A 47500-nucleotide genomic window follows, 5' to 3' on the forward strand; every position below is an offset into this window, starting at 1 on the left:
TACGGTGTTGAGTAACAATGTGAAGCTCAATATCCCGCTGATCAGTGCCGGAATGGATACCGTTACTGAAGCAGCAATGGCCATTGCGATTGCCCGTGAAGGCGGAGTCGGCATTATCCATAAGAACATGTCCGTAGAGCAGCAGGCTGGCGAAGTAGACCGGGTAAAGCGCTCTGAAAGCGGCGTAATCACTAATCCCTTCTCCCTCACACCGGATCATCTGGTATCGGATGCAGAACGTTTAATGGGTAAATACCGGATCTCCGGAGTACCGGTTGTTGATGAAAATAACAAACTGGTCGGCATTATTACAAACCGTGATATGCGCTTTATCCATGATTACAGCGCACCGATCAGCGATTATATGACTCGTGATAACTTAGTAACAGCCCCTGTCGGCACTACACTGCAAGAGGCTGAAGGCATGCTGCAGCGCCATAAGATTGAAAAGCTGCCTTTAGTTGATGATAACAACATTCTCAAAGGCCTTATTACTATTAAGGACATTGAGAAGGCAATCCAGTTCCCGAACGGAGCCAAGGATGCACAAGGACGCCTGCTGGTAGGCGCAGCTATCGGTATCTCCAAAGATGCTGCTGAACGTGCGCAGGCTCTGGTTGAAGCCGGTGTCGATCTGCTCGTTGTGGATTCGGCTCACGGACATCACATCAACATTATTGAAGCTGTACGCAATCTGCGCGCCCAGTATCCTGATCTTACAATTGTAGCCGGCAATGTGGCAACAGGCGAAGCTACCCGTGATCTGATTGAAGCAGGAGCATCAATTGTTAAGGTGGGTATCGGTCCTGGTTCGATCTGTACAACCCGCGTTATTGCCGGTATCGGCGTACCGCAAATTACCGCAATCTATGACTGTGCAACAGTTGCACGTGAGTATGGAGTGCCGATTATCGCAGACGGTGGCATTAAATATTCAGGTGAGATTACAAAGGCAATTGCTGCCGGTGCATCAGCAGTAATGATGGGCAGCCTGTTCGCCGGAACAGAAGAAAGCCCGGGTGAATCCGAGCTGTATCAAGGACGCAAGTTCAAGGTATATCGCGGGATGGGCAGCATGAGCGCTATGAAGCAGGGCAGTAAGGACCGTTACTTCCAGGATGATGACAAGAAGCTTGTTCCCGAAGGGATTGAGGGCAGAGTAGCTTTCAAAGGACCTCTTTCCGATACGGTTCATCAGCTGATTGGCGGACTCCGTTCAGGTATGGGATATTGCGGTACCAAGACATTGGCTGAGCTGCGTAACGATACCGGCTTTATCCGGATTACCGGAGCAGGCCTTCGCGAGAGCCATCCGCATGATGTGCAGATTACCAAGGAAGCACCTAACTATTCCTTGTAATTGCGCCAATTCGCCAAAATACGGGCAGGCAGGGCATAATTCGCTCTGCCTGTCTTTTTTTGCAGATACCCCTGTGTTAGAATAGAACAAGCAAAAGATATGAGGATCAAAGGAGAGTAGTAATTTTGAAACACAAGCGGAAATTCAGCGGTAAACAATTTGTGATCAGGACAGCGACAGTAGGTCTGCTTTTAAATATGTTAGCATCTCCAGTAAGTTCAGCAGTACTAGCCAATGCAGTACAGACTCCGGCAGCTTCTACAGAAACAGGCACAACCGGTACAGGTACAGCCGCAACGAATACAGCAGCTGTTAAGATTCCATCTGTAGAGTCTCTGGGACTTAACGTGAGCTCGGCTGTATTGATTGAGCCAACTACCGGGGAGATTCTTTTATCATATAATGCCGATGAGGCGTTGCCTCCGGCCAGTATGACCAAGATGATGACAGAATACCTTGTAACCGAAGCCGTTAATAACGGACAGCTTTCATGGGATCAGACCGTTACTATCCAGGAGAATGCGGCCAAGCAGATTGGCTCGCGGATTTTTTTGGCGCAGGGAGATCAACATACGGTTAAAGAGCTTTACATAGCTATGGCAGTAGGTTCAGCTAATGATGCTACTGTTGCTCTGGCTGAGCTGGTTTCAGGCTCGGAGCAGCAGTTTGTGACCCTGATGAATGAGACTGCCCAGAAGATGGGGATGAAGACGGCTTATTTCATTAACTCCACCGGTCTTGACCGGGCGGATATGCCTTCAAAGTACCGGCCGGAAACGGACCGCGAAACGGTTATGTCTGCAATGGATGCAGCTATTCTTGCTAAATACATTGTTACAGAACATCCTGATTTCACAGAGTTTACAACGATTCAGTCCTATAAATTCCGTGAGCGCGATACCAAGCCGATGATTAACTACAACTGGATGCTGGAAGCCAATAAGGATATCGCCAACTTTAAGGCCTATGCTTATCCGGGTCTGGACGGACTGAAGACTGGCCATACCACGAATGCCGGAAACTGCTTCACCGGTACGGCAGTGCGTGACGGTATGCGCCTGATCAGCGTAGTTATGGGAGCTGATTCAGAAGCACACCGCTTTACAGAGACGAAGAAGGTGCTTGATTTTGGATTCAATAATTTCGAGATCAAGCAGGTTGTTGCTGCTAAGTCCGTTATTGCCGGAAACGAAACAGTACCCGTACAAAAAGGCAAAAACGAAAGCGTGCCTGTAGTTACTGACGCAGGTGTAACCTTTATTGTACCGAAAGGAACGGTTAATCCGGCCATCGAAACTGCTGTTTCCGTCAATGATGCCTCTACGCTGGTGGCTCCGATTGCCAATGCTGCTGCAGTCGGAAAGGTAACTTATACCTACAAGATTGATGGCATGGATACGGTCCAGGAGAAAACAGTCAATCTGATCACAGCTGAGGAAGCGGCAAAGGCAGGCTGGTTTAAGCTGATGATGCGAGCAATCGGCGATTTTTTCGGTGATCTGTTTACAGGAATCAAGGATCTGTTCTAAAATTAGCTGAATATAGTGGATAACTGGGGGGCTGGATATGGAAACAGGAACATCGCGGGTAAAACGAGGTATGGCAGAAATGCAAAAGGGCGGCGTTATCATGGACGTCATGAACGCTGAACAGGCTAAGATTGCTGAGGCCGCAGGAGCAGTAGCTGTAATGGCACTGGAGCGCGTTCCGTCCGATATCCGGGCAGCAGGCGGTGTAGCACGGATGGCTGATCCCACGATTGTAGAAGAAGTTCTCAAGGTGGTAAGCATTCCTGTAATGGCCAAAGCCCGTATCGGCCATTACGTCGAAGCGAAGGTTTTGGAATCGCTGGGGGTTGACTATCTGGATGAGAGCGAAGTTCTTACTCCTGCCGATGAAGTTTTCCATATCGACAAACGCGAGTTCACTGTACCTTTTGTATGCGGGGCCAAAGACCTCGGAGAGGCGCTGCGCCGTATTAATGAAGGAGCTTCCATGATCCGCACCAAGGGTGAGCCGGGAACAGGCAACATTGTTGAAGCTGTACGGCATATGCGTTTCATTAACAGTCAAATCCGTAAAGTTACCGGCCTGTCGAAGGACGAGCTATACCATGAAGCCAAAGCCCTCGGTGTCCCTTATGAGCTGCTGCTTGAAGTCCATGAGCTTGGCAAGCTGCCGGTTGTCAATTTTGCTGCTGGCGGTGTGGCTACACCGGCCGATGCTGCCCTGATGATGCATTTGGGGGCAGATGGTGTATTTGTAGGCTCAGGTATTTTTAAGTCAGATAACCCTGAAAAGTTTGCCCGCGCCATCGTGGAAGCAACCACTCATTTTACTGACTACAAGCTGATTGCTGAGGTATCCAAGAACCTGGGTACTCCGATGAAGGGGATTGATATTGCCACTCTGACTCCCGCTGAACGCATGTCAGAACGCGGCCGTTAATAGAGAGAGAAGGTTGTCCGGATGAGAATAGGCGTGCTGGCGCTGCAAGGCGCTGTAACAGAGCATATTATCAGTATAGAGAAGACCGGGTCTGAGGGCCTTCCTATTAAGCGTGTCGAGCAGCTTGAGGAGATAGAGGGCCTGATAATTCCCGGCGGAGAAAGCACGACCATCGGCAAGCTGATGCGTAAGTACGGCTTCATTGAAGCCATCCGCGGCTTTTCGGGTCAGGGCAAGCCTATCTTTGGCACATGTGCCGGGATGATTGTGCTGGCCAAGCGTATTGCCGGAGGTGAAGCCTCACACCTGGAGCTGATGGATATTACCGTGGCCCGGAATGCCTTTGGCCGCCAGCGGGAAAGCTTTGAATGTGACCTCAATGTCAAAGGGATTGACGAGCCGGTCCGCGCTGTTTTTATCCGTGCTCCGCTGATTAGTGAAGTGGGCCCGGAGGTTGATGTGCTCACTGTTTATAATAACGAGATTGTTACTGCGCGCCAGAACAATCTGCTTGTATCCTCCTTTCATCCGGAACTGACAGAAGATTACCGGCTGCATCAGTATTTTGCCGACATGGTAGAAGCTAAAGCTGCAGCCATACAATAGAACTGCATATAAGAACAACCTGACTCTTTCAATGCTGCAAACAGCAATTTGAAAGAGTCTAGGCTGTTTTCAGGAGGGAAACTTTGTGCTAGATGTAAAAGTATTGCGCAATGACTACGCTAAGGTAGAAGAAGCGCTTAACAACCGAGGTAAATCGCTTGATCTGATTGCCGGATTCCCGCAGCTTGATCTGCGCCGGCGTGAACTGCTGCAAGAGACTGAAGGACTCAAGAACCGCCGAAATGTTGTCTCAGGCGATGTTGCCAAGAAGAAAAAGAACGGCGAGCCGGCGGATGATCTGATCGCAGAGATGCGTACTGTTTCGGACCGGATTAAAGAGCTGGATGATGAAGTGCGTGAGCTTGAGGTACAGATTGATGAGCTGACGATGAGCATCCCTAACATTCCACATGAGTCTGTACCAGTCGGCAAGTCTGAAGAAGAAAATGTCGAAATCCGGCGCTGGTCCCAGCCGCGCGAGCTCGGATTTACACCAAAATCCCACTGGGAGCTTGCCCAGCAGCTGGATATTCTGGACTTTGAAGCTGCTGCCAAAGTTACAGGCTCCAGATTTGTATTCTATAAGGGTCTCGGAGCACGTCTTGAGCGTGCCCTGATCAACTTCATGATGGATTTGCACAGCGGAGAGCACAACTACGAGGAAATGCTGCCGCCGCAAATCGTAAATAAGGACAGCCTGTACGGTACAGGCCAGCTGCCAAAGTTCGAAGAAGACCTGTTTAAGCTGCGGGATACGGAGTATTATCTCATTCCTACCGCTGAAGTGCCGGTAACGAACTATTACCGCGAGGAGATTCTGACGGCTGCAGATCTGCCAAAATATTTTGTCGCCTACAGCTCCTGTTTCCGGTCTGAAGCCGGTTCGGCAGGCCGTGATACACGTGGGCTGATCCGCCAGCACCAGTTCAACAAGGTGGAGCTTGTAAAGCTTACAACACCTGAGAGCTCCTATGAGGAGCTTGAGAAGATGACAGCAGACGCTGAGCGTGTGCTGCAGTTGCTGGAGCTGCCGTACCGTGTGCTGGGGCTCTGCACAGGTGATATGGGCTTCACATCGGCAAAGACCTATGACCTGGAGGTGTGGCTGCCGGAGAGCGGTATGTACCGCGAGATTTCCTCCTGCTCGAACACAGAAGACTTCCAGGCCCGCCGTGCTAATATCCGCTTCCGTAAAGAGCCTAAGGCTAAGCCGGAGTTTGTTCATACCCTGAACGGCTCAGCACTCGCTGTGGGACGGACAGTAGCAGCCATCCTGGAGAACTACCAGCAGGAAGACGGCAGTGTGCTGATTCCGGATGTACTTCAGCCCTACATGCGTAACGTTAAAGTAATCAGTCCAAAAGTTTCTCAGTAGTACTTGCATATTCTTCAGCAGATGTGGTACAATTCCTAATGCATGTGAAATTTATATGCATTATGGAGAGGTACCGAAGCGGTCATAACGGGGCGGTCTTGAAAACCGTTAGGGTGCAAGCCCACATGGGTTCGAATCCCATCCTCTCCGCCATTTCTTTTAATATGATGATGTTGAAATAGCAGCCGTCTTCTCTGGAAGACGGCTTTTTTGTTGATTTATAAGGATAACTGAAGTTAGCCCACAGGCTTTACTGCAGGCAGGAATAAAAAGCTCCGCTTCTCCGCAATGTAATAGAGAAGGAGGCTGATCATAACAATGAACCGAGAAATGCAATTAGACCAGAATACGCTGATTTCAGCATGGCAGGATCGTCTGCCTGCGCTGATGAAAGACGGGGACAGCTTTAGCCTGCAGGGGGATGCGGCAGACCGGAACAGCCTGCTCATTCATTTTGATGCTGCCGGCCATCAGGCTTACTCTCTGGATTTCCGCTGCACTTATGTGGATAGCCGGGAGGTCGCCGTTAATCTGATTGATGTGGAGCAGAGCGGACTTCATACTGATGAACGCAGCGATGCTGTCCAGCAGCTGGCGCAGAAATATACCAGACAGATCCACGAATGCGCCCAGGCCCTGCAGAGTTTAACCAATCCTTAGGAGGCGATTTGAAATGAGTAAACCGAAAAGCATGCCTGTTCCGGGAACAGAAACCAAAAAGCAGTCCAGACAGGAGCATCATTCCTCCGGTCAAGAGCCGTTATCCGGCTCCAAAAAGGTGAAACAGGCCAATCATGTAGACCACAATAACCCGCAGGGATAGCGTGGAACCAGAGCGATATGTGAAACGTAATGTTTCTCGTATTTGCGAAATGGTTTATCATTAGCATGGGGAAGTAATATTTTTACATGGGAGAGGAGAACAATATGATTAAAAAGTGGGGGCTATCAGCAGCAGCATTGCTGCTATCGGCTGCAGTAATTTTACCTGGATGTGCTAGTAAAGAGGAGCCTAAAGAAGCAATATCGTCGTCTGCAAATAAGGCGTTAACGATGACTTCTTACGAAATGAAGAGCATACTTACCGTAAACAATCTGACCATTGATGCACCTGCGGGGGCCAGCGATGACACTACGGGCATGGTGCTAAATATGCTGCAGAACGCCGATATCTCCATTAGCGGTGTCCATCAGTCAGATCCGATGCAGACCGAATTAACAATGGTGCTGAATCTGAAGGGGGACATGGCAATGTCCTTCAACATTCCGATGGTAATGACCAGTGATAAGATGTATGTCAAAATCCCGTCAATTCCGTTCCTGCCGCTTCCGGAGACTATCGTAGGCAAGTTCCTCGAGCTTGATCCGCAAGAGCTGGCTGAACAGCAGGGAGTGGGTGTAACGCCGGGTACAGTGGACACCAAGAAGGTTCAGGATCTCTCCAATGAGGTGCTGAGCACGCTGCTCGGGGAATATGACGAAGAGACTTACTTCAAGGATGTGAAGCCTGCGGATGCGGGCCTGCCTGAAGATGTAGATGCCAAGCAGGTTGTCCAGTTTGAGGTAACTAACGGCAATGTTAAAGAAGCACTTACTATCCTGGTGAACAATGCTTTGCCAAAGGTCATTGATATTCTGAGCAAAGAAGAGTACAAAGATCTGCTGCAGATTGACCCGGCCAAGCTGACAGAAGCCAAGCAGGAGCTGCAATCAGGTGAAGCCCGGGCTGAGTTCGACAAGAGTGTGGCTGACCTGGACTCCTATCTGACGATCAACAACTTCAAGCTGAATACGGCCATTAACAAGGATGACTTCCCTGTGTATCAGAACCTGCTGATGGACGTTATAATTAAGAATCCGGAGCAAGGACAGAATGTCAATTTATCTCTTACCGGCAGCAACCAGTACAGCAAGATCAATGAGAAGCAGACTTTCGTAATCGGCGTCCCGCAAGGTGAGGATGTTATTACTATGGAAGAGCTGCAACAGCAGTTTGGCGGAATGAGCACTTACTAAATCTTATCCTATAAAAAAACCTGCAGAAGTGCCGAGTGCACACCTGCAGGTTTTTTGCATTATATACGGATTGTCAGAAAATCATCGGCCAAAATCCCATAGGTCCTGTGGTCCTGCCAGTCGCCGTTAATCTTGAGGTACCGGCGGGCCACGCCTTCAGCCTGAAAGCCGTTTTTCTCCAGCACACGGCGCGAGGCATCATTGTGCAGAAGGATGGAAGCTTGGACTCTATGCAGCGCCAGGGCACGGAAGGCATACTCCAGAATCAGTCTGACTGCAGCAGTCATGTGTCCTTTGCCTTGAATAGCATAGTCTATAAAATACCCCAGATCGGCATATTGGGCTACTCCGCGCACCAGATTGGAGAGTGTAATCTGCCCGATCAGCTGTCCATCCGCCTGGAAGATGCCGAACATGTAGGCCCTGTCATGCTCTGAATCGCTTAATCGCTGGCTGATCAGCAGCTGCTGGCTTTCCTGTGTATAATAATCGGCTTCACGCAGCGGTTCATAGGGCTGGTGATGCTCTTTGTTGCGCAGGCGCAGCTCCAGGAGCGCATCTGCGTCCTGCGGCTGCAGTAATGAAAGATAAATGCCTTGGGCATGGTTGTATAGTTTAAATGACATAATAGGTTGTCCTCCTTAGCCTTACATACTAATAGCGGCAGTACAGTACAGCAGGGCCTGCGGCAATAATAGCTTAGAGCTTCGGCCTGCGGCGCAGTTGGCGGAAAAAGGAAGTCAGCAGCTCCGCACATTCCTCCTGAAGTACACCTTGAATAATCTCAGTCCGGTGATTAAACCGGGGCTCTTCGAGCAGGTTCATAAGGGTTCCGGCACAGCCCGCCTTAGGATCTGTAGTGCCGTATATGGTCAGCGGCAACCGGGCCTGAACCATTGCCCCTGCACACATGGGACAGGGTTCAAGCGTAACGTACAGCCGGCAGTCAAGCAGTCTCCAGGATTGAAGTACGGTGCTGGCCTGACGGATGGCTACCATCTCGGCATGAGCTGTAGAATCCAGTGTAGTTTCCCGCAGATTGTAGCCCCGCCCGATAATTTTTTCCTGATGGACAACGACTGCCCCGATGGGTACTTCGCCAAGGCTCTCTGCTTTGTGAGCTTCGGCAATCGCCGCTTTCATCCAGAATTCATGAATCACGAGCTCCTCGGCCGGCAATTCACTCTTGTATATATTCAAGTACATCTTCCCTTTCCTGTAGTAATCCTTGTACAACGAACAAATATTCGCTCTTAACAAATTGTGCATAAGTCTGTGGATAACCGCCTACTTATACACAATTTTGTACACACGCAAGCTTAATAACCTGTTTATATGTGTGTATGCTGTGGATGGTGTTCATTATTTCCTTCATTATTGTAGAGAAACCCTCTCCAAAATTCAATGCTATATACGGGATAGTACTGATTTGAAAGCTCTTTTCAAATGAAGGGGCAGAAGGTATGATAATGATGAACGATTTGCTTGATTTTTTTACCAGCTAATAAGAGGTGAACAAACAGCTTGTCCATTAAAATAAAATTATCGGCAATCATTTTCGGTTCGGTGCTGTTAATATTGGGGCTCAATCTGACGCTGAATTTATATGCGGCCCGGAATAATCTGCTTACAGAGAGCAAGAATAATATGAAGACTACGGCCATGCAAATTGCCGTTTCCGTCGAACAGAGCAACTACAGCTCTAATTACGTTCAGCAGCAGATGGCCTATAACCTGCGGCTGGCTGCAATTCTGGCTGCAGAGGAGCTTGACAAGGATATTAGCAATGTGAGCAACTCCCAGCTGAGACGCCTGGCGGACAAGCTGAATATGTCTAATATTTCGCTACTTGTCCAGACTGAAGATGATATTATAGTAGCTAAATCCTCAGATCCTGCCGAGCTCGGGCTCTCTACCAAGGGTATGGGTTTTTGGTATGTGGCTTTTCTTGAACTGTTTGCCGGACAGAAGGTTTCGGTTAAGCAGGGTCAGACGCTGGAGAATTTCTGGTCAGGCCCCTTTGAATATTCCACCTCTAATCCTAATTACATTGAGAAGTGGGGTTATTACCGGGATCCGGCAAGAAATTATATTATAGATCCGTATATCCGCAGCACAGAAGTCAGTGACTATGTGAGAATTATGGAGCCGGAAGAGATTGTACAGCGCTCCAAGGAGATTAATTCCGGGCTGCTGGAGATTACAGGGATGAACCCCAAGACGTTTGGTTCAGATACGATGCAGCCCGATGGTACAGACAGCGTTAATCATAAGCTGCGCAATCGCCCGGTTCGTTTTGGAACCTACATTTTCGGAAATGTTGACGAGGATAAAGCGGCGATGATGACTGCACTGAGGAAGGAAGCCCCGGTTACAATCGATACATCAGCTTTGGGCAAAAGAGTGCTAAAAAGCTTCATTCCGATCACTCAGCCCGGAACCGATGATTATGTCATTACTGTCGTCATGGATTATGCGGTAATCTCCTCTGTCATCAATGAGGAGCTGGCCGGTGATATTACAACATCAATGCTGCTGCTGCTTGTTTTTTTCATAGCCAGCTATGTATTATCCGGCATTGTTACAAGGCCGATCAAGGATATCCTGCGCAAGGTCAATGATGTGGCCAAGGGTAATTTTGCGACTCCGCTAAATGTAACGAGCCGCGATGAGCTGGGCCAGCTGGCCAGCCGGATCAATGTGATGACTGACCGTATGTATCAGCATACCAATCAGCTGGGGCGGGCGCTCGAGGAGAACCGGGCTGTGAAGGAACACCTGGAGTCCGTAATTAACGGAACCTCGGATGCAATTCATACAGTAGATATGGAAGGGAAGATCACCAGCACGAACAAGGCCTTTGAGGAGCTGTACGGCTGGAATGCTGACGATGCCCAGATAAAGCTGCCTTATCTCATACCGGCAACTGTACAGAAGCAGGAGGAGATAAGACTGCAGGAGCTGCAGGAAGGGGCAACTCTGCCGCCTGTGGAGACGCTCAGGCTGAAGCGTGACGGAGCTTTGGTTGAAGTCAGTGTTAGCACATCCATGATCCGGGATGAAGAGGGCCGTCCGCAAGCCTTCGTACATGTATCCCGCGATATGACCGAGCGTAACCGGATTGAAGAGCTGCTCCGACGCTCAGAGAAATTAACGACAGTCGGCCAGCTGGCCGCAGGGGTAGCCCATGAGATCCGTAACCCGCTTACTACGCTCCGCGGATTTTTACAGCTTCAGAAGGAGAAGGGAGTTCTAATCCCCCTCCATATTGATCTGATGCTGTCTGAGCTTGACCGGATTAATCTGATTGTGAGCGAGTTTCTGATCCTGGCCAAGCCGCAGGCCGTTCACTTTCAGGAGAAGGATGTCCGTTATATTCTAAATGATGTCATCTCCCTGCTGGACAGCCAGGCACATCTTTTCGGTATTGAATTTGAGTGCCGGCTGTCTGAACTTCCGGCAAAGGTGCATTGTGAGGAGAATCAGCTCAAGCAAGTCTTTATCAATATTGTCAAAAATGCAATTGAGGCCATGCCCGGAGGCGGCACAATCTCCGTTTCGCAGCGGATTGAAGCAAAATCTGTTATCATTGTAATCTCGGATGAGGGCGAGGGTATTCCGGAGGAGATGCTGCCCAAGCTGGGAGAACCCTTCTTTACAAACAAGGAGACGGGCACCGGGCTTGGACTGATGGTCAGCCAGCGGATTATACAGGCCCATAAAGGCAGCATGGAGATCCGGAGTGAATACGGCTGCGGAGCTGAGATTACCATTGTGCTGCCTGTTATGTAGAGACAGACCTGAATCAAGGATTGAATAAGGAACGGAGTGAGGACAGCAATGAGAATTAATAAATACATCAGTGAGACAGGCTACTGTTCACGCCGTGAAGCAGACAAGCTGGTGGAGAGCGGCAGAGTAACCATCAACGGAGAGCCTGCTGTACTGGGCAGTCAAGCCGAGGCAGGCGATGTAGTGTTAATTGATGGAAAGGTGCTTGAAACGGGCAGTCAGATCGTTTATATCGCCCTGAATAAACCGGTCGGCATTACCTCTACCACAGAAGCTCATATTCAGGGTAATATCGTTGATTTTGTCGGACATCAAGAGCGTATATTTCCAATCGGCCGGCTCGATAAGGACTCCGAAGGATTAATCCTGCTGACGAATGACGGCGATATCGTTAATAAAATACTGCGGGCAGAAGGCAAGCATGAGAAGGAATATATAGTTACCGTAGACAGGCCAGTTACCTCATCCTTCCTCGCAGGCATGTCGAGCGGAGTGAAAATCCTTGGCGGCAAGACGCTTCCCTGTGAAGTAACACGGATATCAGAGCGCGAATTCCGCATTGTCCTGACTGAAGGCAAGAATAGGCAGATCCGGCGGATGTGCAGCGCCTTTGGCTACGAGGTTAGAAGTCTGCGGCGCATACGGATTATGAATATCCGCCTCGGTGCCCTGAAGACCGGGCAATGGCGCGATTTAACCGTACAGGAAAAGCAGGAGCTGGGAGCCATGCTCAGCTATGAGCTGCAATAGCAATCTATATGACAAAGAGCTGCTTTGCCGGACATCCCGGAAAGCAGCTCTTTGTCATATATGCCGTTCTTTTATTTGGTCGCCGGAGCAACGGTTGTAGTCTCGGCTGAATCTGTATATTTCCGAAGAATAGAGACTTCTACACGGCGGTTCTGTGCCCGTCCGGCAGCCGTTGAGTTGGAGGCGATCGGGTGATATTCCCCGTAGCCGATCGGACTGAACTTAACCGGATCGAGATTCGGGTTCAGCAGCAGAATCTTCATGAAATGAAGGGCCCGGTCTACGCTAAGATCCCAGTTGGACGAATAACTGCTGTTGGAAATAGGGATGTTATCCGTATGGCCCTGTACCAGAACATTATAATCCGGGAACTGCTGCAGCATATACGAGATCGATTTGGCCAGCTGGCGCGATTCATCCTTAACCTCAGCCTCACCTGAGGCGAATAAGGCGTTATCACTGATTGTAATCATCAGCTGGGACTGGTTCAGCTTGGTACTGAGCAGATCGGTAAGCCCGTTCTTCTCAATATACTGGTCAAACTGCTTCTTTAGCTTCTCAAGGTCCTCCTGCTCCTGCTTGCGCAGCTTGGCAATTTCGGATTCGCCTGTATTAGGGGCAACCACATTATCCATTTTGTCGTTTTTTCCCTGATCCAGCTGTGACTCGGTAGGACTGGCGGACCGCTGGTCGAGGATACCTGTACCGCCGTTCAATGCGGTACTGAAAGCTTGGCTCATCTGCTCAAACTTTTTGGCATCCGTAGCGCTCATTGCATACATAACAAGGAACAGGGCAACCAGCAGGGTCATCAGATCGGAATAAGGCAACAGCCAGGATTCGTCGGCATGTTCCTCGTGTTCCTCATGCCTAGTCTTTTTGCTCACTCGAACCGGCCTCCTTATTTAGCTTGGCGCGTTCTGTTGGGGTAAGGAAGACAGACAGCTTCTGGTTGATTGCAATAGTCGAAACCCCTGACTGGATAGAGAGCAGCCCTTCAACCATCATCAGCCTGAGCTGAATTTCTTTTTTAGAGATACGTTTAAGCTTGTTGGCCATCGGGTGCCACATTACATATCCGGTAAAAATACCGAGCAGCGTAGCAATAAAAGCTCCTGCAATCGCGTGGGCGAGTACATCCATGTCACTCATATCGGCAAGGGCGGCGATCAGTCCGACAACGGCTCCGAGTACCCCCAGCGTAGGGGCATACATCCCTGCCTGGGAGAAGATCAATGCGCCGGCTTTATGTCTATCTTCAGTGGCGTGAATATCTTCCATTAATACGTCCCTGACGAACTCCTGGTCGTTACCGTCGATAATCATCCGCATCCCGTTTCTCAGGAAATCGTCTTCGATTTCATCGACCTTCGATTCCAGCGCCAGCAATCCTTCTCGGCGGGTAATAGACGCCCATTCCATGAAAGTGGTAATAAGATCCGACTTCTTCACCATTTTTTGCTGAATGAAGAGAAGCTTGAACAGCTTAGGGATCGTCTTGAGCTCTGCCATCGGGAAGGCCACAAAGACTGAGGCTACCGTACCAAGGAGAATAATGACATATGCCGCCGGGTTATTTAAGCTTGTAAGCGGGGCGTGCTTCAGGATCATACCCCCGATAAACGCAACCAGACCAAAGACTAAACCAAGTATTGTTGAAAGTTCCATTTATGCACCTCGTCCATGAGAATTAAAAAGTGATTCGTCACAGCCGCTTGTATCATCCTTGAACAGCAGCAGGACACCCTGTGTGGAATCAAATCACGTATATTCTTATTTATCGACAGCATTCCCTTTTTTGTGAAGTCATTTTTTCGGCTATAATAGATAGGGTAAGTTATTATTCATCTGTGGAGAAAACGGAGTGATAGACGTGGGTGTGAAGCACGGCAGAGATTATAGTGAGATTCTGAATGAACTGAAGGAGGCCGTCAGCCGCATTACGGACGGTTATGTATTTTTTGAAATGGAGCCTGAGGAGTGGCAGGAGCTGCCGCAGGAATCAAAGCTGGAAGTATGGGAGGCCCTGGCGGAGGATCTGTTCTATGGGCTTGGCAATGAGCCGGTAATTCATGTGGGCAGCGGAGTCGTTATCTATGATAAGGAGACGCACCGGATCAACATTCTGCTGGGTGAAGAAGATCTGGCTTCGGTAGTGCTCGTCTAGCCGGACGGCAGCAGAGGGTGCACGCGTTTGCCCCTCTCCTTGCAGCCATGGTAAAATTGAGCTGATGAGTGCTATTTGCCGGGATTTCAGAATACATTAAACCGAAAAAAAGCCTTCATCCTGGCGCATCCCTTGGACTTTCAGAAGCTGAGGGATGTTTTGTTTAAGGCTTATGGAACAGGTAAAGAACAGAAATATACGGACTTTACTGCTAATTAAGTAAGGGAGGAAGCAAATTGCAATTATCAGTGGAAGAGCTGCATGAGCAGATAGGTAAGCTGGAGGGCTGGAAGCTGGATCAGGAGGCTCTGGTTCGCAAGTACATGTTTAGCGAGTATATGAAAGGCATTGCTTTTGTGGATGAGGTAGCCACTATATCCGAGGCCTTTGATCATCATCCGCATATAACCATTGACTACAAAACCGTCACCCTGCGCTTATCGGCAAAAGAAGAGAGCGGCCTCGCGGCGCTGGATATCCGCCAGGCTAATGAATTCAATGAAGCCTTTGACAAAGCGCGATAGGTACACGGTCTAACATAACCGCTGCACAAAGAAATGCCCGTATAAAGGACCGGATAGGGTCCTTATACGGGCATTTTTAATGAAAGTATAAATGCTTACTTTTTCTCTGCAAGCCATAACGCAACGTTGGCAATCTCCTCAGGGGCCAGCTTATCCTTAAAGGGCGGCATTTGCCCGCGTCCCTTAGTGACGATGCTGTAGATACCCTCGGCGTCCCGCTCGCTGCCTTCATGCTGCAGACTTGGGCCTACACCGCCCTGAAGCTGATCACCATGGCAGGAAATGCAATTGGCTTTGACAACGGCTTCTGCACTTGCGGCATCCAGAGTAACTTGAGGCATTGTAGGCTTATTCTCTTCCGCAACTTCCTCTTTGCCGGGCAGTGTGAACAAGAGTACTACCGCAAAGGCACAGGCGGCAAAAAACAAACCGCTCATGATCCATTTCTGCATCTCCATCCGTCCCCTCCATGTAAGCTGCTTTCTTCATTATACCGAAAGGTAAAGCGTTGTCATAGAGTTTGTGTCAAAAAAATGAACGTTTTTTGCTGCAGCTATCAGATTTGCTCTCACTATAGAATTATTTATTATACACCATGCAATAAAATGGCTTATCCCCGGTTGGAGTCCGGCGCTCATACGTATCGGTAATCGTAAAACCGCATTTCTGGTATGTCCGGATGGCCCTCTGATTCCAGGTCAGCACCTCCAGATCAATCTCCCGGTCCGGGTATCTGTCCAGGGCAGCCTGAACGATGGAGTCCATAAATAAATGACCCATTCCGTGACCGCATAGATCAGGGCGCATGCCGATTCCGAGCCGGACAACGCCTTCCATCGGAAAGAGCTGCGCAAACCCGCATAAGCCGCCTTGGCCGTCTACGACAGATATATACTGTTCCCTGCGCAGTACAGGATCTCCGAACTCAATGCCCAGCGCCTGCATCTGCTCCCAGGGCAGCCATCCGTATATGTTATAGGGCGGCTTGTATTCCCATCTGCAAATATCCTCAGCGTGACTGGTCTCCATTGGTACAACTTGAAAAGTAACAGGGGAACTGCTCATAAGGCCACAGGCCTCCTTTCAGGAGCGCATCATTCTATACTGTATAGTTAATTATATACAAAAGCCGGCCGGTTCAACTCAGAAATTTGGCCCGGCCGGCAGAAACTTGACAAATCACAAAAAATATTTTATGAAAACGCGAAAATTGGGGTTTTAAGGTGTTTTATGCAGGAGGGGAGGGGTAAGTAATTTTATAGACAAAAAAACAGGCCCCTTCCAAGATTTCGGCAAAAATCATGGAAAACGCCTGTCTTAGCATTACTTATTGAACATCATCGTTGTCTTCAGCATCAGTAGCAACTGCATGGTAAGCATCTGTGCTCATGATCCGTTTGGCGCCAACGTAGCGGTTGACGTAGTAGCTGTCACTCAGCGAGCTGATAGTTACGCCCTTTGAGCTTGAAGCATGTGCGAATTTGCCTTCTCCGACATAAATGCCGACATGGGATACACCGCGGCCGCTTGTATTAAAGAATACAAGATCGCCTTCCCGCAGATTATCACGGGAGATAGCAGTACCCATCTGGTATTGGGAGCCGGATTGATGCGGCAGGTTAATGCCGATCTTATCAAATACGTACATGGTGAAACCGGAGCAGTCAAAACCATTAGTCGATACTCCGCCGGATACGTACTTGGTACCGATGGCCTTATCGATGACTTTATCCATCTTGGAATCAGCGAAAGCGCTTCCTGCCCCGATGGTAAGCATAATAGAAAAGCTGAGTAGTGCGGCGGCTAACTTCTTCTTCAAAAGTAAATACCCCTTCCAAATGCCTACGAGGTTAGCTTAAGGGTTCGGTTGAAGGTCCCCTATGACCCCTCTGTGAATAGGAGGTCAATTCACCCAAAATCGGTTCCCCCGTTTCCCTTATTTCGTAAGGGAACTCGGCACGACTGTTGATTAGATTAGCTGGCAGAACATTATGACAAAACGTTTGAAAAACCCGGTTGAATAATTACAAAAATGTTACTAAAAGCTCACTGCGATAATTGTAGCAAAGACAGAGGCCGTTGGCAATCACTTAAAACATATTAGTGCATAATATTCGCGCTTTTTAAGAGAGCATTCTGCTTAATAAGGCTCAAATTTACATGCAAAGTAAGCCTTTTCTGAAATAATGTTGGAATTTTTAGTAAGAGGGGTGTTTCATAAGCCCTAAACATGTGTAAAAGAAAGAATAAGGATAAAAAAGGAAAACCCGGAGCTGATTACGGCAATAATCAAGTCCGGGCCATATAAGTTACAATTATGTGTCAGAGGTTATAGTTGTGGGGAATGTTCAATCGTAAGCGACAGCCTGGTAAGCTGTTGTGCTCATTACGCGTTTGGCGCCAACGTAGCGGTTGGCCCAGTAAGCCTGACTAAGCGAACTGATGATTACACCCTTTGAGCTGGAGGACTGTGCAAATTTTCCTTGACCGACGTAAATACCGACATGTGAGACGCCGCTGCCCAGCGTATTGAAGAATACGAGATCGCCGGCACGCAGATTGCTTTTGGAAACAGCTGTTCCTACACTGTACTGTGCTTTGGAGGTACGGGGCAGAGTAAGACCGATGCTCTTGAATACGTACTTTGTAAATCCGGAGCAGTCGAATCCGGCAGTGCTTGTTCCTCCGGTTTTATAAGATACTCCGATGGTTTTAGCGATAACGGTATCCATTTTGGAGTCAGCAGAGACACTTCCGGCCCCCATAGTGAACACCATCACAAGACCCAGCGCTGCTGCGGTGCATTTCTTTTTTAGGTGTGTACGAAAAAATGTGTGACTTTTCAAAAGATGTACTCCTTCCAAGGCCTGCGAGGTTAGCTTAAGGATTCGGTAGAAGGTTCCCCTATGACCCCTCTAAAGCGAGATCAATTCACCCAAAATATGGTTCCCCCACTTCCCGGTGCTGGGAATTTGGCGTTTTATGCACCAGAACAGTGACTGTTGATTGACAATGTTGAAGTGTATAAGGTACATACAGTTAGTCGAAATAGTTTCAAAAGATTACAAAGTTGTTACTAATGGTACAGGCATCATTGTATCAGAGGTTTTGATGTTTTGCAAATGCATTGTAATTCTAATACCAAGTACAAAAGAGTCACACCCCTGAAGCAGAGGCAGTGACTCTTTTAATATGCCGTTTTGGCGGAAAATTATTGTGGAAATGTTTTGCTGCTCCATAGATGATACTGGGCGGCGATTCCCCACATTTTGAACAGGGTGGACGGAAGCGGTGCAACCTGACGGAGAAGCAGCGCAGGCAGTCCCGGATAGAACAGACCCGTTAACGCGCACAGCAGCCATGTCAGCAGCCCACCTGCACCAAGCGCGATTGAAGCCCCTGTAGAAGGAACAAGCAGCCTCATATAAGTCAGCAGCGCGGAGAACATGCCTGTCCCGGCTGTATAACCGAATTGCATGTAGAGCAGTACAGTACGGATGATATACAGATACAGCATCCAGGCCAGCAGATAAGGCACAAGCTTCAGCAGGAGCCTATAATCGAGAAGCCCGCCTAACAGCAGGTTATACATTTTGGGCAGCAGCCAGTAAAATGGAAGCGCCGAGAGCGCCCATTCAGCTAGACTGAAGATAAACACCGGGAGCCCGTAAAGCTTCATCCCCGGGAAAAAGAACAGTCCGCGCTCCCCCCTGCGCTCCTGATGCAGCTCATGCAGCAGACCGGCGCGGATAAAGGGGGAGAGCAGCAGCCGCAGCAGAGACAGCCCGAGCAGCAGCCAGAGCCAGCGCTGGACCCCCGGATCTGCACCCAGGGCGGCCTGCCCTTCGATGTAATACAGCAGCCTGCCCAGTCCGCTGCCGCCGGCATGGGTGTCCGGATAACGCAGCAGGACCGGAATGACAGCTGACCTGACGAACCTGTACAAAAAATAGCCCCAGAGCAGCCGGTAGATAAAAAGCAGAATCAGAATATAAAATTGCTCCTTCATGCTGATCCAGCTGCGGGAAATCGCTCTTTTCACTATCCTTCACCTCACCAGACTAGAGTTCCGAGCAGAGTTTCAAGCAGTTTGGTTACACTTAGCGTCCAGCGCGAGAGCGTCTTCGGCGCAAGCTCGGCCAGCATGAAATTATTAAGATGCTTAGCCTCCAGGAGAATGGAGTGTCCGGGATCAATGTCAACAGAGGCCAGAGGGGCTTTGTAGGATAGCTGAAAAGCAGTCGTTTTCTGCTCTCCGTTCCAGAATTGCTGTACCGTGTACCCGTCGGTGAAGGTGAATTTGACCGGAACATTGGCATAGCTGCTGCCCTTATTGCTAACCTCCACCGTAGCCTCATAGCGGGCTTCTCCGCCGTCCGGACTGTTTTTGGCAGTGCTGGTGGTAATGCGGTCTACGGAAAAATCGGGTGCTCCGCCGCTGTATACATACTGGTCAAAGTAAGTCTGCCATGACTGCTTGGTTACTTTTTCGACAACTTTTTGAAAATCAGCCGTAGACGGATGTTTGAACCTGTATTTACGGGCATAGGACAGCATGATGGCATCCATGGTTTTGGTGCCGACCTGCTGCTCGATATCCTTGAGTACCAGCTTGCCGCGGATATATACATTGCGTGTGTAGCCGTCAGCAGCAGCATATTTCCAGGTCTCCAGATTTAGCGGCTGAGGGACCGTAACCAGGCTGGCCTGCAGCGTATTGTTGGAGCTGACCCCATACTCCTGCTCCATCAGGCGGTCTTCGGCGTAAGAGGTAAAGCTTTCATCCAGCCAGGCCTCTTCAAATTCGTTACTGGCCACCATGCCGTAGAAATACTGATGGCCAATCTCATGAATGACTGTACGCTCAAGTGACATGCCCGGCGAGCTTTCAGCTGCACCGAAGGCGGTAACCAGCGTCGGGTACTCCATTCCGCCTGCGCCGTTCCCTTCCTTGGGCGGAACCACAATTGACAGGGTGGAGTAAGGATAGGGGCCATACCATTTGCTGAACGCAGTCAGAGCAGCCTTGGCGGCCTGGAAATAACGCTCCTGCAGATCCTTGTGCAGCGGGTCCAGGTACAGCTTGATCCGTACACCGGGGACATTCGGGGCTGAGAAGGCTTCCTCGGCTACGACAAAATCGGGAGATGCGGTCCAGGCGAAGTCGTGCACATCATCAGCGTAGAACTTGTAGATCTTCCGGTCCTGCTTGATCTGGGCGCTTTTGACCGGAAAACCGGTAGCACCTACGATGTAGTTGGAAGGGACAGAGATGGTTACATTATAAATGCCGAAGTCACTGTAAAATTCTGAAGTACCATGGTATTGGTGAAGGTCCCAGCCTTCCTCTTTGACGGCTCTCGTCCCTTTAGGCTCGTATACGCTGAGTTTGGGAAACCACTGGCCGGCCATTACAAAATTTCCGGCAGTCCCCATACGGGCGAATATTTTGGGCAGCTTGACCTCAAACTGGATTTTAAGTGTTACACTTTCTCCGCCGTTTACCGGCTGGGGCAGATGCACCTTTACAAGCGTCTTGTCATTGACATTGCCGTCATCGGGCTGCACATACTGCATGCGCTGCATAAGGGAGATCCCTTCAGTAGTCCGGAGGTCAGTGATTGTCATGCTGCCGAAACCGTCCTCCGGCATCGAATCACCGCGCAGCTCACCGCCGGATTCCTTCATAAATGTTGTCTTTTCAGAAGCGAAGGCATTGGGGTAGAGATGAAAATAAAGCTCCTGTACCGGTTTTTGGCCGGGATGAGTCCAGGTGACCGTTTCAGCGGCCTGCAGCGTCCCGGAATCTGCATCCAGCTGCACATCGATATGGTACTCGGTTATCCGCTCGCTTAAGGCTTCTGAGACCGGAAGCGGCTTGCTCTCGGGAAGAACAGGCTGCACTGCTTTGGCCTGGGACACGGCAGCGGGGGACTTGGCCTCTTTTGGAGCAGCGGCTGTCTGGGCGGCAGGGCTGTGCCCGCTCAGGAGCCAGAGGGAGCCTCCCAGCAGGATGAGGGCGGCCAGGGCCGCAGAGATGATCATGAACCTTAATGATAGTGGCTTCATACTGTGATTCCTCCCGTGACAAGCATCTACGGGATGTATATGTTTGCAATCGCCGCATTATTAGCTAAAATTAAATTATTGTAGAACGTGAACTTGAGAATGTTGGGTTTGGCATTCTCAAGTTCATCTTGTATAGCAAAAGGGAAGGATGTGCACTTGTGGATAACGTACAACCAGAGGGCAAAAAGCAGATTGCTTTGAATATTGTAAACGCAAAAAGCAAGCATAAGGGCTTTGGAGCCGGCTCCATTGATCTTAACAATGTATCGCCGGTGATTATTGACGGCGGTGAAGCCGTTATCGACATCGGGGCCATGCATGCCAAGAGTAAGGTAGAGAAGGGCATCAAATTTTCGATGAACCGTGACGAGGTGCCGGATGGAAGACAGGTCTGGGTAGTCTGGGTCGCAGTGGACCGTACGCCCGAAGGGCAGCTTTACGGCGGGATAACGGCTTGTGAAATGTGGATTGATACCGGAGCACGGCGGGGCTGGAAGATTCTTGCCGATCATGTGAACAAGCTGGATGCAGCCTTGAAGCGCAAAATCATTCTCGACGGGCTGGGAGCAGTGGAGAAGGCGGCGCTGAAATCGCTGCTGGTATCCCATAATGCCGACTGGTGGGCGGCCAGCTCCGATGAGCTGAAGAATGCGCTTAGTGAATAACAGTTAGGCGAATAACAGGTAAACGGACAAAAGGGCTTGGACATCCATCATGATGAATGTCCAAGCCCTTTTTATATTTCATGAGGGATCAAAGATGCTGGCAGTGCTGTTATTTGCCGGAGTTACTAATTTTCCGCTTAAGCTGGCTTACTCTGGCCTGGCTGATGCCAAGCACCTCTGCAAGCTCCTTCTGGTTGGCATAGGGATGATCGGCTATAGCCTTCTCCAGGCGCTGGCTCATCTCCTCGGTCTTGGTCCGGCGGCCGCTGCGGGCAGAGTCAGGGCTATCCGCTGCAGCTTCCTGGACAGGCTCGGCTTCTTCCGGAATACGGGCAGGATTACCAAGCTCCTTGAGGCAGGTATTGCAAATAAACTGATCCTTATAGTAAGTCACGTGGTCAAGGCTCCGGCAGAAAGTACATTCAGTTGAAGTGTATTTCCGGAGTACAATAATCTCATCATTCAGAATAAAAAACTCGATGGGATCGCCAATGTCGATATTGCGTGTCATGCGGATTTCTACAGGAACCACAATTCTGCCAAGACTGTCTAAACTCCGGATCATGCCTGTATCCTTCATCTCATGTCCCTCATTTACATCTTTATATTTTTTTGCGGATATCTACGATTATAGCAGTTATTGTAAGTTTAGAGAACGGGGAAAGCGCATTCATTTATTGCAGCAGGTGAATAAAAGGGAAGCCGCCTGCACTGGATATCCAGTGCAGGCGGCTTATTAGGGTTCTCTTCTTTTTACCCAATTTTCCGGGCCCGAAACAGGCAGAAGCAGGTCTGCGGAATTCAGCTCAGGATGAAGGGCAGTTCCAGCTTGTCCTTGACCGAAACGTAAGGATTGTTCCGGATATAGAAGCGCCATGGAAGCTGTGCATATTCTTCGGCATACGGAATATTGATGCGCGGAGCCTGAACGATATCCAGGGTTTCAGGCTGTTCCCCCTGTTCGAGCCGCAGCGGGCTGTCCCCGGCATCGAGCCGGAGCCCGTTCAGGCTCTTGTCGATCTGCAGCGCCCGGCACAGCTTGCCGGGACCGCCTGAGAGTCCGGCCGGCTTGCGGCCGGCAGTACCGCGGTAGCTGCGCATCAGATTCGCATCGCCGGAAGTCAGCGGCTCTACAGCGCGGATGAGTACGGCATGCGGATCACCTTCCCCGGCAGTAACGACATTAAGGCAGTGGTACATGCCGTAAATCAAATAGATGTAGATGGTTCCGCCCTGGCGGAACATCACATCGGTGCGGGCAGTACGGCGGCCGCCGAAGGCATGGCTGCCCTTATCCTCTGCGCCTCCGTAGCTTTCTGTTTCTACAATGCGACAGCGGATCTCCCCGTCCTCCGTGCGCCGGACCAGATGCTGGCCCAGAAGAAGCGGCGCGGCCTGCAGAGCCGGAAGGCTGTACAGCTCAGGCGAAACAAGCCTTGGCTCATTCGGTTCGTTATCTTTAAGGTTCATATCGGGATGACACCTTTCCCGGCAGGCGCGGCCTGCCGCTTATGGGCTCATCGTACCCCAGGGCTGCGCCGGCTGCAACTGCCTGCTAGTTCAGCCACCAGCGTTTGATATCACTCCAAAGGGAGTGATCTTCCTTGGCCGGATCAGCCTGTGACTCATCAGCCGGTGCTGTTTCCCCGCCGGTGCTGTGCTCTTCACAATATTCAACCGGTTCTGTACCGCTGATAAACGTCTCCAGCTCCTTCTCCGGGCAGGCGGCTGTAGCCAGCTTGCCTGACTCCGGATTAATGTAGACACTCACGACTCCGTCAGGAATCGGGAAAATCTTCGGCGGCACATTGGCCAGCGCTTTTTCCGTATATTCGGCAAAAATCGGTGCAGCCCGCCTTCCATCAGCTGTAGCGATGTCACGTCCCTTGTCATATCCCACCCAGACTGCAGTGGACAGCTCAGGCGTGAAGCCGACCATCCAGCCGTCGGTATCCGTGGTCCCGGTTTTGCCTGCTACAGGCCGTTTGATAATTGAAGCTACACGGTTGCCGGTTCCACCGCTCTCAAAGACACCCTCCATCAGCCGGGTCAGGACATAGGCTGCCGCAGGCTCGACGACCTGCTCCCCTCCGGCCTGGGGGGCTTCATAGACCACATTTCCCTTGGAATCGGTAATCTTCAGAATAGCCGTCACCGGCTGCCGGACGCCGCCGCCGCCAATGACGGCAAAGGCAGAGGCCATTTCTAGCGGACTGACCGGAGAGGTGCCGAGCGCGAGGGAAGGAACGCTTTGCAGCGGACTGCCGATACCCAGCTTGGTCGCCATGTCCGCCACCTTATCGGCGCCGATTTTCATAATCGTATTAACAGCATAGATATTGTCGGAAGCGGCGATGGCCTGGCGCATATTAATTTCCCCCAGATACTTATCACCGAAATTCTTGGGCTGATACGTCTTGCGGTTGTTGTCATAATGGAACAGCGTCGGCTGGCTGTTAAAGACCGACAGGCCGGTCATTTCCTTGGATGAGAGGGCGGTCAGATACATGATCGGCTTAAAAGATGATCCGGGCTGCCGGGTAGTGGCCAGGGCGTGATTGAACTGGTTGGAACGGTAGTTCTTTCCGCCGACCATTGCCTTAATGTAACCGGTGCGCGGGTCAATGGAGACGAGTGCAGTCTCCAGCTCGCTGCCTTGGTCCATTCCTTTATCTACTGCATCTTCGGCCGCCTGCTGCATATCAGGGTCAAGCGTGGTATACACATTCAGTCCGCCAAGCTCCAGCTCATCATTACTGATTCCTAGAGTGTCAGTGACCAGCCCGCGAATATAATCACGGAAGTAGGGGGCAAGCACGACAGTGTTCTTTTGGCCCTGCGGCTTAAAGCTGAGTACCGTCCGGGCGGCTTCATCCGCCTGTTCCTGCGTAATATCTCCTACCTGGGCCATGGAGGTTAAAATAATACTCTGACGTTTTTTGGCGTTATCCGGATGGGTGTAGGGCGAATAATAGGTCGGGCCTTTGGGGATACCGGCCAGCAGTGCGCTTTCCGCCAGACTCAGCTCTGCTGCGGCCTTGCCGAAATACATGCGGGAGGCTGCTTCGATTCCATAAGCCCCGTGGCCGTAATAGATTTCATTTAAATACATATTGAGAATCTCTTTTTTGCTGTATTTCATCTCCAGCTGCATGGTGTAAAGGGCTTCCTTGGCCTTGCGGGTCCAGGTTTTTTCATGGGTAAGGTACAGATTTCGCGCCAGCTGCTGGGTTAACGTACTTGCCCCCTGGGAGCGCTCGCCCGCCTCCAGATTAGCCAGCACAGCCCGGGCCATACCCTTCAGGTCGAATCCGGAGTGCTCAAAAAATTTGCGGTCCTCTACGGCCAGGGTAGCCTGGATCAGCTCAGGGGAAATCTGGTCCAGTGTAACAGGGTTACGGCTGCGCCCGTCCGTTGTAAAGGTGGTCAGCACATTACCTCTGGCATCCAGCAGCCGGGAGCGGATATCATCGCCGATGGGCGGCAGGGGTTTATTATACAGGTAGCCAAGCAGTGCTCCGGCAGCAATGACCATCAGCACAATCATGACAGCTGCCAGCCGGATCAGCCGGCGGAGGCGGGGTCTCTTGACTTTCGGGTTAGCAGAATCGCGCGGCATGGCTTCAGGCTCCTTGTCCTCAGGAATACAAACGTCCGGCAGCATTGATCCGCTAGGGATGTGCCGGTTAGTTTTCATTATGGGAAAGGAAGCGGACAGATATTCAGGCGGCTGGCAGCGGTAACCAAATTGTCTTCTTTTTGTGACCTTCTCAGGGTAGATAGAAAAGCAGAGGGGGAGTATAACAGAGTAGTGCCGGCAGGAAAGGGTATATATATCACAGGAGGTGTCATCATGAACTGGACTAAAAAGGTACACTTAAAAGCACTAACGCTTCTCTCGGCTGGACTGCTTGCGGTTTCGGCCTGGAGTGCAGCAGCTCCGGTACAGGCAGCGGCTGCACCGGCAGGAGGCGGAGACCACGGGCTGCTTCAGCAGCTGCAGGCCAAGCATCTGGCTGCTGAAGACACACCGCTCAGCTTCAATGATCTGGCGTTTCTCAGCGCAGATACAGGACGGGCTGCAGGCAAAGGCTTTATGATCGGGACATCGGACGGCGGAGACCAGTTCCAGAAAATATATGAAGGCCAGTGGAATTTCCGGCAGATCTCCTTCCCGGACAACGTGCATGGATGGGCATTAGCATCGGTTCAGGAGCAGAGCGGGGTCTACCTTATCGGCACTGCTGACGGCGGTTCAACCTGGACAAGAATTTCAGAGTCACAGAGCGGCTTCGAACGGATCAGCTTTACAGACAGCAAGCACGGCTTCGGATATGTCCGTGCTTTTACGTATTATACGGAGGACGGGGGGCGGAGCTGGAGCCAAATTAAGACTCCGGCTAACACGCGCGGTGCAGAGTTTACCAGCCGCAATAACGGCTGGGCAGTAGTTGTGGCACCGGGTGAAGGCTACCGGGTTATGAAGACCACCGACGGCGGTTCAACCTGGAAGCTGGCGCTCAAGTCGGCTTTTGCGTACCCTGAATATGGACAGCTCTACGCGAAGGATGATCAGGTATATGCCCTCCTCTATGGAGGAACAGGCATGTCCCAGACCTCCTATTCGCTGTATGCCAGCGGTAATCAGGGAAAAAGCTGGACCCGTGTAATTGCCCAGGAAACAGCCGGGGGCGGGCCGGCACCGGGCAGCGGTTCAGCCCTGCTGAAGAAAGGGCCGGCGTCCGGCAAGCCGGGTAATATGCAGCTGGCCGGCAGCAGCACAGCTTTCCTGGTTGGATTCTCGCCTGCGGGGGAACAGGTAGCTGTCGGCCGTACAGTGAATAGCGGCAAACAGTTTACGAACCTGCCGGCAATCGCCGGATATGAAGGGATGATCTCCTTCCCTGACAGTAAAGCCGGCTGGATGGCAGTCAGAGGCGCCAATACCTCTTCCCTTTATGCCACCAGCGACGGGGGCATGACCTGGACCGAGAAGTTTACCTTTAAAGGAAACGAACAATAAAAATCAACCGGCTTATACCAATGAAAGGCGGCTCCTCCGGGAGCTGCTTTTTTTAATGCGTAAAAACCGGCTGCAGGATGCGCGTCTGCTGCCAACAAAGGGATTGTGAGTCCGGTAGAGCGCTGTCCTCTAAATGTCCGTGTTCTTGCACCGAGTGTGATTTTGGCCGCCAGTATGATAAAATTTGATTTACTTTAACAGGACTGCAGCATGGGAATGCAGAGCCTGGGGACAAATGCTAGGAGGAATGCAAAGTGGCCTTTCGCGTATCCGCGGTTCAATATCATTTGCACACGATCACTTCATTTGAGGCGTTTGCCGCCCGTTGTGAGCATTACATCAAGACGGCGGAGGAATTCAGTACGGACTTTATTCTGTTTCCGGAGTTCCTTACGACTCAGCTGATGTCCATCGGAGACGGACAGGGGAATGCCCTGGGCATTGAAGATCTGCCGCAGTTTACGGAGCAGTACCGGGAGATGTTCTCCGGTTTTGCACAAAAGTACAACGTACATATCATCGGTGGTACGCATGTGCTGCGCCGGAACGGTAAGCTGTACAATGTAGCCCATCTCTTTTACCCTGACGGAAGAATTGCCGAGCAGGCCAAGCTGCATATTACTCCCGCTGAGGTAGAAGGCTGGAATATGGGGGCGGGTGAAGGCCTTGAGGTCTTTCAGACGGATAAAGGAACCATTGCCATGCTAACCTGCTACGATATTGAATTCCCGGAGATTGTGCGGATGGCCAGAGCCAAGGGGGCAGATGTCATCTTTTGCCCGTCCTGTACGGATGACCGCCACGGCTTCCACCGGGTCCGCTACACCAGCCATGCGCGTGCGATCGAAAACCAGATCTATGTCGTGCTGACAGGAACCGTTGGTTCGCTGCCGACCGTTGATCTGATGCGTGCAAACTTCGGGCAGGCTGCTGTTATCACACCTAATGATATCCCGTTCCCGCCAAAGGGACTGCTGGCCGAAGGTGAGATTAACGATGATATGATCATTACCGCCGACCTGGACCTGGAGCTGCTGTACCGGGTGCGTGAACGCGGGTCGGTAACGACCTGGCGCGACCGGAGAACGGATCTGTACACAGACTGGACGTAAAGGAGCCGGGCAAAAATGTATAATAAGCGTTTTTTTGCTTTTGACGGTAAAATACCGGTTCCCGCTGTGATCCGGAATTACACGCCTGCCGATTTTGACGAACTGATCACTATACAGGCCGAAGCTTTCCCGCCTCCTTATCCGGTGGAGCTGCTATGGAACCGGGAACAGCTGCATAATCATGTGGAGCTGTTTCCAGAGGGGGCACTCTGTGCGGAAGTGAACGGCGAGCTGGCTGGTTCGGTAACGGGCCTGAAAATTCATTTTAATGAAGAAGCGGCTCATAACAGCCATACCTGGTCTGAGGTGACAGCGGACGGATATATCACTACACATCAGCCTGACGGCAATACACTGTACATTGCAGATCTGTGTGTGCGTCCAAAGTTCCGCAAGCTGGGACTTGGCAAGGAGCTGGTGCAGTCGCTGTATCATGTGGTAGTGGAGCAGAGACTGGAACGGCTGCTGGGTGCGGGAAGAATGCCGGGCTATCATAAGGAGGCTTCCCGGCTTTCGGCAGAGGATTATCTTGCCGGGGTGACCGGCGGACAGCTGGCTGATCCGGTTATTACATTTCTGCTGCGCTGCGGACGGACGCCGCTTGGTGTGGTGGAGGAGTACCTTGAAGATGAGGAGTCCTGCAACTACGCGGCACTGATGGAGTGGCGTAATCCTCTCTTATAGAAAAGACAGGTAAAGTCAGCATTTAAATCAGAGTACCGGAGGAGATTCTACTATGGAATATGTAAGAATTACTGCCCTTTCTGATCCGTTGTTCAGACAAGTACATAATCTGCTGAGTGAGGTGTTCCCGCCGGAAGAGGTGCTGGAGTTCAGCCTGTGGCAGGAGCCGCTGGAGGATCCGGGCATCCGTGTATTTGCAGCTGTCCATGAAGGTACCGTAGTCGGCACTACCGAATACCGTTACTATCCCGACTGGAACGTGGCGATGACCGACTTCACTGTGATCGGCCGTGAAGGTCTGGGAATCGGGCGTTTCCTGGCCCGGAGCCGCCTGAAGGATCTGAATAAGCTTGCGGCAGATAACGGCAAAGAGCTGTACGGCATGTTTGCGGAAATCTACGATCCATACCGGGTGGAGGATTTCGGATTTGGCGGCGTTAAGCCGATGAACCCGTTTGTCCGCCGTGAGGTATTATCCCACCTCGGGTATGAACGGCTTGATTTCCCGTATGTCCATCCGTCCTGGCAGGGCGACGGCAAAGCTGTAACGGGGCTGGATCTCTGTTTTATGCCCGGACAGGAAGGACAGGATTCGGTAGAGGCAGCTCTGGTAGCAGACTTCCTGACCCGTTATTATGCGGTGCTTGAAGATAAGCCTGCTGCCTGGCATGCGATGGTGGAGCAGCTGCGCTCCAGAGATACGGTGAAGCTGCTGCCATTGTAGCAGCCGGAATTGCAAAGAAGATAAGATTTATTCATTGAATTGCTCATCCGAACTGGATATAGTGTACAATGGGTAAGCGAATATGCCTTGAATTTATGAATAGAACGATAAGCGAGGAACAGAGAATGTCTGAATTACAGTCCGGCAAATACGGTGTTACTGTTACTCTGGAAAGCCGGCAGGACGGGCAGACAAATGTAATCACGGCTGCCGGGGAAGCTTTTTCCAAAGGGGAACAGCTGTTTATCCGTTATGAAGAAGCGGAGCAGGGCCCGCAGGGGGAAGCTGTATCCGTCCGTACGATGATAAAGATTACGGACCGCGAATTGAAGCTGATCCGGCACGGGAGCGTTGAGTCCGAGCAGTCTTTCGAGACTGGGCGGCAGTTACCGGGCTTCTACCGCTCTCCATACGCACAGTTTAATCTCTCTACCGAGACGCGGGAGCTGGATATTACGCGTAATGGACGTTCGCTGAAGGTCTCGTGGGAGTATGACTTGTACGTCTATGGGGAGTTATCAGGACAGTTCGCTATCAGTTTGTATATACAGGAGGAACCACAATCATGACACAAAGTTCAAATCCGCTGCAGCTTGCTAATGAGCGGGTCAAAGAAGCGGTTGCAGGTGCCATTCTTGCTGCCGGTCTCGTAACGCAGGAAGAGCTTCCGGCCATTGCGCTGGAAGTGCCAAAGGACAAGGCCCATGGAGATCTGGCCACCAATGCCGCGATGCAGCTCACCAAAATTGCCAAGCGCAATCCGCGGCAGATCGCCGAAGCCATTATTGAGCATCTGGACACCGCATCTGCTTCAATTGAAAAAGCCGAAATCGCCGGTCCGGGCTTCATTAATTTCACGCTCTCCAAGAGCTACCTGTACCCGGTTATCGCTCTTGTTTCAGAGCAGGGCGATCATTACGGCCGGATTGAGACTGGCAAAGGCAAGAAGGTAGAAATGGAGTTTGTCAGTGCCAACCCTACCGGCAGCCTGCATCTCGGACATGCCCGCGGCGCAGCTGTCGGCGACGCACTCTGCAATGTGCTGGATTTTGCCGGTTACCAGGTAACCCGCGAATACTACATTAATGATGCCGGTAACCAGGTGAACAATCTGTGCAAATCGATCGAAGCCCGTTACCTGCAGGAGCTTGGCCAGCCGGCGGAAATGCCGGAGGACGGTTACCACGGTGAGGACATCAAGGGCTTTGCCAAGGATCTTGTCGCTGAGAAGGGCGATACCCTGATGGAAATGACCCCTGGAGACCGTGCGGCATTTTTCCGTACCTACGGGCTTACGAAGGAGCTTAACAAGATCAAACGCGACCTTGAACGCTTCCGTGTAAATTTCGACATCTGGTTCAGCGAGACCTCGCTGTACGAGAACGGCCAGGTGCTGCGCTCGCTGGATGAGCTGCGCGACCGCGGCGAAGTATATGAGCAGGACGGCGCTACCTGGCTGAATACGACCAAATACGGCGATGACAAGGACCGCGTGCTGATCAAGAACGACGGCACCTACACCTACCTGACTCCGGATATCGCTTATCACAACGATAAGTATGAGCGCGGCTACGATACTATGATCAACATCTGGGGTGCCGACCACCACGGCTACATCCCGCGGATGAAGGCCGCTATGTCGGCGCTTGGCAATGATCCTGAGAAGCTGGTCGTGCTGATTGCCCAGATGGTCAGCCTGTTCCAGAACGGCGAGAAGGTTAAAATGTCCAAACGTACCGGTAAGGCCGTTACTATGGAAGACCTGATGGAAGAAGTCGGACTCGACGCGATCCGCTATTTCTTCACCATGCGCAGCATGGATTCGCATCTTGATTTCGATATGGATCTGGCGATTTCCACATCCAATGAGAATCCTGTCTATTACGTGCAGTATGCGCATGCGCGGATCTGCAGTATTTTCCGCCAGGCTGAGGAGCAGGGCATCACCGTGCCGGCTATGGATCAGATCGACTTCAGCAAGCTGACGGCTGTTCACGAATATGACCTCCTGCGCAAGATCGGCGAGCTTCCTGCCGAGATTGCCATTGCTGCCGACAGCTATGCGCCGCACCGCCTGATCCGCTACGTGTACGATCTGGCTGCGCAGTTCCATAGCTACTACAAGGCTGAGCGCGTCATCACTGACGACGCTGCCCAGACCGTGGCCCGCCTCGCCTTACTGGGCGCGGCCCGCACCACCATCGCCAACGTCCTGCGTCTCGTTGGCGTTACCGCACCTGAGCGGATGTAACACCCGCTCAGCACACCAAGCACCGCCTCCTCTGGGGAGGCGGTGCTTTTTTGTCCCGCCGCTGCGCGCGGCGGGCCCTCACGGGCCTACGCCTTCGCGGCAGCGGCGGCGGCCCGTTTGGCTCTTGCGCCTGCGCGCAGCAGGCGCAGGGCATCGGCTGCGCCGCCGCCGAGGGCGGCGCGGCGCTGGCCCTTGCGCAGCCGCACCGGCAGGGCCGTGCGGCGCAGGAGCTGCTTCAGCTCGCGGGGCGTCAGCGCCGGACGGAGCGCGAGCAGCAGAGCTGCGGCACCGGTGACATGGGAGGTCGCCATGGAGGTGCCGCTCATTTCCTTGTAGCCCTCCCGCAGCCAGCAGGAGGGCACACCCTCGCCGGGCCCGTATACGTCGATATACGGGCCGCGGTTGCTGAAGGCCGCGACGCGGTGCCTCCGGTCAAGAGCGCCGACGGCAATCGTCTCGGGATAACGGGCCGGGTAATCCCCGCCCCGCTTGCCGTCGTTGCCGGAGGAGGCGATGATGGCGATCCCGGCCCGGTAGGCCTTGATCACCACATCATGCAGGGCCTTGCTCCGCGTCTTCATGCCGAAGCTCATATTGATGATGTCGATCTTGTTCTGTACGCACCAGTCGATGCCAAGTACAATGTCAGACACATAGGCGGAGCCGTTATGGTCAAAAGCCTTGACCGGATAAAGCAGCGCCCGCGGAGCCACGCCCATCATCCCGCGCGTGCCTCCGGCTGCAGCAAGTGTGCCGGCAATATGGGTGCCGTGCCCGTTGTCATCCAGCGGCAGCATCCCGCGGTGGAGCAGATTAACGCCAGAGGCAAGAGAATGCTTCAGATCGGGATGCCGGAAATCGACCCCCGTGTCGATAACGCCGATTTTTACATGGACGCCGGTGGATCTGGACCAGGCCTGCGGGGCATGAATCGCTTTCACACCCCATGGCATCATTGCCGTGCCGGTGTTTTCCGCCGGGAGAGAGTGGACCCGAATTCTAAGGTCTTCTTCTATGCTTAAGGAAGCAGCGAATTTATCCATCAGCTTCTCCGCCCCGGCGGCCGGCACAAAAAAAGCTTTGATCAGGCTCGAGACCTGAACCTGCCGCAGCCCCGGACGTTTTGATTTCAGTGATTTCCACTGCGACAGGGCTCCGGCGTACTGACGGTGATCATTAAAGGTCACGATGCGCCGCTCCGCACTTTTGGGGGCAGCCGATATCTCCTCAAGCAGCAACTGCCAAAATCCGTAATAATCCATAAGTTACGCCGTCCCCTCCTCGCTGCCGTGCTGCCATATTGTATGAGGGGAGGCAGACGTCCGAATGGGAACTTGCCCTTTTTTAACGAAATAGGCTGCCCATCGTGTCAAAAGGCGGAGCTTTACATAAAATAAACAGAAGAGATTTTGAGCTCTCTTTGCAACATCCCGTAAGGAGCCGATCCTTGGCGTGGATACAGTCATGTGCGGAGGAATTTCCTCCGCCTTTTTAATGGCCGCACCTATTTTACATATTATTCCTGTTTATTTCTGCCTTCCTGCCGCATTTGACTTGCATTTTGCCCTCAAATAGGTTTTACTTAGTTTTGTTAATATGCGTGAGAGGAAGTGTCCTTTAGTGAGTACGCCACTCAATTTAAAGCTGGACCCTGAGAAAGTTAAAGAAATGCCGATGGTCGACCTGGCCTTCCTGGTGCTTAAAGCGGCCAATACGCCCTATTATTACCGTGATCTTATGGTCGAAGTGGCCAAGCTGCGCGGTATGACCGAAGAACAAACCAACGATACGATTGCCCAGTTATATACCGAGATCAACATCGACGGGCGTTTTGCCTGTGTCGGAACCAATCTGTGGGGATTGAAACGCTGGTATCCGCTTGAACGCTCCGATGATCCAGTCGGCAACTCTAAGCGTCCGCGTATCATCAACGATGAGGACGACGATGAAGACGATGACTTCGCCGAAGAGGAAGATAACTACGCTGCAGAGGAAGAGGACTTCGATGCGATTGACGAAGACCGCGACGACCTCTATTCCGACGACGACAGCGAAGAGGAAGTTGACGAAGATGTGGTCATTGATGATGACGACATGGACGAAGACGAGGATGAAGAGGATTCTGAAGACGATGACAAAGAGGATGCTGACGGCGACGGAGACAACGATTATTAATATCGCAGACCCGCTGAATTCCTCCCTTGACATGGGTGGTACCGCCAGAGTAAACTATTGCATGGGCTTCTAATGAAAGTTAATATGTTTTCTAAAATAAAAAGTGCCCCGGCTCTACGGGTGTCACTTTTTTTATTTTTTTAGATGGTTTTTCCGTGTTTTGCAAAATATTAGCAGTATAAGTCTAGGGACTTACACAGGTCTGATATTTCTTGCAGAAACAGATGCCGCCTTCCCTGAAGAACGGCGAAGCCGTTTCTACTTGGGTGGATCGCCTTTCATTTTTGGCGGCGGAAGTAACTTTGGTTTCCCCCGTTTTGATGATGGAAAAAAGGGTTACGATAAACAGAAGCGTCGCCTGAATTTCTGGACTTTATTTAGGAGGGTTTTACAGTGACAAAGTATATTTTTGTAACGGGTGGCGTTGTGTCCTCCCTGGGCAAGGGCATTACTGCCGCTTCGCTGGGCCGGCTGCTCAAAAACAGAGGTCTTAAGGTGACAATCCAAAAGTTCGATCCTTATATTAACGTAGACCCGGGGACAATGAGCCCTTATCAGCACGGGGAAGTATTTGTAACAGATGACGGCGCGGAGACTGACCTTGATCTTGGACACTACGAACGGTTTATTGACATTAACTTGTCCAAGAACAGCAATGTGACTACAGGGAAGATCTATTCCTCGGTCATCAGCAAAGAGCGGCGCGGCGAATACTTGGGCGGAACCGTCCAGGTTATCCCGCACATCACGAATGAAATCAAGGAGCGCGTGTTCCGGGCAGGACGTGAGACAGGCTCTGACGTAGTTATCACTGAAATCGGCGGTACCGTAGGCGACATCGAAAGTCTGCCGTTCATGGAAGCTATCCGTCAGATCAAGAGCGATATCGGCCGGGAAAATGTAATGTACATTCACGTAACCCTGATTCCTTACATCAAGGCTGCCGGTGAAGTGAAAACCAAGCCGACACAGCACAGTGTAAAAGAGCTGCGCAGCATCGGAATTCAGCCGAATGTGATTGTATGCCGTACGGAATATCCTTTGACTGATGATATGAAGGCCAAACTGGCCTTGTTCTGTGATATTGACAAGAACGCCGTAGTAGAGTGCCGCGATGCCTCCACTCTATATGAAGTTCCGCTGAATCTGCGCGACGAAGGACTGGATGAAATTGTAGTCAATCACCTTAAGCTGACTACACCGGCGCCGGATATGCGTGAATGGGAGAGCATGCTGAGCCGGATCCAGCAGCTTGAGCGTACGGTTGAAATTGCAATTGTCGGTAAATATGTAGCTCTGCATGATGCTTATCTGAGTGTAGTGGAGTCGCTGTCCCATGCCGGTTTTGCAGCCAATGCAGAAGTCAAAATCCGCTGGGTGGATGCTGAGCTGATTACTGACGAGAATGTGGGCGAGATGCTCGGCGGCATCGGCGGTATCCTTGTTCCGGGCGGTTTCGGGGACCGGGGTATTGAAGGTAAAATTTCCGCAATCCGTTATGCCCGTGAGCAGGCGATTCCGTTCTTCGGTATTTGCCTGGGGATGCAGGTATCTGTAATCGAATACGGCCGTTCCATCCTGGGACTGGCTGGTGCGAACAGCTCGGAGATTGACCCGGCTACACCGCATGCTCTGATTGACCTGCTGCCTGAGCAGAAGGATATTGAAGATATGGGCGGAACAATGCGCCTTGGCCTCTATCCTTGTAAGCTGTTGCCGGATTCACTGGCAATGTCCTGCTATGAGGATGAGCTGGTGTATGAGCGTCACCGTCACCGGTACGAGTTCAACAATGCTTACCGCGATGAGATTGAAAAAGCAGGCCTGGTTATCTCCGGAACATCGCCGGACGGCCGCCTGGTTGAAATCGTAGAGCTTCCAGGACATCCTTGGTTCCTGGCAGTGCAATTCCATCCGGAATTCATTTCCCGTCCGAACCGTCCGCAGCCGCTGTTCCGTGAATTTGTTAAAGCTTCCCTGACGCATTCAGAGCAGCTGTAGTTTTTATATAAATGACCCTCCATGGTCTTAGAAAGCCTCCTGACGGAGGCTTTCTTTTAGATATAAGAGCACAATTGTCTATAAACCGGCAGTAAAGGTCACCATTTTATGGAATCATTTTACCCTTTTTATCCAATTAGCAGGATTTTGGCTGCAAAGCACGAATTATAGGTTTCGTATAGACTGATGAGTCATAATGGGCCGCTTGCTGTGAGAGGGCGCGGTATAGACAACTGCCTTAAATCTGGGAGGGTATGATATGGAAAAGAGAAAAGTGTTAATCGTCGATGATCAGAACGGAATCCGCATTCTCCTGATGGAAGTGTTTAACAGCGAGGGGTATACCACCTATCAGGCTGCTAACGGAAAAGCGGCGCTTGATATTGTCCAGAAGGAATCCCCGGATCTGGTTCTGCTTGATATGAAAATTCCGGGCATGGACGGGCTGGAAATTCTGAAGCATCTGAAGCAGCTGAATCCGGCCATTAAAGTGATTATGATGACGGCATACGGAGAGCTTGATATGATTAAGGAAGCTACAAAGCTTGGCGCGCTGATGCATTTTACGAAGCCGTTTGACATTGATGAGATGCGGGTAGCGGTGAATATGCATCTTCAGGGGCAGGCCGGTTAATATGTCTCAGTCTTCTTGATATAGATGGTTTGGTTTCAGACTTTTATGGATACTCTAAATAGGATAAGTCTGCCCTGTGACGGGGTTGGATAAATATCGTCCCACCGGGACATTTTTTTGCGTGCCCTATTTAGTATTTGACACAGGATGTGCTATAATAAGCCTGTATGTGATGTGGGCTTATATATAGGCAACCAACATTCTTAGGAGGATTGAAACCATGCCATTAGTATCGATGACTGACATGTTAAACAAAGCACTTGAAGGAAAATATGCAGTAGGCCAGTTCAACATTAACAACCTGGAGTGGACTCAGGCGATTCTTGGTGCAGCAGAAGAAGAGAAATCCCCGGTAATTCTTGGTGTTTCCGAAGGCGCTGCGCGTCACATGGGCGGATTCACTACTGTAGTGAAGATGGTTGAAGGACTTATTCACGACATGAAGATCTCTGTTCCTGTTGCCATTCACCTGGACCACGGTTCCAGCTTTGACAAATGTAAAGACGCTATCGATGCCGGATTCACTTCCGTTATGATCGACGGTTCCCACCATCCAATCGCTGAAAATATCGAAATGACCAAAAAAGTTGTTGAATACGCACATGCTAAAGGCGTTTCCGTTGAAGCCGAAGTTGGTACAGTAGGCGGACAGGAAGATGACGTTATCGGCGGTATCCAATATGCAGACCTTAACGAGTGTATCGCTCTGGTTAAAGAAACAGGCGTTGATACTCTGGCTCCGGCGCTTGGTTCTGTACATGGTCCTTACCATGGCGAGCCTAACCTCGGTTTCAAAGAAATGGAAGAAATCCGCGATGCAGTTAAGCTTCCGCTCGTTCTTCACGGCGGTACCGGTATTCCATTGCACGATATTCAGAAGTCCATCTCCCTGGGAACTTCCAAAATCAACGTAAACACTGAGAACCAGATTGCCTTCGCAAAAGTGGTTCGTGAAGTGCTTGCTGCTAAACCGGATGCTTACGATCCTCGTACATTTATTGCACCAGGCCGTGAAGCTATCAAACAGACCGTTATCGGCAAAATCCGCGAATTCGGTTCCAGCAACAAAGCCTAAGCTGTTTCGCCTCAGGCGGACAAGCTGTTTATTATTGTAGATCGTCTAATATGGATATCCTTTTGTCTGAAACGTGTGCCGTCCTTATTGCAAGGGCGGCGCAGCCGTTTCTTCTTCACACCAATAAGCCACAGCAGGTATTGCCAGGGCAAGCTGCAATACACGTAGGGGGAAACAGATAATTCTATGGAAAAATTAATGATTGGCGGTGGACGTCCGCTAAAGGGCGTTGTAACCATCAGCGGAGCGAAGAATAGCGCCATTGCGCTTATTCCTGCGGCTATTTTAGCTGAATCTGAAGTTGTTCTGGATAATTTGCCGTCCCTGAGTGATGTAGCCGTATACTCCGAAATTCTTGAAGAGCTTGGCGCGACTGTCTCCTGGACAGGCAGCCAGATGAGAATCGACCCCTCCCGTATTGTTTCCATTCCCATGCCTAACGGACCAGTCAAAAAACTTCGTGCCTCTTATTATATGATGGGCGCGCTGCTTGGAAGATTTAAAGAAGCGACTATAGGTCTGCCTGGAGGCTGTAATTTTGAGCCCCGTCCGATTGATCAGCATATCAAAGGTTTTGAAGCACTTGGGGCAACTGTGACTAATGATCATGGTTCTATTCATCTGTATGCCAAGGAACTACGCGGTGCAAAAATTTATTTAGACGTATCGAGCGTCGGTGCAACGATTAACATTATGCTGGCGGCTTCAAGGGCCAAAGGCTCTACAATTATCGAAAATGCGGCTAAAGAGCCTGAGATTATAGATGTAGCTACCCTGCTTAACTCAATGGGCGCTGTTATTAAAGGCGCCGGTACAGAAACCATCCGGATTGAGGGCGTTACCGAGATGCATGGCTGCCGCCATTCCATCATTCCTGACCGGATTCAGGCTGGAACATACATGATTGCTGCAGCGGCAACGCGCGGCAATGTACTAATAGATAATGTAATCCCTAAGCACTTGGAGGCGTTAACGGCCAAGCTGCTGGAGATGGGGGTTGGTATTGAGGAGCTGGATGAGAGCATCCGTGTGATCGGCAGACCCAAATATGAGCATGTCGATGTAAAAGCGCTGATCTATCCGGGCTTCGCTACCGATCTGCAGTCTCCGATGACAAGTATGCTTACCCAGGCTGAAGGGGTTAGTGTGCTGAGTGACTTCGTATACAGCAACCGGTTCAAGCATGTTCCCGAGCTGGTGCGCATGGGCGCGAAAATCCGTGTCGAAGGACGATCGGCAATTATTGAGGGTGGCAGGCTTAATGCTGCCAAAGTAAAAGCGGCTGACCTGCGTGCAGGCGCAGCGCTTGTTATTGCCGGCCTGACTGTAGGGGACGGAATTACTGAGGTAACCGGCGTAGAATATATCGACCGCGGTTATGACAACCTGGTAACTAATATGCGCGACCTTGGGGCTGAAATCTGGCGCGAGGAAGAATAATCGATAGGATTATCTGATTCTTGGGGGAGATTTTGCGGTTGTACTGCATATCTCCTTCCAAATCGGGTAATCCTATCCTAATGAGCAATTTAATAGATTTATATTTTATAAAAATTGAATAGGTGGTTATTACATGGATCTTCAAATTTCCGATCTGGAAGAAATGAAGCTGACCGAGCTGTATAAGCTGGCCAAGAAATACCAGATTCCTTACTACGGACAGCTGAAGAAACGGGAGCTGATTTTCGCCATTCTCCGGGCACAGGCGGAGCAGAGCGGGCTTATGTTTATGGAAGGCGTGCTGGAAATTTTACCGGAAGGCTACGGTTTCCTGAGGCCGATTAACTACTTGCCCAGTGCGGAAGATATTTATATTTCAGCCTCACAAATCCGCAAGTTTGATCTGAGAAGCGGCGATCTTGTATCAGGAAAATGCCGCACACCCAAAGAAAATGAACGGTACTTCGGTTTGCTTCAAGTCAATGCCGTCAACGGCGAGAATCCTGCCAGTGCAGCTGAGCGCCTGCATTTCCCGGCACTAACACCTCTTTATCCGCAAGATAAGCTGCCGCTTGAGACTTCCCCTACCCATCTCTCGACCCGAATCATGGATTTACTCGCTCCTGTAGGACTGGGGCAGCGCGGTTTGATTGTAGCACCTCCCAAAGCAGGGAAAACGCTCCTCCTGAAAGAAATTGCCAACAGTATCTCCACAAACAATCCCGAGATTGAGCTGTTTGTACTGCTGATTGATGAACGCCCTGAGGAAGTAACGGATATGCAGCGCTCGGTCAAAGGCGAGGTAGTAGCTTCTACTTTTGATGAGCTGCCAGAGAACCATATCAAAGTTGCAGAGCTTGTGCTGCAGCGCGCACTGCGTCTTGTTGAGCATAAGAAGGACGTTGTTATTCTGCTGGACAGCATTACCCGGCTTGCACGCGCTTATAACCTTGTGGTTCCGCCATCCGGACGCACGCTCAGCGGAGGTATTGATCCTGCGGCCTTCCATCGTCCTAAACGGTTCTTTGGTTCTGCGCGTAACGTGGAGGAAGGCGGAAGCCTGACCATATTGGCAACAGCGCTGATCGATACCGGATCACGAATGGACGATATTATATATGAAGAATTTAAGGGTACGGGCAATATGGAGCTTCATTTGGACCGCAAGCTGGCAGAACGCCGTATTTTCCCGGCGATCGACATCCGCCGCTCCGGAACACGCCGCGAAGAAGTGCTGCTGAGCAAGGAAGAACTGGATACCATCTGGGCTATCCGCAAAAATATGAACGAATCACACGACTTCGTAGAGGGCTTCCTCAAAAAGCTGCGTGACAGCAAGACCAATGCTGAATTCCTGGCATCGTTTGATGTGGCCGGAAATAAGGAGTCAGCCGCGAGCGGTACAGCAAGTAGCGGGGGAACCTCCAACAGCGGTGCATCTGCACGGAGAACCTCACGGCCTAAGACACCTACTGTCCCGACAACCTGAGAATAGAGAATAAGAGGAGATTATCATGTATCTGGTATATGCCGATGAACAAGGAAATGTATATGATCATCCGGAGCTGTACGGGCTTGCACGCAGCGGGGATATGATCGTTGAGATGCTGGAGGAGGAGCTGATTCCGCTGCCGGAAGGAGCTACACTCGTTGGATTGCCAAGCACCAGGGCTGTAGGCATGAATCCGGAAACGGGTGAAATGCTGCCGCTGCCGGAGGGCTCGCAGGCTGTCGGAGCACTGCTGCCGCAAGGCTTTACGAGACTGTGCCTTCCCGGCTATGTCAAGACAGACAAGTCGTATAAGCTTCCGCTCTTCGGCTATTCCGCTGTAGTGTGGAAGGATGGCGGCTTCTATGTTGCTGCAGATCCGACGGATAATCCGGATAAGTGGAACCCCCTTAATTGTGACCGTGGAGAAGTAGAGGTTGGAGTAGGCGACTTGAAGGCAAAATATCCGGAGAACCGGCTGTACGATCATCTTTCGAACTGTGCGCTGGGCTACGAATGCCTCACCTCCTCCAATACCTTTTTAGGCCGGTGGGAGGGTGCTGTCCCTGTATCCTATTCGTGCAATGCCGGCTGCTTTGGCTGCATATCGGAACAGCCTGACGACAGCGGATTCGTCTCACCGCAGACCCGGATGAATTTCCGGCCTACGGTAAGCGAAATTTCCCAGGTCATGCTGGAGCATCTGAAGACCCCGCAGTCGATCATCAGCTTCGGCCAGGGCTGTGAAGGTGAGCCTTCTACCCAGGCTAAGCTGATTATTGACGCGATCCGTGAGGTCCGGGCGACTACTGATATGGGTTACATCAATATTAATACCAATGCCGGACTCAGCGACCACATCCGCGGAATTGTGGATGCCGGGCTTGACCTGATGCGGGTCAGCACGATTAGTGCGCTGGATGATCACTATAACGCGTATTACAAGCCGCGCGGATATACACTTGCCAACGTGGAAAAGTCACTGAAATATGCTGCTTCCCAGGGCGTGTATACATCGATTAACTATTTGATCTTCCCCGGAGTAACAGACCGTGAGGAAGAGATTGAGGCAATGGTTGAGTTTTGCCGGCGTACTGAGCTTAAGCTGATTCAGATGCGTAATCTTAATATTGATCCTGAGAGCTACCTTGGACTGATTCCTCCTGCACAGGGGGAGATTCTGGGTATGAAGACAATGCTCGATATTTTCCGTGAAGAGCTGCCGGATGTAGTCATTGGCTCGTACACACATGTGCCTCCGGCAGAGCTTACCCGGGTAAAAGGGCGCCGTGTCACCCTTTAGACTGGAACTTGGATTCTGTGATCTAAAGATATTGCAGTGTCCGGAGTTTCGTGCTAAAATGTCGTTGTGCGTTTAATAACTCTGGGTCCGCATGAGGCCTAGGGCAAGAGAGGTGAAATTGAAATGCAAGAAGCCATTCAACCGAAGTACCACGTTACTAATGTGACATGCGCTTGCGGCAACACTTTCGAATCCGGTTCTGTTAAACAGGAACTGCGCGTCGAAATTTGCTCCAACTGCCACCCGTTCTTCACTGGCAAGCAGAAATTCCTGGATGCTGGTGGTCGTGTCGATAAATTCAAAAAGAAATACGGTATCTAATTGCCAACGCCGCGTTGCGGCTTAGCATTGAAAAACTCCCCGGGTGTCTCATTCGGGGAGTTTTTATTTGTCGTTTTAGAGGAGAGGTTGATTTTTATCCGGGTGTGAGCTATACTTATCTTCGCCGTGCTAGACGGGGAGGTAGCGGTGCCCTGTAACTCGCAATCCGCTGTAGCGAGGTTGAATTCCTGTTAGAGGTGCTGTCGATGTGAGGCCTTGGTTCCTGCGGGCTGTGTTGACGGTTGGGTCCTCCGCAATGAGTGCTTGTGAACCTGGTCAGGTCCGGAAGGAAGCAGCCATAAGCAAGTTTACTCTTGTGCCGGAGGGTGGCCTAGCCCGAGCAGTTCCGTAGGGTTGCCGCTTGGATCGCAGTCATCAATAACAGGTGCACGGTTTATAACAGCTAATAATAGCATCTTTGCCACAAGCGAAGATGCTTTTTTGTTTTTGGTCAAAGCCTGGGGAATATAGTATAATAAATTAGCTACAAATGCCGGAAAGCGGCAGTCTAAGAGAGGGTAATGCATAGTGGAACATATCGCGCTGTACCGTGCTTGGCGGCCGCAGTCGTTTCAGGACATGGTAGGGCAGCAGCACATTATCCAGACGCTGCAGAATGCAATCCGTGAACAGCGGGTCTCTCATGCCTACCTGTTCAGCGGCCCGCGCGGAACGGGGAAGACGAGTGCGGCTAAGGTACTCGCCAAAGCGGTCAATTGTGAGCGCGGACCAGGCCCGGAGCCGTGCAATGAGTGTCCATCCTGCCTAAGGATAACTGCGGGGAATATCATGGACGTGCAGGAGATAGATGCGGCATCCAACCGCGGGGTAGAGGAAATACGCGACCTGCGGGATAAGGTGAAGTATGCGCCTACCGAAGTACGCCGTAAAGTGTATATTATTGATGAAGTGCATATGCTGACAACAGAGGCGTTCAATGCCCTGCTGAAGACGCTGGAGGAGCCGCCCCCACATGTAATGTTTATACTGGCCACGACAGAGCCTCATAAATTGCCGGCGACGATTATCTCCCGCTGCCAGCGCTTTGACTTCCGACGGGTTTCACTGGAAGAGCAGAGCGGCCGTCTGGCCGAGATCTGCCAGAAAGAGGGGATTACCGCAGATGCGGATGCCCTCCAGTATATCGCACGGCTCTCTGACGGAGGTATGCGTGATGCACTCAGTATACTGGATCAGATATCGTCGTTTACAGACGGTCAAGTGACCTATCAGCAGGTGCTTGGCATGACCGGAGGCATTCCTTCCGAACAGTTCGCAAAGCTTGCTACTGCGATTCTTGAAGGGGATATGGGCCGGTTGCTGGAACTGGTAGAGCAGCTTATGCAGGAAGGCAAGAGTGCTGATAAATGCCTGGAGAACCTGCTGTACTATTTCAGGGATCTGCTAATGATCAAAATGGTTCCTGGTGCCGATAAGTTGACAGACCGGGTGCTTAATCCAGAGGAGTTTCGTGAAATGGCAGCGGGGTTTTCCCGTGAACGGCTGTTCCAGATCGTCGATACTTTAAACCGTTATCTTGGTGAGATGAAATATGCAACACATCCGCAGACGCTGTTTGAGGTAGCGTTGATGAAGCTGTGCACCATGCAGCAGGACGCGGCAGTGCCTTTAACATCTTCTTCACCACCGGCTGGAGCTATTCGTGAGCCATCGGCTGGCGGACAGCCTGCAGCTGCAGGCGAGCTGGAGGTCTTGAAACGGCAGATTGCCGCGCTTGAGAAGAAGCTGGAACAGGCTATACAAGCCGGTGGTATTTCCGGAGGCGGGAGGGATCAGGCTGCCGGACATCGGGCTCCTGCTGCAAGCCCGGCTCCGCGTGTTTCATCAGGCTCCAAGCTGCCTCCGCAGCTCGATAAATTCATTGCCAGTAAGGATGGTCCTGACTCTAATGCCGTTTATAAGCAGTGGAGCACTGTGCTACAGGCCGTGAAGGAAGAACGGGTTACGGTTCATGCCTGGTTTGTTGACGGAGAGCCGGTATCCGTTATGGATGATGCGGTGCTGGTGGCTTTTAAGAATACTATTCACCGTGAAACTACTGAGAAGCCGGCTAACCGGCAGGTAATCGAGAATGTATTTGCTACCCGTCTGGGCAAGCCATACCGGCTGGTGACGATGATGCTGCGTGACTGGAACGATGCTTCGCAGAAATCAGCTGCCAAACCGGGTAATGAGGAGCTGCGGCTGGAGCATGAACATGATGCTGCTGAAGAGAAGACTGAACCATGGATTGACGAGGCGATCCAGCTGTTTGGGGAAGACCTTGTTGTCATAAAGGAATAACCTTTTAGCCTATCAGCGCATAAGCGCATTCCAAAGGAGAGACGATCAATGAATAATATGAACCAAATGATGAAACAGGTTAAGAAAATGCAGGAGCAAATGCTCAAAGCACAGGAAGAGCTTGGCAGCAAGACAATTGAAGGCACATCCGGCGGCGGTGTAGTCACTGTACAGGTTAACGGACACAAAAAACTGCTGTCCATTCAGATTAAACCGGAAGCTGTAGATCCGGATGATGTTGAAATGCTGCAGGATCTTGTAATTACTGCTGTTAACGATGCGCTCACCAAGGCAGAAGAGCTGGCTAACAATGACATGGGCAAATTCACTGGCGGAATGAAGATCCCGGGACTTTTCTAGGCCCGCTACACTCTAGCCCAAAGGAGAATCATCGCTTTGTATTATCCAGAACCGCTAGCCAAGCTGATTGATGCTTTTACGCGTTTGCCCGGAATAGGGCCGAAGACAGCAGCACGGCTGGCTTTTCATGTGCTTAACATGAAAGAGGACGAAGTTATTGATTTTGCCAAGGCGCTGGTCAGCGTCAAACGAAATCTTCATTACTGCTCTGTCTGCTGTAATATTACCGATACCGATCCGTGCCGGATCTGCCAGGACAAAACCCGTGATTCCTCGGTAATCTGCGTGGTTCAGGAGTCCAAGGATCTTGTTGCCATTGAGCGTACTAAGGAGTTTGACGGTTATTATCATGTGCTGCAGGGGGCAATCTCCCCGATGGAAGGCATCGGTCCTGATGATATTCGTCTTAAAGAGCTTCTGACACGGCTAAGTGACGAAAGAGTCAAAGAGCTTATTATGGCCACTAATCCGAACATTGAAGGGGAAGCTACAGCTATGTATATTTCCCGCCTTGTCCGGCCGTTCGAAATTAAAATCACGAGAATAGCCCATGGCTTGCCTGTAGGCGGCGATTTGGAGTATGCGGATGAAGTAACTCTGTCCAAAGCTCTGGAGGGCCGGCGCGAGCTGTAAAGCGTCTGTGTTGGATATATCATAGCTTTATATGAGAGAAGCCTGAATGGCTTCTTTTTTTTGTATATACAGCAGCAGCACGCCTTTCTTAATTCCCTCAACGTCTAACAGTCCTCTCCCCGCTTTTAGTTCTAAGTTTGTCCCTTTGTCGATATGAATGAGAATATGCAGCAGTGCGTACAAGGCCTGCGTGAGCTGGATTTTTCATAAGGGGGAGTTAATATGCGGTGGTGGGGAAGTGCCCGGCAGGAAAGCAGCGGTAAAAGCTACAAGGAGACAAGCGTGGAGGAAGACTGGCGTGTATTCCTGGAGGTACGCAATGCTCAGCTCGAGTGGGAGAGAGCCCATATGATGTTCAATGAAGCATTGGGTCAGGATCAGATCGACTATGCAATATTCATCCTGGAGGCAGCTGAGCGAAAGTACCAGATCCACCTTAAGCATGCCAAGAGCCTTGGAATAAACCGCAGCAGGATGTAAAGCTTCAGATACTCTGATAATGGGGAGAGAGAACGGGATGCGGACTATTGCTTTAGCGGTCCTGATCGGATCGGCAATTCTGCTTGGCTTGATTGTATTCCGTAAAAAGCTTGGTTTGGCTTGGCTTACTGTATTCGGGACTCATCTGGTACTGGCGGCGTTAGGGATATATGTGGTTAATTTTTCGGGTTTGCTTACGGAGGTTTATATTCCTCTAAATCCGGCAACAATTGGCGCAGTAACGGTTTTAGGGCTCCCTGGGGTATTGATGCTACTTGGTTTAAAAATAACTTTGTTTTAATGGTTGACGGGGCCTGAGAATTTATGATATATTAATTCTCGGCCCTTCGGACAAGGTATTCATCAACAACTTGTTCAAAAGGAAAGCGAAAAAAGAAATTAAAAAAACGCTTGACTTAATCGAAGAGGTTATGATATATTATAAAGGTCGCTGATGACGAGAACATGAAAGTCAACGACGAGCTTGATCTTTGAAAACTGAACAACGAGTGAGTATCGGAAATCACTTCGGTGAGATCCAAAAGTAGAGAATGTAAATTCTCGTCAGATGTTTCAAAATGAGCAATCGCTCTTTCTAAATACCAATTTGGAGAGTTTGATCCTGGCTCAGGACGAACGCTGGCGGCGTGCCTAATACATGCAAGTCGAGCGGAGCTTATCCTTCGGGATAAGCTTAGCGGCGGACGGGTGAGTAACACGTAGGCAACCTGCCCCTTAGTCTGGGATAACTACCGGAAACGGTAGCTAATACCGGATAATTTCTCTTTTCGCATGAGGAGAGAATGAAAGGCGGAGCAATCTGCTGGTAAGGGATGGGCCTGCGGCGCATTAGCTAGTTGGTGGGGTAACGGCTCACCAAGGCGACGATGCGTAGCCGACCTGAGAGGGTGAACGGCCACACTGGGACTGAGACACGGCCCAGACTCCTACGGGAGGCAGCAGTAGGGAATCTTCCGCAATGGGCGAAAGCCTGACGGAGCAACGCCGCGTGAGTGATGAAGGTTTTCGGATCGTAAAGCTCTGTTGCCAGGGAAGAACGTCCGGTAGAGTAACTGCTACCGGAGTGACGGTACCTGAGAAGAAAGCCCCGGCTAACTACGTGCCAGCAGCCGCGGTAATACGTAGGGGGCAAGCGTTGTCCGGAATTATTGGGCGTAAAGCGCGCGCAGGCGGCTATTTAAGTCTGGTGTTTAAACCTTGGGCTCAACCTGAGGTCGCACTGGAAACTGGGTGGCTTGAGTACAGAAGAGGAAAGTGGAATTCCACGTGTAGCGGTGAAATGCGTAGAGATGTGGAGGAACACCAGTGGCGAAGGCGACTTTCTGGGCTGTAACTGACGCTGAGGCGCGAAAGCGTGGGGAGCAAACAGGATTAGATACCCTGGTAGTCCACGCCGTAAACGATGAGTGCTAGGTGTTAGGGGTTTCGATACCCTTGGTGCCGAAGTTAACACAGTAAGCACTCCGCCTGGGGAGTACGGTCGCAAGACTGAAACTCAAAGGAATTGACGGGGACCCGCACAAGCAGTGGAGTATGTGGTTTAATTCGAAGCAACGCGAAGAACCTTACCAGGTCTTGACATCCCAATGTAAGCATTAGAGATAGTGCCCCTCTTCGGAGCATTGGAGACAGGTGGTGCATGGTTGTCGTCAGCTCGTGTCGTGAGATGTTGGGTTAAGTCCCGCAACGAGCGCAACC

46 protein-coding genes, 1 tRNA gene, 1 rRNA gene, 1 other RNA gene and 2 riboswitches (2 of these 51 running past the window's edge) are annotated in these 47500 nt (G+C 51.0%); of the genes, 35 read left to right on the forward strand and 14 right to left on the reverse strand.

Annotated features, from left to right (window positions below):
• The 9 genes from guaB to NST84_RS00455 all read left to right on the forward strand — a co-directional run.
• On the forward strand, window positions 1–1360 hold the 3' portion of the coding sequence (gene guaB, locus NST84_RS00415) for an IMP dehydrogenase (RefSeq protein WP_342563738.1). 98 nt of this gene lie to the left of the window's left edge; only the last 1360 of its 1458 coding nucleotides appear in the window; its start codon lies beyond the left edge, outside the window; it ends in the stop codon at window positions 1358–1360.
• 125 nt (window positions 1361–1485) lie between these two features.
• The gene (locus tag NST84_RS00420) at window positions 1486–2889 is read left to right on the forward strand and encodes a D-alanyl-D-alanine carboxypeptidase family protein (RefSeq protein WP_342563739.1); all 1404 of its coding nucleotides are present in this window, start codon (window positions 1486–1488) and stop codon (window positions 2887–2889) included.
• A 37-nt stretch (window positions 2890–2926) separates the two neighbouring features.
• Window positions 2927–3808, forward strand: a complete 882-nt coding sequence (gene pdxS / locus NST84_RS00425; protein WP_342563740.1) for a pyridoxal 5'-phosphate synthase lyase subunit PdxS — start codon at window positions 2927–2929, stop codon at window positions 3806–3808.
• Between the two features lie 21 nt (window positions 3809–3829).
• Window positions 3830–4414: a pyridoxal 5'-phosphate synthase glutaminase subunit PdxT gene (gene pdxT / locus NST84_RS00430; RefSeq protein ID WP_342563741.1), complete on the forward strand. Its 585-nt coding sequence runs from the start codon at window positions 3830–3832 to the stop codon at window positions 4412–4414.
• An 85-nt stretch (window positions 4415–4499) separates the two neighbouring features.
• On the forward strand, window positions 4500–5789 hold the full coding sequence (serS, locus tag NST84_RS00435) for a serine--tRNA ligase (RefSeq protein WP_342563742.1): 1290 nt from the start codon (window positions 4500–4502) through the stop codon (window positions 5787–5789).
• 64 nt (window positions 5790–5853) lie between these two features.
• Window positions 5854–5942: transfer RNA gene (locus NST84_RS00440), tRNA-Ser, on the forward strand.
• Between the two features lie 165 nt (window positions 5943–6107).
• On the forward strand, window positions 6108–6449 hold the full coding sequence (locus tag NST84_RS00445; protein ID WP_342563743.1) for a hypothetical protein: 342 nt from the start codon (window positions 6108–6110) through the stop codon (window positions 6447–6449).
• Between the two features lie 13 nt (window positions 6450–6462).
• Window positions 6463–6612 carry a small acid-soluble spore protein P gene (locus NST84_RS00450; protein ID WP_342563744.1) on the forward strand — a complete coding sequence of 50 codons (150 nt, stop codon included), beginning with the start codon at window positions 6463–6465 and terminating at the stop codon, window positions 6610–6612.
• A 104-nt stretch (window positions 6613–6716) separates the two neighbouring features.
• Window positions 6717–7805 (forward strand): hypothetical protein, encoded by a 1089-nt coding sequence (locus NST84_RS00455; protein ID WP_342563745.1) that lies wholly within the window; start codon window positions 6717–6719, stop codon window positions 7803–7805.
• A gap of 59 nt (window positions 7806–7864) precedes the next feature.
• Here the strand turns inward: NST84_RS00455 and NST84_RS00460 are convergent, their stop codons facing one another.
• A complete protein-coding gene (locus NST84_RS00460; RefSeq protein ID WP_342563746.1) occupies window positions 7865–8431 on the reverse strand; it encodes a GNAT family protein in 567 nt (188 codons plus the stop codon).
• Between the two features lie 73 nt (window positions 8432–8504).
• Window positions 8505–9005, reverse strand: coding sequence for a tRNA adenosine(34) deaminase TadA (gene tadA / locus NST84_RS00465; protein WP_342563747.1), 501 nt, complete (start codon window positions 9003–9005; stop codon window positions 8505–8507).
• 324 nt (window positions 9006–9329) lie between these two features.
• On the opposite strand from tadA, the gene NST84_RS00470 reads away from it, so the two are divergent.
• Complete coding sequence (locus NST84_RS00470) at window positions 9330–11597, forward strand: ATP-binding protein (RefSeq protein WP_342563748.1); 2268 nt, start codon at window positions 9330–9332, stop codon at window positions 11595–11597.
• A 48-nt stretch (window positions 11598–11645) separates the two neighbouring features.
• On the forward strand, window positions 11646–12347 hold the full coding sequence (gene rluF / locus NST84_RS00475; protein ID WP_342563749.1) for a 23S rRNA pseudouridine(2604) synthase RluF: 702 nt from the start codon (window positions 11646–11648) through the stop codon (window positions 12345–12347).
• Window positions 12348–12418: 71 nt separating this feature from the next.
• Here the strand turns inward: rluF and motB are convergent, their stop codons facing one another.
• Both motB and motA read right to left on the reverse strand, forming a co-directional pair.
• Window positions 12419–13234, reverse strand: a complete 816-nt coding sequence (gene motB, locus NST84_RS00480) for a flagellar motor protein MotB (protein ID WP_342563750.1) — start codon at window positions 13232–13234, stop codon at window positions 12419–12421.
• Entirely contained in the window at window positions 13218–14015 is a 798-nt protein-coding gene (gene motA, locus NST84_RS00485) for a flagellar motor stator protein MotA (RefSeq protein WP_342563751.1), read from the reverse strand. Before motA ends, motB begins: the two co-directional genes overlap by 17 nt.
• Window positions 14016–14220: 205 nt before the next feature.
• Here motA and NST84_RS00490 point away from each other — a divergent pair, with 205 nt between their 5' ends.
• A complete protein-coding gene (locus NST84_RS00490) occupies window positions 14221–14514 on the forward strand; it encodes a hypothetical protein (protein ID WP_342566306.1) in 294 nt (97 codons plus the stop codon).
• A 236-nt stretch (window positions 14515–14750) separates the two neighbouring features.
• Window positions 14751–15038 carry a 4a-hydroxytetrahydrobiopterin dehydratase gene (locus NST84_RS00495; protein ID WP_342563752.1) on the forward strand — a complete coding sequence of 96 codons (288 nt, stop codon included), beginning with the start codon at window positions 14751–14753 and terminating at the stop codon, window positions 15036–15038.
• A gap of 95 nt (window positions 15039–15133) precedes the next feature.
• Here NST84_RS00495 and NST84_RS00500 read toward each other — a convergent pair whose 3' ends face one another.
• The 6 genes from NST84_RS00500 to NST84_RS00525 all read right to left on the reverse strand — a co-directional run bounded on the left by NST84_RS00500 (window position 15134) and on the right by NST84_RS00525 (window position 21107).
• A complete protein-coding gene (locus NST84_RS00500; RefSeq protein ID WP_342566307.1) occupies window positions 15134–15490 on the reverse strand; it encodes a cytochrome c in 357 nt (118 codons plus the stop codon).
• Between the two features lie 127 nt (window positions 15491–15617).
• Entirely contained in the window at window positions 15618–16103 is a 486-nt protein-coding gene (locus tag NST84_RS00505; protein ID WP_342563753.1) for a GNAT family N-acetyltransferase, read from the reverse strand.
• Between the two features lie 262 nt (window positions 16104–16365).
• Window positions 16366–16815 (reverse strand): C40 family peptidase, encoded by a 450-nt coding sequence (locus NST84_RS00510; RefSeq protein ID WP_090719019.1) that lies wholly within the window; start codon window positions 16813–16815, stop codon window positions 16366–16368.
• A gap of 47 nt (window positions 16816–16862) precedes the next feature.
• Window positions 16863–17007, reverse strand: a riboswitch (cyclic di-AMP (ydaO/yuaA leader).
• 379 nt (window positions 17008–17386) lie between these two features.
• Entirely contained in the window at window positions 17387–17815 is a 429-nt protein-coding gene (locus tag NST84_RS00515) for a C40 family peptidase (protein ID WP_342566308.1), read from the reverse strand.
• A gap of 72 nt (window positions 17816–17887) precedes the next feature.
• A riboswitch (cyclic di-AMP (ydaO/yuaA leader) is annotated at window positions 17888–18026 on the reverse strand.
• A 223-nt stretch (window positions 18027–18249) separates the two neighbouring features.
• Window positions 18250–19080, reverse strand: a complete 831-nt coding sequence (locus NST84_RS00520) for a hypothetical protein (protein WP_342563754.1) — start codon at window positions 19078–19080, stop codon at window positions 18250–18252.
• An 11-nt stretch (window positions 19081–19091) separates the two neighbouring features.
• Entirely contained in the window at window positions 19092–21107 is a 2016-nt protein-coding gene (locus tag NST84_RS00525; RefSeq protein ID WP_342563755.1) for a M1 family aminopeptidase, read from the reverse strand.
• Between the two features lie 158 nt (window positions 21108–21265).
• Between NST84_RS00525 and NST84_RS00530 the strand changes: the two genes are divergently transcribed.
• A complete protein-coding gene (locus tag NST84_RS00530) occupies window positions 21266–21772 on the forward strand; it encodes a YwhD family protein (RefSeq protein ID WP_342563756.1) in 507 nt (168 codons plus the stop codon).
• Between the two features lie 109 nt (window positions 21773–21881).
• On the opposite strand, the gene NST84_RS00535 is transcribed toward NST84_RS00530, so the two are convergent.
• The 3 genes from NST84_RS00535 to NST84_RS00545 all read right to left on the reverse strand — a co-directional run bounded on the left by NST84_RS00535 (window position 21882) and on the right by NST84_RS00545 (window position 25319).
• Entirely contained in the window at window positions 21882–22352 is a 471-nt protein-coding gene (locus NST84_RS00535; protein ID WP_342563757.1) for an AbrB/MazE/SpoVT family DNA-binding domain-containing protein, read from the reverse strand.
• Between the two features lie 221 nt (window positions 22353–22573).
• Complete coding sequence (locus NST84_RS00540) at window positions 22574–23242, reverse strand: DNA-3-methyladenine glycosylase (RefSeq protein WP_342563758.1); 669 nt, start codon at window positions 23240–23242, stop codon at window positions 22574–22576.
• Window positions 23243–23327: 85 nt separating this feature from the next.
• Complete coding sequence (locus tag NST84_RS00545) at window positions 23328–25319, reverse strand: PBP1A family penicillin-binding protein (RefSeq protein ID WP_342566309.1); 1992 nt, start codon at window positions 25317–25319, stop codon at window positions 23328–23330.
• A 306-nt stretch (window positions 25320–25625) separates the two neighbouring features.
• Between NST84_RS00545 and NST84_RS00550 the strand changes: the two genes are divergently transcribed.
• The 6 genes from NST84_RS00550 to argS all read left to right on the forward strand — a co-directional run bounded on the left by NST84_RS00550 (window position 25626) and on the right by argS (window position 31566).
• Complete coding sequence (locus tag NST84_RS00550) at window positions 25626–26795, forward strand: hypothetical protein (protein WP_342563759.1); 1170 nt, start codon at window positions 25626–25628, stop codon at window positions 26793–26795.
• Window positions 26796–27049: 254 nt separating this feature from the next.
• Window positions 27050–27907, forward strand: a complete 858-nt coding sequence (locus NST84_RS00555) for a carbon-nitrogen hydrolase family protein (protein ID WP_342563760.1) — start codon at window positions 27050–27052, stop codon at window positions 27905–27907.
• A 15-nt stretch (window positions 27908–27922) separates the two neighbouring features.
• Window positions 27923–28591 (forward strand): GNAT family N-acetyltransferase, encoded by a 669-nt coding sequence (locus NST84_RS00560; RefSeq protein ID WP_342563761.1) that lies wholly within the window; start codon window positions 27923–27925, stop codon window positions 28589–28591.
• 52 nt (window positions 28592–28643) lie between these two features.
• Window positions 28644–29315 (forward strand): GNAT family N-acetyltransferase, encoded by a 672-nt coding sequence (locus tag NST84_RS00565; RefSeq protein WP_342563762.1) that lies wholly within the window; start codon window positions 28644–28646, stop codon window positions 29313–29315.
• Window positions 29316–29440: 125 nt separating this feature from the next.
• Window positions 29441–29884, forward strand: a complete 444-nt coding sequence (locus NST84_RS00570) for a DUF1934 domain-containing protein (RefSeq protein ID WP_342563763.1) — start codon at window positions 29441–29443, stop codon at window positions 29882–29884.
• Window positions 29881–31566 (forward strand): arginine--tRNA ligase, encoded by a 1686-nt coding sequence (argS, locus tag NST84_RS00575; protein WP_342563764.1) that lies wholly within the window; start codon window positions 29881–29883, stop codon window positions 31564–31566. The genes NST84_RS00570 and argS overlap by 4 nt, the downstream gene beginning before the upstream one ends.
• Window positions 31567–31652: 86 nt before the next feature.
• Here argS and NST84_RS00580 read toward each other — a convergent pair whose 3' ends face one another.
• Window positions 31653–32828, reverse strand: a complete 1176-nt coding sequence (locus NST84_RS00580; RefSeq protein WP_342563765.1) for a S8 family peptidase — start codon at window positions 32826–32828, stop codon at window positions 31653–31655.
• Between the two features lie 358 nt (window positions 32829–33186).
• Here NST84_RS00580 and rpoE point away from each other — a divergent pair, with 358 nt between their 5' ends.
• From rpoE to NST84_RS00655, 15 genes are all read left to right on the forward strand, one after another.
• A complete protein-coding gene (rpoE, locus tag NST84_RS00585) occupies window positions 33187–33741 on the forward strand; it encodes a DNA-directed RNA polymerase subunit delta (protein ID WP_342563766.1) in 555 nt (184 codons plus the stop codon).
• Between the two features lie 393 nt (window positions 33742–34134).
• Entirely contained in the window at window positions 34135–35742 is a 1608-nt protein-coding gene (locus NST84_RS00590; RefSeq protein WP_342563767.1) for a CTP synthase, read from the forward strand.
• A 259-nt stretch (window positions 35743–36001) separates the two neighbouring features.
• The gene (locus NST84_RS00595; protein ID WP_039868984.1) at window positions 36002–36376 is read left to right on the forward strand and encodes a response regulator; all 375 of its coding nucleotides are present in this window, start codon (window positions 36002–36004) and stop codon (window positions 36374–36376) included.
• 220 nt (window positions 36377–36596) lie between these two features.
• Window positions 36597–37451, forward strand: coding sequence for a class II fructose-1,6-bisphosphate aldolase (gene fba, locus NST84_RS00600; protein WP_277472744.1), 855 nt, complete (start codon window positions 36597–36599; stop codon window positions 37449–37451).
• 186 nt (window positions 37452–37637) lie between these two features.
• Complete coding sequence (locus NST84_RS00605; protein ID WP_342563768.1) at window positions 37638–38891, forward strand: UDP-N-acetylglucosamine 1-carboxyvinyltransferase; 1254 nt, start codon at window positions 37638–37640, stop codon at window positions 38889–38891.
• A 133-nt stretch (window positions 38892–39024) separates the two neighbouring features.
• The gene (rho, locus tag NST84_RS00610) at window positions 39025–40380 is read left to right on the forward strand and encodes a transcription termination factor Rho (RefSeq protein WP_342563769.1); all 1356 of its coding nucleotides are present in this window, start codon (window positions 39025–39027) and stop codon (window positions 40378–40380) included.
• A gap of 25 nt (window positions 40381–40405) precedes the next feature.
• Window positions 40406–41683: a radical SAM protein gene (locus NST84_RS00615; protein WP_342563770.1), complete on the forward strand. Its 1278-nt coding sequence runs from the start codon at window positions 40406–40408 to the stop codon at window positions 41681–41683.
• Between the two features lie 123 nt (window positions 41684–41806).
• The gene (gene rpmE / locus NST84_RS00620) at window positions 41807–42004 is read left to right on the forward strand and encodes a 50S ribosomal protein L31 (protein WP_342563771.1); all 198 of its coding nucleotides are present in this window, start codon (window positions 41807–41809) and stop codon (window positions 42002–42004) included.
• Between the two features lie 124 nt (window positions 42005–42128).
• An RNA gene (ffs, locus tag NST84_RS00625) (signal recognition particle sRNA large type) lies at window positions 42129–42397 on the forward strand.
• Between the two features lie 135 nt (window positions 42398–42532).
• Window positions 42533–44308 carry a DNA polymerase III subunit gamma/tau gene (gene dnaX, locus NST84_RS00630; RefSeq protein WP_342563772.1) on the forward strand — a complete coding sequence of 592 codons (1776 nt, stop codon included), beginning with the start codon at window positions 42533–42535 and terminating at the stop codon, window positions 44306–44308.
• A 48-nt stretch (window positions 44309–44356) separates the two neighbouring features.
• On the forward strand, window positions 44357–44668 hold the full coding sequence (locus tag NST84_RS00635) for a YbaB/EbfC family nucleoid-associated protein (protein ID WP_068722305.1): 312 nt from the start codon (window positions 44357–44359) through the stop codon (window positions 44666–44668).
• Between the two features lie 36 nt (window positions 44669–44704).
• Complete coding sequence (recR, locus tag NST84_RS00640) at window positions 44705–45301, forward strand: recombination mediator RecR (protein WP_342563773.1); 597 nt, start codon at window positions 44705–44707, stop codon at window positions 45299–45301.
• A gap of 222 nt (window positions 45302–45523) precedes the next feature.
• Complete coding sequence (locus NST84_RS00645; protein WP_342563774.1) at window positions 45524–45781, forward strand: hypothetical protein; 258 nt, start codon at window positions 45524–45526, stop codon at window positions 45779–45781.
• Window positions 45782–45818: 37 nt separating this feature from the next.
• Entirely contained in the window at window positions 45819–46082 is a 264-nt protein-coding gene (locus NST84_RS00650) for a pro-sigmaK processing inhibitor BofA family protein (RefSeq protein WP_342563775.1), read from the forward strand.
• Between the two features lie 303 nt (window positions 46083–46385).
• A 16S ribosomal RNA gene (locus NST84_RS00655) occupies window positions 46386–47500 on the forward strand; it runs 433 nt beyond the window's last position.

Origin of the sequence: Paenibacillus sp. FSL R7-0345 (assembly GCF_038595055.1) — a bacterium.
In the GTDB taxonomy this organism is placed as follows: Bacteria; Bacillota; Bacilli; order Paenibacillales; family Paenibacillaceae; genus Paenibacillus_AQ.

Coding starts and splice junctions, on each gene's coding strand:
- NST84_RS00515 (WP_342566308.1), bottom strand. CDS start 17,815: ATGGTGTTCACTATGGGGGCCGGAAGTGTCTCTGCTGACTCCAAAATG.
- motA (WP_342563751.1), bottom strand. CDS start 14,015: ATGGAACTTTCAACAATACTTGGTTTAGTCTTTGGTCTGGTTGCGTTT.
- NST84_RS00525 (WP_342563755.1), bottom strand. CDS start 21,107: ATGAAGCCACTATCATTAAGGTTCATGATCATCTCTGCGGCCCTGGCC.
- NST84_RS00505 (WP_342563753.1), bottom strand. CDS start 16,103: ATGAGCAGTTCCCCTGTTACTTTTCAAGTTGTACCAATGGAGACCAGT.
- fba (WP_277472744.1), top strand. CDS start 36,597: ATGCCATTAGTATCGATGACTGACATGTTAAACAAAGCACTTGAAGGA.
- NST84_RS00550 (WP_342563759.1), top strand. CDS start 25,626: ATGAACTGGACTAAAAAGGTACACTTAAAAGCACTAACGCTTCTCTCG.
- NST84_RS00500 (WP_342566307.1), bottom strand. CDS start 15,490: ATGCAGAAATGGATCATGAGCGGTTTGTTTTTTGCCGCCTGTGCCTTT.
- NST84_RS00645 (WP_342563774.1), top strand. CDS start 45,524: ATGCGGTGGTGGGGAAGTGCCCGGCAGGAAAGCAGCGGTAAAAGCTAC.
- rpmE (WP_342563771.1), top strand. CDS start 41,807: ATGCAAGAAGCCATTCAACCGAAGTACCACGTTACTAATGTGACATGC.
- NST84_RS00570 (WP_342563763.1), top strand. CDS start 29,441: ATGTCTGAATTACAGTCCGGCAAATACGGTGTTACTGTTACTCTGGAA.
- NST84_RS00455 (WP_342563745.1), top strand. CDS start 6,717: ATGATTAAAAAGTGGGGGCTATCAGCAGCAGCATTGCTGCTATCGGCT.
- NST84_RS00510 (WP_090719019.1), bottom strand. CDS start 16,815: ATGCTTACCATCGGGGCAGGAAGCGCTTTCGCTGATTCCAAGATGGAT.
- NST84_RS00605 (WP_342563768.1), top strand. CDS start 37,638: ATGGAAAAATTAATGATTGGCGGTGGACGTCCGCTAAAGGGCGTTGTA.
- rluF (WP_342563749.1), top strand. CDS start 11,646: ATGAGAATTAATAAATACATCAGTGAGACAGGCTACTGTTCACGCCGT.
- NST84_RS00635 (WP_068722305.1), top strand. CDS start 44,357: ATGAATAATATGAACCAAATGATGAAACAGGTTAAGAAAATGCAGGAG.
- NST84_RS00560 (WP_342563761.1), top strand. CDS start 27,923: ATGTATAATAAGCGTTTTTTTGCTTTTGACGGTAAAATACCGGTTCCC.
- NST84_RS00650 (WP_342563775.1), top strand. CDS start 45,819: ATGCGGACTATTGCTTTAGCGGTCCTGATCGGATCGGCAATTCTGCTT.
- NST84_RS00595 (WP_039868984.1), top strand. CDS start 36,002: ATGGAAAAGAGAAAAGTGTTAATCGTCGATGATCAGAACGGAATCCGC.
- NST84_RS00450 (WP_342563744.1), top strand. CDS start 6,463: ATGAGTAAACCGAAAAGCATGCCTGTTCCGGGAACAGAAACCAAAAAG.
- pdxT (WP_342563741.1), top strand. CDS start 3,830: ATGAGAATAGGCGTGCTGGCGCTGCAAGGCGCTGTAACAGAGCATATT.
- pdxS (WP_342563740.1), top strand. CDS start 2,927: ATGGAAACAGGAACATCGCGGGTAAAACGAGGTATGGCAGAAATGCAA.
- NST84_RS00615 (WP_342563770.1), top strand. CDS start 40,406: ATGTATCTGGTATATGCCGATGAACAAGGAAATGTATATGATCATCCG.
- NST84_RS00545 (WP_342566309.1), bottom strand. CDS start 25,319: ATGATTGTGCTGATGGTCATTGCTGCCGGAGCACTGCTTGGCTACCTG.
- rho (WP_342563769.1), top strand. CDS start 39,025: ATGGATCTTCAAATTTCCGATCTGGAAGAAATGAAGCTGACCGAGCTG.
- NST84_RS00445 (WP_342563743.1), top strand. CDS start 6,108: ATGAACCGAGAAATGCAATTAGACCAGAATACGCTGATTTCAGCATGG.
- NST84_RS00580 (WP_342563765.1), bottom strand. CDS start 32,828: ATGGATTATTACGGATTTTGGCAGTTGCTGCTTGAGGAGATATCGGCT.
- NST84_RS00460 (WP_342563746.1), bottom strand. CDS start 8,431: ATGTCATTTAAACTATACAACCATGCCCAAGGCATTTATCTTTCATTA.
- NST84_RS00540 (WP_342563758.1), bottom strand. CDS start 23,242: ATGAACCTTAAAGATAACGAACCGAATGAGCCAAGGCTTGTTTCGCCT.
- argS (WP_342563764.1), top strand. CDS start 29,881: ATGACACAAAGTTCAAATCCGCTGCAGCTTGCTAATGAGCGGGTCAAA.
- NST84_RS00565 (WP_342563762.1), top strand. CDS start 28,644: ATGGAATATGTAAGAATTACTGCCCTTTCTGATCCGTTGTTCAGACAA.
- NST84_RS00535 (WP_342563757.1), bottom strand. CDS start 22,352: ATGAAGGATACAGGCATGATCCGGAGTTTAGACAGTCTTGGCAGAATT.